This window comes from Citrobacter sp. Marseille-Q5395 (assembly GCF_947057495.1).
Classification (GTDB): Bacteria; Pseudomonadota; Gammaproteobacteria; order Enterobacterales; family Enterobacteriaceae; genus Citrobacter; species Citrobacter murliniae.
Map to the genome: position 1 here is coordinate 692,059 of NZ_CAMSEL010000001.1, position 57,671 is coordinate 749,729.

Below are 57,671 nucleotides of genomic sequence, written 5' to 3' on the forward strand. Positions count from 1 at the left end.
TTTAGACAGGATTATTGTGACAGCGTAAGTGGTTAACCAAAGGAGTGATGGATTTATGGAAAGCAAACTCATTGACTGGCATCCGGCAGACATCATCGCAGGGCTACGCAAAAAAGGAACGTCAATGGCAGCAGAGTCGCGAAAAAACGGATTAAGCTCATCGACACTGGCGAATGCGTTAACACGACCATGGCCAAAAGGAGAAGTGATTATTGCGAACGCGCTAGGAACGGATCCTTGGGTTATTTGGCCATCGCGTTATCACGATGCAAAGACACATGAATTCATCGACAGAACGCGCATGATGAGAACCCGCAAAGAGAAAAAGAGTCTCGAGTGAGTCGGGCAGTCCCCTCCATATCAAAGATATGGGGGGACAAGAAGCGTTAACGATTACTCGCCTTTCACACGCTCAATGTTTGCGCCCAGCGCACGCAGTTTATCTTCGATGCGCTCATAGCCGCGATCGATGTGATAAATACGATCGACAACCGTCGTACCTTCTGCAATACATCCAGCCAGTACCAGACTTGCTGACGCACGTAAATCTGTTGCCATAACTTGCGCACCAGAGAGTGTTTCAACGCCGTGGCAAATAACGGTATTGCTTTCGATTTCCGCGTGAGCGCCCATACGGCTCAGCTCCGGCACGTGCATAAAGCGGTTTTCAAACACCGTTTCCGTGATGAAGCCAGTCCCTTCCGCAACCAGGTTCAACAGCGTGAACTGAGCCTGCATATCGGTAGGGAACGCCGGATGCGGCGCAGTACGCACGTTAACCGCTTTCGGACGCTTACCGTGCATGTCGAGACTAATCCAGTCTGCACCAACTTCAATATCGGCGCCCGCATCACGCAGCTTAGCCAGAACAGCATCCAGCGTGTCCGGCTGCGCGTTACGGCAGATAATTTTGCCACGAGAGATCGCCGCTGCAACCAGGAAGGTCCCGGTTTCAATACGGTCAGGTAGAACGCGATACACGCCGCCACCAAGGCGTTCAACACCCTCAATGGTAATACGATCGGTACCCTGACCACTTACCTTCGCGCCCAGTGCAATCAGGAAATTAGCGGTATCCACAATTTCCGGTTCGCGCGCGGCGTTTTCGATGATGGTGGTACCTTCTGCAAGCGTTGCCGCACACATGATGGTTACCGTCGCACCGACGCTAACTTTGTCCATCACGATGTGCGCGCCTTTCAGACGACCATCAACGGACGCTTTCACATAACCTTCTTCCAGCTTGATGGTTGCACCCAATTGCTCAAGGCCAGTAATGTGCAGATCAACCGGACGCGCACCAATAGTACATCCACCCGGCAGTGAAACCTGGCCCTGACCAAAGCGGGCTACCAGCGGCCCCAACGCCCAGATGGACGCACGCATAGTTTTAACCAGGTCATATGGCGCGCAGAAGACGTTTACGTCACGAGCATCAATGTGCACGGAACCATTGCGTTCAACTTTCGCACCCAACTGGCTCAGCAACTTCATTGAGGTGTCAACGTCTTTCAGTTTTGGGACGTTTTGGATCTCTACAGGTTCTTCTGCCAGCAACGCCGCAAACAGGATCGGCAGTGCAGCGTTTTTAGCGCCTGAAATGGTGACTTCGCCCTGGAGCTTAGTTGGCCCCTGAACACGGAATTTATCCATTATTCTGTTCTCTGTTAAGAATTCATATTCGCTACCGGTGCAGCACCCGTAGCTCAAAAACCGTTAAGTTTGCGATCGCGCGCCCATTCCGCTGGGGTAAATGCTTTGATCGACACAGCATGAATGCGGTTATCCGCAATGTATTCCATCAACGGGCCATAGACTGATTGCTGCTTCTTGACCCGGCTCATGCCTTCAAACATCTCACCCACGGCAATAACCTGAAAGTGACTGCCATCGCCAGAAACGTGGACTTCCTGGAGGGAGAGTGCATTCATTAGCACGCTCTGAATTTCATTATTTTCCATGGGATCTTCATTCGTCAGATAGTGAAAACAGCCCAACATCTTAGAGCAAAGTTGCGCTGTCATAAATAAGCAAAAGGCCTGGCTGGTGGATCATGACCGCAAAATTACCGCATGGCGACGCTAACGGGTCTTATCAGGCCTACAGGATCAACGTGAATATGTAGGCCGGATAGGCGCTTACGCCACCATCCGGCATTGATTACAGGCGGGGAAGGACATCGTCGGGCAGATTGTAAAGCTGCGCCAGTGTGTAAACCTTTTCGTTAACACCGCTGAGCGAAACGCTATTTCCCTGCTGCTTGCCCTGGTCAATCAGGTGTAGCAATAATGCCAGTCCACCGGTATCAACCCGGGAAACCTGGCTCAGGTCAATGCAGGTTACCCCTTTCATCGCTTCAACGCGCGCATCCCAGAGCGGATTTAGCACGTCCTGATCCAGTTCTCCCACGAGTACCAGCTTGTCACCTTCACGCGCCCAGGTGAGTGACTGCGTCATTATTTTTTCTCTTCCAGAGTGATTTTCTGCTGAGAAATAGATTTCAGCTGCGCCGTCAGGCCATCGATACCTTTGGTACGCAACAGGTCACTCCACTCATTCTGTTTCGTGGTGATCATGCTGACGCCTTCGGCGATCATGTCATATGCCTGCCAGTTACCGGTCTGGGAATTTTTACGCCACTGGAAATCCAGGCGCACAGGAGGGCGGCCATTTGGATCGTTGATGGTCACGCGGATCGGCACGATGGTCGCATCGCCCAGTGGTTGTTCCGGGGCGATCTGATAGGTCTGGCCGTGATACATTGCCAGCGCCTGGCCATAGGCTTGCTTCAGGTACTCACGAAATGCAGTGAAATACGCGTCACGCTGCGCTGGCGTAGCATCTTTGTAATAACGGCCCAGTACCAGTGCTCCGGCATATTTTACCTGAACGTACGGCAGCAGTTCCTGATCGACGATAACGCGCAAGTATTCCGGATTAGAACGAATTTTTGGTTGCTCGTTTTTCAGACGGTCAAAAGTTTTCTGCGCCGCCTCATTCATCTGTTTGTAAGGATTAGTCTGATCCGCTGCATTTGCGGCGCTAAGTGGGGCAATAACCAGCATAGCCACCATCATCAATCGTTTAAACATACGTCGATTCTCCTGAGATTACTTCGTTGCGCCCGCAGGCGTAGTGGCTTCATTATTGCCTTCTGCCGCAGATGACGCATCGCCAGAATTCTTATTGTCATCACCTTTACTGTTGCTGTTGTAAAGGAACTGACCAATCATATCTTCCAGCACCATCGCGGATTTGGTGTCCTGAATCGTACCGCCATCTTTCAGGATAGACGTTCCCAGCTCAGGATCTTCAAAACCAACGTTCAGGGCCAGATACTGCTCACCTAACAGGCCGGAGGTACGGATACTCAGTGAACTGGTATCGGGAATATGGTTAAAGCGCTCTTCAATTTCCAGCGTTACACGTGGCAGGTACGTTTTCGGATCTAACGAAATGTCTGCAACGCGTCCAACCACTACCCCGCCAATCCGTACCGGAGAACGCTCTCTCAAGCCGCCGATATTATCAAAAGTCGCATAAATCGTGTAAGTCGGCTCGGTACGCATGGAGGTGACATTGGCTGCTTTCAGACAAACAAACAACGCCGCCAGCAGCGCAACCAGCAGGAATAACCCGACCCAAATCTCATTTTTTTTCGTTTGCATGAACTCAATTCCCAAACATCAATGCGGTCAGCACAAAATCCAGCCCCAAAACGGCAAGAGATGCGTGCACAACGGTGCGTGTCGTTGCCCGGCTAATGCCGGCAGAGGTCGGAATAGCATCATAACCATTGAACAATGCAATCCATGTGACCGTAATGGCGAACACCACGCTCTTAATCAAACAGTTGACCAGATCCAGACGCCAGTCGACGGCATTCTGCATCGCAGACCAGAAAAAGCCTGCGTCAATCCCCTTCCAGCTTACGCCAACCAGTGAGCCGCCCCAGATACCCACTGCGACAAAGATAATCGTCAGCAGCGGCAGCGAAATGACTCCGGCCCAAAAACGCGGAGAGATCACGCGGCGCAGTGGATCGACCGCCATCATTTCCATACTGGAAAGCTGCTCGGTCGCCCGCATCAAGCCGATTTCTGCGGTTAAGGCAGAGCCAGCTCGTCCGGCGAAAAGCAACGCCGCAACGACCGGCCCCAGCTCGCGCAGCAATGAAAGCGCCACGAGCATACCAAGGCTGGTTTCCGCGCTGTAAGTCGTCAGTACCAGATATCCCTGCAACCCCAGCACCATACCGATGAACACGCCAGAAACGATAATGATAAGCATCGATAAGACGCCGACATTATAGAGCTGACGGATCAGCAGCGGCGCATGTTTGCGAAACTCCGGCTTGCCGACTACCGCATTGAACAACATTAATCCGGCGCGCCCGAACGTCCTGAGGGTTTTTATCCCTCGATGCCCGAGTGATGCCAGCGCATTTAACAGCATGGGTGGCTTAACTCCCTGTTTTGAGTAAATCAGTGTGGTAATCGCCCGCCGGGTAGCGGAATGGAACCGGCCCATCGGCAATACCGTCAAGGAACTGGCGCACCCGCGGATCGGCATTTTCTTGTAGTGCCTGAGCACTACCGTAGGCCACTATTTTTTTGTCCGCCATAATATAGGCGTAATCCGCAATACTCAGTACCTCTGGCACATCATGAGACACCACTACACAGGTAACGCCCAGTACGCTGTTCAGCTCTGAAATCAGCTTCACCAACACGCCCATGGTAATGGGATCCTGACCGACAAACGGTTCATCAAACATGATGAGGTCTGGCTCCAGCGCGATAGCGCGTGCTAATGCCGCACGCCGCGCCATCCCACCAGATAATTCAGAAGGCATTAATTTTGCCGCACCGCGCAGGCCGACAGCCTCCAGTTTCATCATCACCGTGCTTCTCAGCAACGGCGCGGGTAACGTTGTATGCTCACGCAGGGGATAGGCGACGTTATCAAACACATTCATGTCGGTAAACAACGCACCTGACTGAAACAGCATGCTCATACGCTTACGCACGGTGTACAAACGCGAACGAGACATAGCAGGGACGTTCTCGCCATCAAAAAGTATCTCGCCGTTATCCGGGGGGATCTGTCCGCCAATCAAACGCAACAGCGTTGTTTTACCGATGCCTGATGGCCCCATGATCGCCGTTACCTTTCCGCGCGGCACCGTCAGGGAAATATTATCAAAAATGCAGCGATCGCCTCGGGAAAAGCTGACATCGCGCATATCGACTAGATTCGCCACAGACTGACCCATTGATTCATCCTTTACTATTGCCTCGTTGTTCGAAGAGTTTGGCGCTCAATTTAGCCCTGAACCCAACATATTTACAGATTATTACCCACCCTGGTTAGCGAAAGCTGGCATTTGTTTTACTTTTTAGCCGCATAAAGTCAAAATTAAGAATTCGTCACGGCTTCCAGAAGATCCTTCAGTGGACCGGCGAGTATACCTGAAGAAAGGACTTTAGATGCTTTTAGCGACGGCGCTGTTAATAATTGGTTTACTTCTGGTGGTCTACGGTGCCGACCGTATGGTGTTTGCCGCATCCATTTTATGCCGAACGTTTGGCATTCCCCCGATCATCATTGGGATGACAGTCGTCAGCATTGGTACATCATTACCTGAGATTATTGTCTCCGTTGCCGCATCGATGAATGGGCAGCTCGACTTAGCCGTCGGTACAGCTATCGGCTCCAACATCACCAACATTCTTCTCATTTTAGGCCTGTCAGCACTGATTCACCCTTTTACCGTGCATTCTGATGTTCTGCGTCGGGAATTACCGCTAATGTTGCTGGTGAGCATACTCGCTGCATCCGTACTGTATGACGGGCAACTAAGTCGCAGCGATGGTTTTTTTCTGCTGCTTCTTGCCGTGCTATGGCTGCTATTCATTGTTAAAATCGCGCGTCTGGCAGAGCGGCAAGGAAATGACAGCCTTACCCGGGAGCAAGTGGCGGAGCTGCCTCGCGAAGGCGGACTGCCCGTCGCATTTTTATGGTTGGGTATTGCGCTGATTATTATGCCGATGGCAACACGTATGGTGGTGGATAACGCCACTGTGCTGGCGAATTACTTTGCCATGAGCGAACTCACTATCGGTTTGACGGTGGTGGCCATTGGCACCAGCCTGCCTGAACTGGCAACGGCAATCGCAGGTCTGCGCAAGGGTGAAAACGATATCGCCGTCGGCAATATCATCGGCGCGAACATTTTTAATATTGTAATCGTCCTCGGACTGCCCGCACTGATCACACCGGGCGAGGTCAATCCGATGGCCTTCAGCCGTGATTATAGCGTCATGTTGCTGGTGAGCGTTATTTTTGCATTACTCTGCTGGCGACGTCCGCGCCAGATAAGTCGAGGCGCTGGTGCGCTATTGACTGGCGGTTTTATCATATGGCTGGCGATGCTGTATTGGTTATCGCCACTTCTCGTTGGATAACTGGAAACGCATTATGTCGCACTTAGAGTTGCAACCGGGTTTTGACTTTCAGCAAGCAGGTAAGGAAGTCCTGGCAATTGAACGTGAAGGCCTGGCGGAGCTTGATCAGTATATCAACCAGAATTTTACCCTCGCATGTGAAAAAATATTCGGTTGCCCGGGCAAAGTTGTGGTCATGGGGATGGGAAAATCCGGGCATATCGGGCGGAAAATGGCCGCCACTTTTGCCAGCACTGGCACCCCGTCATTTTTCGTACATCCTGGCGAAGCCGCGCATGGCGATCTGGGTATGGTATCGCCGCAAGACGTCGTGATCGCCATTTCTAACTCAGGCGAATCAAATGAGATTGCAGCGTTAATCCCGGTTCTAAAACGCCTTCACGTGCCGCTTATCTGCATGACCGGTCGTCCGGAAAGCAGCATGGCACGTGCGGCAGATGTGCATCTATGTGTTAAAGTGCCTAAGGAGGCCTGCCCGTTAGGTCTGGCACCGACCAGTAGTACAACCGCGACGCTGGTGATGGGTGATGCACTTGCTGTTGCATTATTAAAAGCTCGCGGCTTTACCGCAGAAGATTTTGCGTTATCTCACCCGGGTGGCGCATTGGGTCGTAAGCTTTTATTACGCGTTAACGATATTATGCATACGGGCGACGAGATCCCGCATGTAAACAAGCGCGCCAGCCTGCGTGATGCCTTACTTGAGATCACTCGTAAGAATCTCGGTATGACCGTCATCTGCGATGACAAAATGAAGATTGACGGCATCTTCACGGATGGCGACTTACGCCGTGTTTTTGATATGGGTGTCGATGTACGCCAGTTAGGCATTGCTGATGTCATGACACCTGGAGGCATTCGTGTGCGTCCAGGCATTCTTGCCGTTGATGCCCTGAACTTAATGCAGTCCCGCCATATCACTTCGGTAATGGTTGCTGATGGCGACCAGTTACTCGGTGTGTTACATATGCATGATCTGCTGCGTGCAGGCGTAGTGTAGAAATTCAAGGATAAAAGAAATGAGTAAAGCAGGTGCGTCGCTTGCGACCTGTTATGGACCCGTCAGCACTGAAGTCATCACCAGGGCAGAAAATATTCGTCTGCTCATCCTTGACGTGGATGGCGTTCTGTCTGACGGTCTGATTTATATGGGCAACAATGGCGAAGAGCTGAAAGCATTTAACGTTCGTGATGGCTACGGAATTCGTTGTGCGCTCACTTCAGGTATTGAGGTTGCCATTATTACCGGACGAAAGGCTAAACTTGTAGAAGATCGTTGTGCCACTCTGGGGATCGCTCATCTCTACCAGGGGCAATCTGACAAACTGGTCGCCTTTGACGACCTACTCAAGAAACTGGCGATTGCACCTGAAAATGTAGCGTACGTTGGCGACGATCTGATCGACTGGCCGGTGATGGAAAAAGTGGGATTAAGCGTAGCGGTAGCGGATGCACATCCTTTGCTGATCCCGCGTGCCGACTATGTCACCCACATCGACGGGGGGCGCGGCGCTGTACGTGAAGTCTGCGATTTATTACTCCTGGCGCAGGGCAAACTGGATGAGGCCAAAGGGCAATCGATATGAGCAAAACCAGACGTTGGGTTATCATTCTACTGTCGCTGGCTATCCTTGTGCTGATTGGTATTAACCTGGCAGACAAAGACGACACCACTGAAGTAGTGGTGAATAGCAATGAGCCAACCTATAAGAGCGAACATACCGATACCGTTGTATATAGCCCGGAAGGCGCACTAAGCTATCGCTTGATCGCTCAACACGTTGAATATTATTCAGATCAGGCTGTTTCGTGGTTTACTCAACCAGTATTAACCACATTTGATAAGGATAAAGTACCGACCTGGTCAATCAAGGCCGATAAAGCCAAATTAACCAATGATCGTATGCTCTATCTGTATGGCCACGTTGAAGTCAACGCGCTGGTTCCTGACTCTCAACTACGCAGAATTACTACCGATAACGCGCAGATTAACCTGGTGACGCAAGATGTTACTTCGGATGATCTGGTTACGTTGTACGGAACAACATTTAACTCCAGCGGACTGAAGATGCGCGGCAACTTACGCAGCAAGAACGCCGAGCTGATTGAAAAGGTTAGAACCTCATATGAAATTCAAAACAAACAAACTCAGCCTTAACCTTGTGCTTGCCAGCTCACTTCTGGCCGCCAGCATTCCGGCATTTGCCGTAACCGGCGATACCGAGCAACCGATCCACATTGAATCGGATCAACAATCCCTGGATATGCAGGGCAACGTGGTAACGTTTACCGGTAATGTGGTCGTGACCCAGGGCACCATCAAAATTAATGCCGATAAAGTCGTCGTGACCCGCCCCGGCGGTGAAGACGGTAAAGAAGTGATCGATGGTTATGGTAACCCGGCAACGTTTTACCAGATGCAGGATAACGGTAAACCCGTTAACGGCCACGCGTCACAAATGCACTATGAACTGGCAAAAGATTTCGTCGTGCTGACAGGCAAAGCTTATCTGGAGCAGGTAGACAGCAATATCTCCGGTGACAAAATAACCTATCTGGTTAAAGAGCAGAAAATGCAGGCCTTCAGTGATAAAGGCAAACGCGTCACCACTGTACTGGTGCCGTCACAACTGCAGGATAAAGGCAAAACCAAGGCTCCGGCAGAGAAAAAAGGTAACTGATTCGTTATGGCAACATTAACTGCAAAGAATCTTGCAAAAGCCTACAAAGGCCGCCGCGTAGTGGAAGATGTCAGTTTGACCGTCAACTCCGGGGAGATCGTTGGTCTGCTCGGCCCTAACGGTGCGGGTAAAACAACGACCTTTTACATGGTTGTCGGCATTGTGCCGCGCGATGCTGGCAACATCATCATTGATGATGAAGACATCAGCCTGCTGCCGCTGCATGCGCGCGCACGTCGCGGCATCGGCTACTTACCGCAGGAAGCCTCTATTTTTCGTCGCCTGAGCGTATTTGATAACCTGATGGCAGTGCTGCAAATTCGTGACGATCTTTCCAGTGAACAACGTGAAGATCGCGCCAACGAACTGATGGAAGAATTCCATATCGAACATCTGCGCGACAGCCTGGGGCAATCGCTGTCCGGCGGTGAACGGCGCCGTGTGGAAATCGCCCGTGCGCTGGCTGCAAATCCGAAATTTATCCTGCTGGATGAACCCTTTGCCGGCGTTGACCCGATTTCCGTTATTGATATCAAACGCATCATTGAACACCTGCGAGATAGCGGGCTGGGCGTGCTGATTACCGACCATAACGTTCGCGAAACGCTGGCGGTCTGTGAGCGAGCCTACATTGTGAGCCAGGGGCATCTGATCGCACACGGTACGCCTACCGAAATACTGCAAGACGAACACGTTAAGCGCGTATACCTTGGGGAAGACTTCAGACTCTGATAGGGTAGAAGACTTCACGTTACCGCGGGAGAAAACAACTCTGAACATGAAGCAAGGTTTGCAACTCAGGCTTAGCCAACAACTGGCGATGACGCCTCAGCTTCAACAGGCTATCCGTCTGTTGCAGCTGTCCACGCTGGAACTTCAGCAAGAACTTCAGCAAGCGCTGGAAAGTAACCCACTGCTCGAGCAAACCGATCTTCACGACGAAATTGATACCCAGGAAAAACAGGACAGCGAATCTCTCGATACTGCAGATGCACTCGAACAAAAAGAGATGCCGGAAGAGCTACCGCTAGACACCAGTTGGGATGAAATTTACACCGCGGGTACGCCGTCTGGAGCCAGCGGGGATTACATTGACGACGAACTACCGGTGTATCAGGGTGAAACCACGCAATCGCTACAAGATTATCTAATGTGGCAAGTGGAGCTGACTCCATTTTCGGATACCGATCGCGCCATTGCGACGTCAATTGTAGACGCGGTGGATGATACAGGGTATCTCACGGTTTCTCTGGACGAAATTCTCGAAAGCATGGGCGATGACGACATCGGTATGGATGAAATCGAGGCCGTGCTTAAACGCGTTCAACGTTTTGATCCTGTTGGTGTTGCGGCAAAAGATCTCCGTGACTGCTTACTGATCCAACTTTCGCAGTTTGACAAAGCCACACCATGGCTGGAAGAAACTCGCCTGATCATCAGCGATCATCTTGATCTGCTCGCCAATCACGACTTCCGCACGCTGATGCGCGTGACCCGACTGAAAGAAGATGTACTGAAAGAGGCTGTAAATCTTATCCAGTCGCTCGACCCAAGACCCGGACAGTCGATCCAGACGGGTGAACCGGAATACGTGATCCCGGATGTGCTGGTACGTAAGCATAACGATCGCTGGGTCGTCGAACTGAACAGCGACAGCATTCCGCGCTTACAAATCAACCAGCACTACGCCGCCATGTGCAACGGTGCGCGTAACGATGCAGACAGCCAGTTTATCCGTAGTAATCTGCAGGATGCGAAGTGGCTGATAAAAAGCCTGGAAAGCCGTAATGACACACTGTTGCGCGTCAGTCGCTGTATTGTTGAGCAACAGCAAGCCTTCTTTGAACAAGGCGAAGAGTTTATGAAACCGATGGTGCTGGCAGATATCGCCCAAGCCGTCGAGATGCACGAATCGACCATTTCCCGAGTGACCACGCAAAAATACCTGCACAGTCCGCGCGGCATTTTTGAATTGAAGTATTTCTTCTCCAGTCACGTAAATACTGAAGGTGGAGGCGAAGCCTCTTCTACAGCGATACGCGCGCTGGTGAAGAAATTAATTGCTGCGGAGAACCCTGCGAAACCGCTGAGTGACAGCAAGTTAACCTCTATGCTGTCAGAACAGGGTATCATGGTGGCGCGCCGCACCGTTGCGAAGTACCGAGAGTCTTTATCCATTCCGCCGTCTAACCAGCGCAAACAACTGGTCTGACCCAACCGATAAGGAAGACACTATGCAGCTCAACATCACTGGAAATAACGTCGAAATTACTGAAGCCCTGCGCGACTTTGTTACCACAAAGTTCGCCAAACTTGAGCAATATTTCGACAGGATTAATCAGGTTTATATTGTGTTGAAAGTGGAGAAGGTTACACACATCTCGGATGCAACACTGCATGTGAACGGTGGCGAAATTCATGCCAGCGCGGAAGGTCAGGATATGTACGCCGCCATTGACGGTTTAATTGATAAACTGGCTCGGCAGCTAACAAAACATAAAGATAAACTGAAACAGCACTAACTTGTCCGGGCAGTTAGCGGGTGCAGGACGGCCTGTTGTGAAGCACAACAGGCCATTTGTACAGTTAGCGCTTAGGTGAAATTATGACAAATAACGATACGACTCTACAACTGAGCAATGTTCTTAACCAAGAATGTACACGCGCGGCCGTTCACTGCCAAAGTAAGAAACGCGCACTGGAAATCATTAGCGAACTGGCGGCAAAGCAGCTCAGCTTGCCTCCTCAGGTGGTGTTTGAAGCCATTCTGACGCGTGAGAAAATGGGCAGTACCGGCATCGGCAATGGTATCGCAATTCCGCACGGTAAGCTGGAAGAAGATACGTTACGTGCGGTCGGCGTGTTTGTTCAACTCGAAACCCCCATCGCTTTCGACGCCATTGATAATCAGCCTGTTGATCTGCTTTTCGCTCTGCTGGTCCCTGCCGATCAAACCAAAACGCATTTACATACGCTGTCACTGGTTGCAAAACGCCTGGCAGATAAAACCATCTGTCGTCGCCTGCGTGCCGCACAAAGCGACCAGGAGTTGTATCAAATCATCACGGACACCGAAGGTGAACAGGATGAGGCATAATAACCCAATGGCATCTTTTTCTGTCGTTGTGAGGAGAAACAGTACATGGTACTGATGATCGTCAGCGGTCGCTCAGGGTCGGGAAAATCTGTCGCCCTGCGAGCGCTGGAAGATATGGGTTTTTACTGCGTGGATAACCTCCCCGTCGTGTTGTTGCCCGATCTGGCTAGAACGCTTGCCGATCGCCAAATTTCTGCGGCTGTCAGCATTGATGTGCGCAACATGCCTGAGTCACCAGAGATTTTCGAACAGGCGATGAATAACCTGCCAGAGGGCTTCTCACCGCAGCTGTTGTTCCTTGATGCTGACCGTAACACGCTGATTCGCCGCTACAGCGATACGCGACGTCTGCACCCGCTCTCCAGCAAAAACTTATCTCTGGAAAGCGCGATTGATAAAGAAAGTGATTTACTGGAACCACTGCGTTCCCGCGCAGACTTGATCGTTGATACCTCGGAAATGTCCGTGCACGAACTGGCGGAAATGTTACGTACCCGACTGTTGGGTAAACGTGAACGTGAACTGACGATGGTATTCGAGTCCTTTGGTTTCAAACACGGTATCCCAATAGATGCGGATTACGTCTTTGATGTGCGATTCCTGCCTAACCCACACTGGGATCCAAAACTACGTCCGATGACCGGTCTTGACAGGCCTGTCGCCGCCTTCCTCGATCGACACACAGAAGTACACAATTTTATCTACCAGACTCGCAGCTATCTTGAGCTATGGTTACCCATGCTGGAGACGAACAACCGCAGCTACCTCACCGTAGCCATCGGCTGTACCGGCGGGAAGCACCGTTCGGTGTATATTGCAGAGCAACTGGCAGACTACTTCCGCTCACGCGGTAAAAACGTACAGTCACGCCATCGTACGCTGGAAAAACGTAAATCATGACCGTGAAGCAAACTGTTGAAATCACGAATAAGCTGGGCATGCATGCCCGGCCCGCAATGAAACTGTTTGAATTAATGCAGGGTTTTGAAGCAGAAGTACTGCTACGTAATGATGAAGGAACGGAAGCCGAAGCAAACAGCGTTATCGCATTGCTAATGCTGGATTCCGCCAAAGGCCGTCAGATAGAGATTGAAGCCTCTGGCCCACAGGAAGTTGAAGCCCTTGCAGCGGTTATTGCGTTGTTTAATTCAGGGTTTGACGAAGAGTAGTCCGGAAGGTCGGATAAGGCGTTTACACCACCATCCGACACCACCGATTAATACAGCTTATTTTCCCGCATAAACGACTCACCGCCAAGCTGGCGCATTTGACGCATGATCCACGCCTGACGGCTACGAACATAGCCTGAAGGTGCATTCGCCTTAAAACGCAGAGGATTTGGCAATACCGCCGCCAGTAATGCCGCTTCTGACAGACTCAACCGGCTGGCGGGCTTATGGAAATACCGCTGCGCCGCCGCTTCCACGCCAAATACACCATCGCCAAACTCAGCAATATTCAGATAGACGGTCAGAATACGTTTCTTGCTCCAGACTGTTTCCATACCCAGCGTCAGACCAGCCTCCAGACCTTTACGCACCCAGCTACGCCCATCCCACAGAAAAAGATTTTTTGCCGTCTGCTGCGACAACGTCGACGCGCCGCGAATACGCTTTTCGTTACGTTCGTTGTGCTCCAGCGCTTTCTCTATGGCGGAGACATCAAATCCCCAGTGTTCGGGAAATTTTTGGTCCTCGGCTGCAATCACCGCCAGCCCCATCAGTGGCGATATCTCGTCCATGCTGACCCAGTCTGAATGCGCCACATAGCTGAAATGTCCCTGTAACCATGCTCCAAGCTGCCGCTCGACCATCACTGCCGAGAAAGGCACCGGCACCACGCTAAATAGCGCGATGCCGCCGCCCCAAAAAACGGCGAGGACAACAACCACCCGCAGAAAAATACGCCGCAAAAAGACGGCGACCCCTTTTCTCATTCAGCCAGTACCAGCACGCGCGCCACCAGCTTATCGATACCGCTTGCGGCCTGGGCTATATCCTGCGCCAGCATATAAGCCGGTGTAGTGACGATTTTGTTGTCTTCATCGACCACGATATCATCAACCGGACAAGGCACATGTTCGCCCCCCATATCTTCCAGCACTTCCGCGGTGTCAATATCGGTGCCAATTGTCAGACGCAGTGGGAAATCAAAGATTTTTGGCAGCATCGCCGGAGCAATACACATAAACCCCAGCGGTTTTCCTGACTGATGCATAGCGACCGCCAGCGCGGCCAAATCGCTATCAACCCGACATTCGCTGCCCTGGCTGGCAAAATTACTCAGATTCTTCGCCGCGCCAAACCCACCAGGAACAATCAGCGCATCAAGTTCAGCAGAAACAGCCTGGGCCAGAGGACGGATATCACCCCGCGCAATACGTGCTGCTTCAATCAGGACGTTGCGTGCTTCCTGCATCGGCTCACCCGTCAGATGATTAATGACATCCACCTGCTGTTTATCCGGTGCAAAACAGATAGCCTGAGCACCGCTGCGAGCAATCGCCAGAAGGGTTAGCACGGCTTCATGGATCTCTGAACCGTCATACACACCACATCCACTGAGCACAACGCCAACTTTTTTCATCAAGATACTCCTTTCGCAACTGACTGAAGCATATTAATAATTCTTATTAAAATGCTACGCTTCACACATTTAACTGATTCATGTAACAAATTATTTAAGATTTGCTATCTTAACTGCGTGCGGCCTGAAATTTAGGGCTGCGCCCTTGTAAACAATGATAATAATTTACGGCGCAGCCACGATTTCCCTGGTGTTGGCGCAGTATTCGCGCACCCCGGTTAAGCCGGGGTCATTTTTTTTCCACGCTCGCTACCCAGGCTCTTAATACCGCCACGTCGTGTTGCCACTCTTGCTTCATCTCTTCAATCCATTCAGCCACGTTATCTTCCCAGGCAGGAAGGTCTGGTGATTGAATTTGCTGTCCCAGTTGCTGCAGATGTCGCAGGCCAACCGATCCCGCAGCACCTTTGATTTTGTGGCCTTCTTCAACAACGCCTTTTTTATCACGCGCAGTCAGATTGGACTCCAGGACGCTCAAATATCCCGGCATCATCTTCTCAAACACCGCCAGCCCATCGGTAATCAACTTCGGTCCCACCAGCTCGAGGTATTGTTCCAACATGGGAATATCTAACAGCGCTTGCGATTTACTGCTTTCTTCAGATGTCACAGTGCTCTCCTCTTTGTTTCGGGTATCCCAGTATTTTTTGATCATGGCGGTTAACGCCGGAACCGATAATGGCTTACTCAGCACGTCATCCATTCCCGCATCAAGATATTCTTTCTTATCCTTCAGTACGTTGGCAGTAAGCGCCACCAGCGGCGGCAGGTCTTCACGCGCGTATTTTTGGGTAAGCTCTCTGGAGATATCCAGCCCCGTCATATCCGGCAACTGAATATCCAGCAGTACCAGGTCGTATTCCCCCGGCTTGAACATTTCCAGCGCAGCTTTCCCGGTCATCGCGACATCCACGCTGTTGCCTAGTTTTTCCAGCACTGAACGCGCAACAATCACATTCAGTTCAATATCCTCTACCAGCAACACATTCAGAGCTGGCAACGGCATATCATCCTCTTCAAAGGCGTCTTCAATCTCTTCCGCTACGGCAGGCGCATGAACGGTTAGCGTAAAGACTGAACCTTTTCCTGGCTGGCTGGAGACCGTGATATCCCCCCCCATATTCTTCGCCAGACGGCGGGATACCGCGAGACCAATCCCGGTACCTGTTGCCGGTTTACCACCGTTACTGTCTTTCACCTGATAATACATGGCGAAGATCTTATCCTGCTCATCCTGCGGAATACCGATCCCGGAATCCTCAACTTCAAAATGCAGAATACTTCCTTCGTCATAACGCGCCCGAACGGTGACCTGTCCTTGCTGGGTGAATTTCACGGCATTACTGATCAGGTTCCACAGGATCTGGCGTAAACGCGTCCCGTCTGTGATGACCTTATGCGGCAGAGGCAACGTCGGTTCCAGGACAAAGCGTAGCCCTTTTTGTTGCGCCTGAAGGCCTGACAGGTTTTCCAGATCCGCCATAAAGCTGGTGAAATCAATCGGCTGGTTATCCAGTTGGACTTTACGCCGTTCCATCTTATCCATGTCGATAATATCGTTGAAAATATTACCCAACGTGACGGCAGAAACATGGATGGTTTTGAGGTATTTTTCCTGCTCGGCGGTCAGATCCGTATCCAGTAGGATCCGGCTTAAACCGACAATGCCGTTCAGTGGTGTTCGCAGTTCGTGGCTGATAGTCGAAATGAAGGTGGTCTTATCGCGACTGGCACGCTCAAGTGCGTCCTGATAACGCTTACGCTCGGTAATATCGCGCCCAAAGCCCATCAGACCATGTCGCTTACCAACTCGGTCGTAATAAGGCACTTTACGAATTTCAAAGCAGGCTTTACGTCCGTCCGGATAATCCAGCCATTGTTCATAAGTGAGCGAAACATTATGGCGGAACACTTTCTCATCAGTTTCGATAACCTTCTCTGCCGCCTCAGGGGAATAAACGTCAGCCGGTTTTAAATTTACCAGTTGCTTTTCACTCTTGCCGGTCAGCAATTCCATCGCACGGTTACAGCCGGAAAATTCTTTATCCTCATTGCGATAAAAAACCAGATCCGGCGACGCATCGAGGAAAGAACGCAGAAAAGAGGACTGTTGTTCAAGCTGGATCTGCGCTTCTTCGCGCTCTTTAATTTCCACCTTAAGCTGCTCAAACGTTTCCTGGCGCTCCGCTTCTGCCTTTTCACGTTCTACGATCTGCTGATTGAGCTGAGCAATATTGTCCTTCAGTTGTACATTAAGCTTGAGATCGCGCTCACGCATCTCTTCCAGCTTCTGTACCAGTCGTGACAGGCGCTGTCGGGACTCCTCCAGTTGTTCCACTACCACTGACAGGAAATAGACGGCCCACGGGGTAATTAACAGACCAAAAAAGATTGAACGGATAACATCAATACTTTCTACCTGACCATGCAGCACCATGGTGACAGCCATCTGCACCACAATTGCCAACACGACCAAAGCCAGCGCCAATAGCAGCGAAAAGCGCACCAGACCTAACTTCATCATCAGGTCGACATAATATTGCGCCAGCATACGAATTTGCTTCATAGAGGGTTCCTTCACGACAACTTGGCACAATAATACTCAATTCTCAGCGCGACGTTTAAGATTGTGCCAAAAATGCGTAGTTTCCCTCATCGCGCTACACTGCCGGCGGGTTCCAGGGCCGTCCCAGAGCTGACCCCTGTACGCCATATTCGTTAAGGTACTTATCCAGTTCGACCATCCCGGTCCAGCGATTTTCACACCATAATGGGGCTAATAACGTCGGGCGACGGGCGCTGGCAGAAATTCGGTGATAGATAACCTCTGGCGGAGTGTGGCGAATCATCTCTCCCGCCGTCACTGTGTAATCACCCAGCTCAATACCGCTCAGGCGCCCGGCCTCCCAGGCTTTCGCCATAATGCTGCCCTTCACGATATGCAGGGGATGCAGCTTAATTCCATCGACTCCGGTATCCACCACACGTTCCAGCGTTTGCAGACATTCCATTTGCCCTTCTCCCGGCAGACCGACAATAAGGTGCGAACACACTTTCAACCCGCGTTCACGCGCTAACTGAGTGGTTCGCTGATAGCAGGCAAAATCATGTCCACGATTGATGCGGTGCAGGGTTTTATCATGCGCAGTTTGCAGCCCCAGCTCCAGCCACACCTCATATCCCTGATCTTTATATTCGCAAAGCAGATCAAGCACCGCTTCCGGAACACAATCGGGGCGCGTCCCAACGCACAGACCAACAATATTGGCCTGACTGACCGCCTGCTGATACATAGAACGCAGCACCTGCACTTCCGCAAAGGTGCTGGTATAGGCCTGGAAATAGGCCAGATAGCGCTTAGCGCGATTCACCAGGTGCGCCTGATGTTCAAGCTGTTCGGCAATGGAATGATGCTGTTGGGCCTCATCGGCAAAAGAGGCCACATTACAGAAAGTACATCCACCGCGTCCGATGGTACCATCGCGATTTGGGCAGCTAAACCCACCGTGCAGCGTGAGTTTATGAACTTTTTGCCCATAACGACGAGAAAGATCCCCACCAAACATATTGACTAATTTCTGTAACTGCATAATCTGATAGACCGCGCCTTGAAAAGAGGCCAAAGCCTGCCATTTTTAGCCCCCGTTGGCGATGACCTGGATCAATCGCCCTGGCGTGCCTTTATTTATTGCATAACAAATCAAAATAACCGAAATTTCATTCAATCCAAATGTGATTATTTTTCCTTATATCCCGCTATTTTTTTTATGTTCTTTTAGCTCTTGTATAAAAACAGTATCTTTAAGACGCCAAAACTCTAAAATCCAGCATAAAATGCCAGTCATCACGATAAACAAAGGGAGGACGAGGGATAACAGGCCTTTCTGACAGTGAGACAGATCACACTTCACCATCCATTCCACACACGTTAAATCAATGTAAAAATGCCTTTAATTTCAATATATTCATAAAGTTAATCTTCCTATAGCACATTTTTGTATAAATAAGATTGCCATTTGACCTGTGTGTGGATTCCCGATAACTTGGAAATCCGCTGGAAGCTTTCTGGATGAGCAGTCTGCTCATCATATTTATGCAGTAATTGAGATTCCCTCTGAAGCAAGTCCTCAAACTTGTTTGACCTGTGCGAAAAGGATAAAGAGGGCGAATGCGAGGTAAGCGTATGACACGCAAACCCCGTCGCCATGCTCTTGGTGTGCCCGTGCGCAACGGTTCAGATGGGGATCTCGCAGAGCCTGGGGAGGTTCACTGATATGTTGTACGATAAATCCCTTGAGAAGGATAACTGTGGTTTCGGCCTGATCGCCCACATAGAAGGCGAACCTAGCCACAAGGTAGTGCGTACCGCCATACACGCGCTGGCCCGTATGCAGCACCGTGGCGCAATTCTTGCCGATGGTAAAACCGGCGATGGTTGCGGCCTGCTGTTACAAAAACCTGACCGCTTTTTTCGTATCGTTGCTCAGGAGCGCGGCTGGCGTTTAGCCAAAAACTACGCCGTCGGCATGATCTTTTTAAATAAAGACGCTGAACTGGCGGCTGCATCTCGTCGCATTGTTGAAGAAGAATTACAGCAGGAAACCTTGTCGATTGTTGGTTGGCGCGAAGTACCCACCAACGAAGGTGTCCTCGGTGAAATCGCCCTCTCCTCCCTGCCTCGAATTGAGCAAATTTTTGTTAACGCCCCTGCGGGCTGGCGTCCGCGCGACATGGAACGCCGCCTGTTCATCGCGCGTCGCCGTATCGAAAAACGCCTCCAGGAAGATAAAGACTTCTACGTCTGCAGCTTGTCTAACCTGGTCAACATCTACAAAGGTCTGTGTATGCCGGCGGACCTGCCGCGCTTTTACCTGGACCTGGCGGACCTGCGTCTGGAATCAGCTATCTGTCTGTTCCATCAGCGCTTCTCCACCAACACCGTACCACGCTGGCCGCTGGCGCAACCGTTCCGCTACCTGGCGCACAACGGTGAGATCAACACCATCACCGGTAACCGTCAGTGGGCCCGCGCACGTACCTATAAATTTCAGACGCCGCTGATCCCTGATCTCCATGATGCCGCTCCTTTCGTCAACGAAACCGGCTCCGACTCCAGCTCAATGGATAACATGCTGGAGCTGCTTCTGGCAGGCGGCATGGACATTATCCGGGCCATGCGCCTGCTGGTGCCACCAGCCTGGCAGAACAACCCTGACATGGACCCGGAACTGCGCGCATTCTTTGACTTTAACTCCATGCACATGGAGCCATGGGATGGTCCGGCAGGTATTGTTATGTCTGACGGCCGCTTTGCCGCATGTAACCTGGACCGTAACGGCCTGCGCCCGGCACGCTACGTGATCACCAAAGATAAGCTCATCACCTGCGCCTCTGAAGTGGGGATTTGGGACTATCAGCCGGATGAAGTTGTCGAGAAAGGCCGCGTCGGTCCGGGCGAACTAATGGTTATCGATACCCGCAGTGGGCGCATTCTGCACTCAGCCGAAACCGATGACGATCTAAAAAGCCGCCACCCGTACAAAGAGTGGATGGAGAAAAATGTCCGCCGTCTGGTACCGTTTGAAGATCTGGCTGACGATCAGGTCGGTAGCCGCGAGCTGGACGATGACACCCTTGCCAGCTACCAGAAGCAGTTTAATTACAGCGCTGAAGAGCTGGATTCCGTCATCCGCGTGCTGGGTGAAAATGGTCAGGAAGCGGTTGGCTCAATGGGTGACGATACCCCGTTTGCTGTACTCTCCAGTCAGCCACGCATTATTTATGACTACTTCCGCCAGCAGTTTGCGCAGGTGACTAACCCGCCTATCGATCCGCTGCGTGAAGCGCATGTGATGTCACTGGCCACCAGCATCGGTCGTGAGATGAACGTCTTCTGCGAAGCGGAAGGCCAGGCACACCGTCTGAGTTTCAAATCGCCGATCCTGCTGTACTCCGATTTCAAACAGCTCACCACTATGAAAGAGGAACACTATCGCGCGGATACGCTGGACATAACCTTTGACGTGACCGAAACCACGCTTGAAGAGACCGTCAAAGCACTGTGCGACAAGGCCGAGCAGATGGTGCGTAACGGCACGGTGCTGCTGGTACTTTCCGACCGTAACATTGCCAAAAACCGCTTGCCAGTCCCGGCACCGATGGCGGTCGGCGCAGTGCAAACGCGTCTGGTAGAACAAAGCCTGCGCTGTGATGCCAACATCATCGTTGAAACTGCCAGCGTACGTGATCCGCACCACTTTGCAGTCCTGTTGGGCTTTGGCGCGACGGCGGTCTATCCATACCTCGCGTATGAGACGTTGGGACGTCTGATCGATACGCAGGCGATAGCCAAAGATTACCGGACCGTGATGCAGAACTACCGTAACGGCATCAACAAAGGCCTGTACAAAATCATGTCCAAAATGGGCATTTCGACGATCGCCTCTTACCGCTGCTCTAAGCTGTTTGAAGCCGTTGGTCTGCATGATGACGTCGTTGCGCTCTGCTTCCAGGGCGTAGTCAGTCGCATCAGCGGTGCTGGATTTGCCGATTTCCAGCAGGATCTGCTGAATCTCTCCAAGCATGCCTGGCTGGCACGTAAACCGATTAGTCAGGGCGGCCTGCTGAAGTACGTTCACGGCGGTGAATACCACGCTTACAACCCAGACGTGGTACGTACTCTGCAACAGGCGGTACAAAGCGGGGAATATAGCGACTATCAGGAATATGCAAAACTGGTAAATGAGCGCCCGGCGGCGACGCTGCGCGACCTGCTGGCAATCACGCCTGGTGATGAAGCCATAAGCATTAACGACGTAGAACCAGCAACAGAACTGTTTAAACGCTTTGATACCGCAGCGATGTCTATCGGCGCATTAAGTCCGGAAGCGCACGAAGCGTTGGCCGAAGCAATGAACAGCATCGGCGGCAACTCTAACTCCGGTGAAGGCGGTGAAGATCCGGCGCGTTACGGCACCAACAAGGTGTCACGCATTAAGCAGGTCGCTTCCGGCCGCTTCGGAGTTACCCCGGCGTATCTGGTTAACGCCGATGTGATTCAGATTAAAGTCGCACAGGGCGCGAAGCCGGGTGAAGGTGGTCAGTTGCCGGGTGATAAAGTGACTCCGTACATCGCCAAACTGCGTTATTCGGTACCGGGCGTGACGTTGATCTCCCCGCCGCCGCACCACGATATCTACTCAATCGAGGACTTAGCGCAGCTGATTTTCGACCTGAAACAGGTCAACCCGAAAGCGATGATCTCCGTCAAACTGGTTTCCGAACCTGGCGTCGGCACCATCGCTACCGGTGTGGCAAAAGCGTATGCGGATCTCATCACCATCGCAGGCTATGACGGCGGCACCGGAGCCAGCCCACTCTCGTCAGTAAAATATGCGGGTTGTCCGTGGGAACTGGGTCTGGTTGAAACCCAACAGGCACTGGTGGCTAACGGTCTGCGCCATAAGATTCGTTTGCAGGTTGATGGCGGACTGAAAACTGGCGTCGATATCATCAAAGCGGCAATTCTGGGAGCGGAAAGCTTCGGCTTCGGTACCGGTCCGATGGTGGCGCTGGGCTGTAAATATCTGCGTATTTGCCACCTGAACAACTGCGCAACTGGCGTGGCGACTCAGGACGAAAAACTGCGTAAGAATCACTATCATGGTCTGCCGTTCAAAGTCACCAACTACTTTGAATTTGTTGCCCGTGAAACCCGAGAGCTGATGGCGCAACTGGGCGTGAAACGCCTGGTAGACCTGATTGGCCGTACCGATCTGCTCACCGAGCTGGAAGGATACACCGCCAAACAGCAGAAACTGGAGCTGTCCCGGCTGCTGGAAACCGCCGAGCCGCATCCGGGTAAAGCGCTGTTCTGCACCGAGAACAACCCGCCGTTTGATAACGGCGTGCTGAACGCACAATTACTGCAGCAGGCGAAACCGTTTGTCGATGATCGCCAGAGTAAAACTTTCTGGTTCGATATCCGCAACACCGATCGTTCTGTCGGCGCATCATTGTCTGGCTATATCGCACAAACGCACGGCGATCAGGGGCTGGCCTCCGATCCTATCAAAGCGCATTTCAGCGGTACTGCAGGACAAAGCTTCGGTGTATGGAACGCAGGTGGCGTTGAGTTGTATCTGACCGGAGATGCCAATGACTATGTCGGTAAAGGTATGGCGGGTGGCTTGCTGGCTGTACGCCCACCGGTGGGGTCTGCCTTCCGTAGCCATGAAGCAAGCATCATCGGCAACACCTGTCTGTACGGTGCTACTGGTGGTCGTTTATTCGCCGCGGGTCGAGCGGGTGAACGATTCGCCGTACGTAACTCAGGCGCGATTACCGTAGTAGAAGGCATTGGTGACAACGGTTGCGAATATATGACCGGCGGCATCGTCTGTATTCTTGGGAAAACAGGCGTCAACTTCGGTGCGGGTATGACGGGCGGGTTCGCCTACGTGCTGGACGAAGACGGCGAATTCCGCAAACGCGTAAACCCTGAACTGGTCGAAGTGTTGAGTGTGGACTCTCTGGCTATCCATGAAGAGCATCTGCGCGGGCTTATTACCGAACACGTACAGCATACCGGTTCTTCACACGGCGAAGAGATCCTGGCCAACTGGCCGGCATTCTCGGCGAAATTCGCGCTGGTTAAACCAAAATCCAGTGATGTGAAAGCACTGTTGGGTCACCGTAGTCGTAGCGCAGCTGAGCTGCGTGTGCAGGCGCAGTAAGGGGTAGCAGCAATGAGTCAGAACGTATACCAATTTATCGACCTGCAGCGCGTTGATCCGCCGAAGAAACCGCTGAAGATCCGCAAGATCGAGTTTATCGAAATTTACGAGCCATTTTCCGAAGGTCAGGCCAAGGCGCAGGCGGATCGCTGCCTGTCCTGCGGTAACCCATACTGCGAATGGAAATGCCCGGTACATAACTACATTCCGAACTGGCTGAAGCTCGCCAACGAGGGACGTATTTTTGAAGCAGCGGAGCTGTCTCACCAGACTAACACGCTGCCGGAAGTCTGCGGCCGTGTCTGCCCACAGGACCGTTTGTGTGAGGGTTCCTGTACGCTGAACGACGAGTTTGGCGCGGTAACTATCGGCAACATTGAACGTTATATCAACGATAAAGCGTTTGAGATGGGCTGGCGTCCGGATATGACTGGCGTTCGCCAGACCGACAAACGCGTGGCGATTATCGGCGCCGGTCCGGCTGGTCTGGCCTGTGCTGACGTGCTGACCCGTAACGGTGTGAAGGCCGTGGTGTTTGACCGCCATCCGGAGATCGGCGGCCTGCTAACCTTCGGTATTCCGGCCTTCAAGCTGGAGAAAGAGGTCATGACCCGCCGCCGTGAAATTTTCACCGGCATGGGCATAGAGTTCAAACTCAACGTTGAAGTCGGTCGCGACGTACAACTCGACGATTTGCTGAAGGATTACGACGCCGTGTTCCTTGGCGTAGGCACCTATCAGTCGATGCGCGGCGGACTGGAAAACGAAGACGCCGATGGCGTGTTTGACGCCCTGCCGTTCCTGATTGCCAATACCAAGCAACTGATGGGCTTTGGCGAAAGCAGCGACGAACCATACATCAGCATGGAAGGCAAACGCGTGGTTGTGCTGGGCGGTGGTGATACGGCGATGGACTGTGTGCGTACTTCTGTTCGTCAAAACGCATCACACGTTGTCTGCGCCTATCGTCGCGACGAAGAAAACATGCCGGGTTCTAAACGCGAAGTGAAAAATGCGCGTGAAGAGGGCGTGGAATTCCAGTTCAACGTCCAGCCATTAGGTGTTGAAGTCAACGCCAACGGTAAAGTCTGCGGCGTAAAAATGGCGCGTACTGAGATGGGCGCACCGGATGCCAAAGGTCGCCGTCGCGCGGAGATCGTCGCGGGTTCCGAGCACGTTATTCCTGCTGATGCGGTTGTTATGGCGTTTGGTTTCCGCCCGCACAGCATGGAGTGGCTGGCTAAACACAGCGTCGAACTCGATTCGCAGGGGCGTATTATTGCTCCGGAACGCAGTGACAACGCCTTCCAGACCAGCAACCCAAAAATCTTCGCCGGTGGTGACATCGTGCGCGGTTCGGATTTGGTGGTAACGGCGATAGCCGAAGGCCGTAAAGCTGCTGACGGGATTATGAATTACCTGGAAGTGTAATCCAGCTTCTTCTGGTATCTCATCTGTATCCGTGGATGAGATACCAAATTCCTGCCGCAATACCATCAAGCACTGTCATGTAAGCCAGCATGACAACACGATTTTCAACGGGAAAAACTCTCCGAATCAATCCCCCAACACATCAATACCGCGAATGAAAACAAAGTAATAATTAGACGGAAACGTTTGCTTTACTCTGGAAACTGTATATTATGCGGCGGATTTTTTGGTCCAAATTCAAGGAGGCGTTGTGTCGCAAGATAACAATTATAGCCAGGGCCCCGTCCCTCTGGCGGCGCGAAAAGGCGTGGTTCCACTGACGTTTGTGATGTTGGGGTTAACGTTCTTTTCAGCAAGTATGTGGACCGGAGGCACACTCGGTACCGGTCTTTCCTATAATGATTTCTTCCTGGCAGTTCTCTTCGGTAATCTCCTCCTCGGTATTTACACTGCATTTCTCGGTTACATTGGCGCAAAAACAGGGTTATCCACCCACCTCCTCGCACGTTACTCATTTGGTATAAAAGGTTCCTGGCTTACCTCGATGCTACTGGGCGGTACGCAGGTGGGCTGGTTTGGCGTTGGCGTGGCAATGTTCGCCATCCCGGTTGGCAAAGCGACGGGAATTGACGTCAATATCCTGATTGCCGTTTCCGGCCTGTTGATGACAATGACCATCTTTTTTGGCATCTCGGCATTGACGGTGTTATCTGTCATCGCCGTACCCGCTATCGTTATTCTTGGCAGCTACTCGGTCTGGCTGGCGGTGAGCGACGTAGGTGGTTTGGATCATTTAAAAACGATTGTGCCGCAAACGCCGCTGAATTTTTCAACCGCACTGGCGCTGGTGGTAGGCTCGTTTGTCAGCGCAGGTACACTGACCGCCGACTTCGTCCGCTTTGGCCGTAATGCCAAAGGCGCGGTGCTCATTGCCATGGTGGCATTCTTCCTTGGCAACTCATTAATGTTTATCTTCGGTGCAGCAGGCGCCGCCGCCGTAGGGCAGGCGGATATCTCTGACGTGATGATCGCCCAGGGGCTGCTGCTGCCAGCAATTGTGGTTCTCGGCCTGAATATCTGGACGACCAATGACAACGCGTTATACGCATCCGGTTTAGGTTTTGCCAATATTACCGGTCTTTCCAGCCGTACGCTTTCGGTAGTAAACGGCATTATTGGTACACTGTGCGCGCTGTGGCTTTACAATAACTTTGTCGGCTGGCTGACCTTTCTGTCGGCGGCGATCCCCCCTATTGGTGGGGTGATTATCGCCGATTATCTGTTGAACCATCGCCGGTATGCCGATTTCAACAACGCGCGGTTTATTCCCGTAAACTGGGTGGCTATTCTGTCCGTTGCACTGGGCATTGCCGCCGGACACTATATCCCCGGCGTTGTGCCGGTCAACGCCGTACTCGGCGGCGTATTCAGCTACATCCTGCTGAATCCACTTTTCAATCGCAGCCTTGCTAAATCCCCGGAGGTCAGCCATGCAGAATAATACCCTCACCATTCGTCAGGCGCGTTTACAAGGACGCGAAGGATTGTGGCAACTCACCATTGAAAACGGGCGTTTTAGCCGTATTGAACCTCAGGACGCTGCATCTTTACCGCAGAGTGAAGTTCTTGATGCTGAAGGCGGTTTGGCCATTCCGCCGTTCGTTGAGCCGCATATCCATCTGGACACCACGCAAACCGCAGGTGAACCAAACTGGAACCTGTCGGGTACGTTGTTTGAGGGTATTGAGCGCTGGGCTGAACGTAAGGCGATGCTCACTCACGAAGATGTGAAGACCCGCGCAATGCAGACCCTGAAGTGGCAGATGGCCAATGGCATCCAGTATGTTCGTACTCACGTTGATGTTTCAGACCCCACGCTCACGGCACTGAAAGCCATGCTGGAGGTGAAACAAGAGGTCGCGCCATGGGTGGAACTGCAAATCGTTGCGTTCCCGCAGGAAGGCATCCTTTCTTACCCCAACGGTGAAGCTCTGTTAGAAGAAGCCGTGCGTCTGGGGGCCGACGTCATTGGCGCAATCCCCCACTTTGAGTTTACGCGTGAATATGGCGTTGAGTCGTTGCATAAAATTTTCGCCCTGGCGCAAAAGTACGACCGACTCATCGATGTGCACTGTGACGAAATTGATGACGAGCAATCACGCTTTGTTGAAACCGTAGCGGCACTGGCACATCGCGACGGAATGGGAGAACGCGTGACCGCCAGCCATACCACGGCAATGCACTCCTATAACGGCGCGTATGCTTCCCGCCTTTTCCGCCTGCTGAAAATGTCGGGCATTAACTTCGTTGCTAATCCGCTGGTGAATATTCACCTGCAAGGGCGTTTTGATACTTATCCGAAGCGCCGTGGTGTAACTCGCGTCAAAGAGATGCTGGAGGCGGATATCAATGTCTGCTTTGGTCATGATGACGTCTTCGATCCGTGGTATCCGTTGGGAACCGCGAATATGCTGCAAGTGCTGCATATGGGATTACACGTGTGCCAGTTGATGGGATACGGACAAATTAATGATGGGCTGAACCTCGTCACTACCCATAGCGCGAAAACCCTGCATTTGCAGGACTACGGCCTGAGCGTGGGAAATTCCGCTAACCTGGTGATTTTACCTGCTGAAAACGGGTTTGATGCGGTTCGTCGCCAAACGCCGGCACGTTATTCAATTCGCCACGGGCGAGTCATTGCCGAGACGAAACCAAGCCAGACAACGTTACATCTGACACAGCCGGAAGCGGTAACGTTTAAACGGTAGGTTGTTGTTTCAAATATTGCCGCAGGCGCTCAGACTGCGGCCCCCCATATACAACTGTTTCCTGTCAAACATGTAATAAGCTGGCACGTACCTTAATCACGACCTTTTTGATTTCCGCAGGAGTCTCGACCGCGCAGCCCGGTTTATGAGGCTCGCCCGGCATAAAAATCGCAAACATCCCGGGTTTCAACGTGATCATTTGCTCATCGATAATCTGATTGCAAAGTTGATAATCCTCTTCAACATGAATCGCCTCACACTGACGAGCAGAATCTGTCGTACCAAACAGAATGCGCTCTTTACCCTCCAGCAACACCTGGATATCAATGTATTGCTGATGCAGCTCCGCTTTCTTTTGTTCTGGATGCTGCGTGACGAACTGCATGACATTCATAAAAATATCATCACCCTGCAGCTCATAGCTTCCGGGCGCTTTTTCCTGCGGTATTGCCGCAACGGCCAGCATTAATGCCTCATGTAATACCGGGTGTAATCCGGCAGAAGGTAGCGTACGCAAATCACCTGACATCATAATCATTCTCCCTGGGCCAACAATGCAGCCCCCAGTAATCCAGCGTCATGGCGGTAATGTGCCGCCTGTAATTTCACGTGATAGGCCAGGGGAGCTTGTGCCAGATAAGACTCCACCAGCACCAGATACCCTTCAGCCAGCCCGACACTGCCGCCAATGACCACGCACTGGCAGTCGGTTGTCGCTTTCACATCGGCTATCAATCGCGCGACAACCGCTGCAGAATGCGCAACCAACCGCATAGCCTGCTCATGCCTCTGGGCTGCACGCACAAAAATAGTTTTCGCATCACATCCGGCGAGATCATCCCGAGCGGCGGCGGCAATCCCGCGACCTGAGGCAATAGCCTCCACGCAGCCCACGCGTCCACAACCGCAGAGCGGCCCGTGCGGATCGGCCAGCGTATGCCCCAGGTGCCCGGCCAGGCCACCGGACCCGGTAAGTAATTTACCGTTGCTGACTACACCGCCACCAACGCCGGTCGAAACGGTGATAAACGCCATATCACTTATTTCATCAGCAAGAGCGCGATATTCCGCCCACGCAGCTGCCTGTGCATCATTAACCGCCATCGTCGGCAAACCAGTCAGATCATTTAACGTCTGCACCAGTGGAAAGTGCACCAGCCCACCAAGATTTAACGGATTAATCGCCAGCAGTACCCCATCACGGATAATGCCAGTCGAGGCAATGGCTACGTGCGTTGCCTGCGTCTGCAGCGGCTCAACCAGCGCTTTTAGTGCAGCCCGCAGCGCATCCGGTGTTTTACTGGCTGGCGTAGGTAATTCACGGCGATCGCGGATTTGCAGGTCGCTATCCACCAGCGCGGCAGCCAGTTTAGTGCCGCCGATATCAATCGCCAGCGTAGTCATAACATCGCCTTCTTCATTGCTGTGATGTACCACTGGCAAATGTGTTCCAGTCGGGTAATGGCAGAGCCGACCGTGACGACCCATGCACCATGTTGCACCCCTTCAGCAGCCTGTGCAGGAGAGTTGTAACGCCCTTCAGCAATCACCCGGCAACCAGAATCACTCAACGCTTTCACCAGTGCCAGGTCTGGTTCTTCCGGTGTTTCTGCCGTTGTATAACCAGAAAGCGTGGTACCGATAATTTCAGCCCCGAGTTTTTGGCATGCCAGACCATCTTCCAGCGAGGAGCAGTCTGTCATCGCCAGCCTTTGATGCTGATGGATGCGTGCCAGCAGCGTTGCAACAGGTACAGGCCGCACACGATCGGTACCATCAATGGCAATAATGTCCGCGCCAGCCAGCACCAGCGCATCAACATCCTCTAAAAAAGCGGTAATACGTACCGGGGAATCATCCAGATCGCGTTTAAGAATGCCAATAATCGGCAGCGAAACCACTGCGCGAGTAGCACGCAGGTTCTCCACACCTTCGATACGCAGTGCCACAGCGCCGGCCTGCTCTGCCGCCAGCGCCATGGCAGCAACGATCTCAGGTTTATCCAGCGGGCTGTCAGGAACAGGTTGGCAAGAAACAATCAGTCCGCCGTTAGCGGCAATTTTTTTATCCAGTTGTTCAAGTAACGACATACTTCTTCCCTTACGAAAATTGCCCGGCTCAGGACCGGGCAAACGGATTAACCTTTTGATTTCACGAAAGCACTTTTATCACCGCCAAACGGCACAGCTCCACTGAACGGTTTACCATCAATGGCATCATGCGTGCGCAGCGCTTCCGGTCGCAGCCAGCGCTGCACGCGGGACGGCATATCGAGGCCTATCAGCAGGATCACCACAAAGGTCAGGCTAAACGAAAGCGATCCCAGCGCAGTCCCCAGATCCAGACGTTGTGCAATCAGCGCCCCGATGATCGGTGCCAGCGCTCCACCCAATGCACCGACGTTATAGGTAAAGCCCAAACCCGCCGCACGCTGATCGGTATCGAAATAACCGCCAATCAGTTTCGGTAAGATCCCGGAGATCCCTTGCCCAAGCATTTGCTGGAAAAACAGTAGCAACCCCAGTACCCAGACGTTTGTACCACCAATCGCAAACACCGGAATAATCAGCAATTGCGATGCCAGCAGACTACAGACATAGGCTTTTCGGGTCCCCAGCCAGTCACCAAGAAAGCCGCCGACGCAACAGCCAACCGCCGCGCCAAAGCCGCTAAAGAACAGCACCCTGGCAACCGTTGAAGGGTCGTACATCAGTTCAGTTTTAAGATAGGTTGGCAACAGCGCCTGAATCGGCCACGAATAGAGGAAGGCAAACAGCACAACCACCATCAACATCACGCCCGTTGGCCAGCGCTTACCGCTGCTTTGCACCATAAAGCTAATGAAGATGACGGCGCATATCAGCCCGAGGATCGCCACGATTGCCGCGTTTTGCAGGTTACCCGCGAAGCAGAACCACAGCGCGGTCGCAGCAGCGAGGGTCATCAGTATATTGATAACCCGATGTTCACCCCGATAGAGAATGTCCACCATTGTGCGCACTGGCGCTTTGCCTTCGTGTTTTTCTTTCCAGTCTTCAGCTTCCGGAATATTTTTGCGCAACCAGAGGGCGAAGATAATCGGTACGATGCCAATGAAGAACAGCGCGCGCCATCCCCAGACCGGAACCACCAGGCTGTATACCTGAGCGGCAATCACCGCCCCCACAGAAAAACCAGAAATCAGGAAACCGCTGGCTTTGTTGCGTAGGTGTTTAGGCCAGCTTTCAATAACATAGGTCGCGCTGGAGCCATATTCACCCGCCATCCCCATACCGATAACCAGACGAGCGATAAACATAGTGGTGTAACCCGGCGCAAAACCACAGGCCAGTGTTCCCACAGAGAAGAGAATAATACTGGTGACCATTGCCAGACGACGCCCGTAACGGTCGCCCATCGCCCCCAGCATCAGTCCACCAAACCAGCGAGAAATAAAGGCTGCTGAAATCAGGCTGGCAGCCTGCACCGTCGTCAGCCCGAATTCACCTTGTACTTCCGTCAGCACAAGGGCGATTAACACAAAATCAAAACCATCCAGCAAATATCCCAGCCATGCAGCTGAGAATGCCCGCCATTGCGCACGGTTGAGATGGCGATACCACGGGATGCTCTGGGTAGAAGTACTCATTTTACTCTCCCGACGATTTTTGTTGTTGTGCCGGATGACGGCGTTGCCTTATACGGCCTACGATCGACATATGTAGGCCGGGCAAACGAAGCGCCCCCGGCTATACGCTGTTACGCCTTTTCCGCCAGCAGTTGGTTAGCCAATGCTTTCAGTTCTGGCAGGTATTTTTCATCTACAGGAGCAAACGGTTTACGGCACAGCGGTACGGAGACCACGTCCATAAAGTGCAGGACCGTTTTCAGACCACGGAATACGCCGACTTTAATGAGCAGATCGATAACCTTATTGCACTCGGTTTGCAGCTTTTGTGCAGTCCGGACGTCGCCTTCTTTGAGCGCTTTCACAATTCCCTGGTAACGCCATCCCATGATGTTGTAGGTACTGCCGATTCCGCCATCAGCGCCAGCCAGCAGGCCAGAAGCGAAAATTTCGTCATAACCGTTGTAAAGCACCAGATCAGGATGCGCACGACGGATCTGCTCCATCTGATAGAGATCGCCAGAGGTTTGCTTCAGTGCGCCAACACCCGGCAGCGTCACCAGTGTGTTGATCTGATCCAGCGTCAGTTTGACGCCACTCAGTGCTGGAATGTTATACACCACCATTGGTAAGCCATCAGCGGAATCAATGATTGCGCGATAGTGATCGCAATGTTCTTCGAAGCTGAACGGATAGTAAAACGGAGTGACTGCGGAGACTGCATCAAAGCCGTAGCGATGCGCGGCGCTCGCCAGTTGTTGACTCTCTTCGGTACTGATTGTGCCAACGTGCGCGATTAAAGTGACTTTACCTTTCGCTTCTTCAGCAACAATTTCCAGCACCTGCTCTCTTTCAGCACGGCTCTGTACAAAGGCTTCACCGGTAGAACCACCGACATAAAGCCCATCAATACCCTGCTCAATGTTGAAGCGCACCAGACGACGCAAACTCTCAGTGTCCAGTCGCTGTTGGTTGTCGAACGGAGTCAACAACGCCGGCATTACGCCTTTTAAATCTCTTGCCATAACTACCTCTGTCGATGATTAGTGTTATCTGACTGCATACCTTTATACCTGTTATACCAGATCAAATAAGCAGCAATACAATACAGAACGCTTATAGTGCGATCTGCCTCACTAAACGATCGTCAGGATCGCGATCACTTTCGCAATTTTTTATTTTTACCGAAAGCGTGCCAGGTGGCGGATACGCTGTTGAGATGTTCTTGTAAGGAGCGGTCAGCTTCATCAGGATTGTGCTGGCGAATGGCCTCGACAATGGCAATATGCTGCTGATAACTCACGCTATTGTGTTCATACAATTCCTGATCGGCAACGGTCGGACGAGCCGCAATCAGCCAGTCCAGCAGCGCGACATGGATCGCCATAAAGATAGGATTACCAGGGATCTCCGCCAGTACTCGGTGAAAATCAACGTCCGAACGAATGAACAACGTATTGTCATCCAGCGACTGGCTGTTGATCTCCAGCGCTTTCGCCAGCCGATCGATTTGCTCGTCAGTGGCATGTTCCGCAGCGTAACGCACCAGGCTGGATTCAAAGAACAACCGTAGCTGTTCAAAGTGAGCGATGCCTCCCGGATGCGAGAGGAAATCTTTCGCCATCCCGGACAGTTCACTGATGATAGTATCTGCAGAGGGGCGCGAAACGCGGGCACGTTCGCCATTGTTGATTTGCACCAGACCTTTACGCTTTAACGCAGCAAGCGCTTCCCGCACGGAAGGACGACCCACGTTGAAGAAAGCCATCAGCTCTCGTTCCGACGGCAACTGCTCACCTTCGCCAAATTCCCGGCGACGAATCATCTGTTCCAGCTCTTCTTCAACCATTTCAGACAGTTTTTTACGCGCCAGTGGACGGTTACGTAAGCTACGGCCAATGGTCGATGGAGAGTCTTCAGCTTGCGAATCAAATGCGTTCATAGGGTCCATTCCGCTAAGTCGAGGTGACAAACAACAGCGAGTTCATCCTAACACAGGATCGAAAGCAGGGTGTAATGATGGTCGCCCGGCAAAGCTGGCACATTGTGAATATACAAAATAGAAATATTATTTATCATAAAAACATTCAGGTTAAATTTAATTACAGAACACTATATTTTATTTATGAAATTAGCGAACATGATCGTGAAAAATTATCATAACCATCTATTTTAAAACGAAAAATATTTTAAACTCTGAATAAAAAATAAGATATCCACTCCATAAAAAGGCGCAGAAAAAATATAACATCCGCATTTATAACAATGTAATTACCGGATTTATGTTCTTCTCTGCCATGGAGTGAAAAAATGTTCGGCATCATTATCTCTGTCATCGTTTTATTAACGATGGGTTATCTGATCCTCAAAAACTACAAACCACAAGTGGTACTGGCAGCTGCCGGGATCTTTCTAATGATCTGCGGGGTCTGGCTGGGCTACGGTGCGTTGGTCACGCCTGATAAAAGCAGCGGCTATTTGCTGGTCGATATTTATAACGAAATTCTGCGTATGCTCTCAAGCCGGGCCGCAGGACTTGGACTGTCAATCATGGCGGTGGGCGGTTATGCCCGCTATATGGACAGGATGGGAGCCAGTAGAGCCATGGTTAGCCTGTTAAGTCGACCTCTTAAGGTTATCCGATCACCTTACATCGTTCTGGCCGCCACCTATGTGATCGGCCAGATCATGGCACAGTTCATAACCAGCGCCTCCGGGTTAGGCATGCTACTGATGGTCACGCTCTTCCCGACATTAGTCAGCCTTGGTGTGAGCCGTTTGTCTGCGGTGGCAGTTATTGCCACTTCAATGTCGATTGAATGGGGCATTCTGGAAACCAACTCAATTTTTGCCGCACAAGTGGCAGGAATGAAAATCGCCACCTACTTCTTCCATTACCAGTTACCAGTGGCTTCCTGCGTAATTATTGCCGTTGCCATTGCGCATTTTTTCGTGCAGCGCCAGTTTGATAGAAAAGCGTTACCGGATAGCGCAGGTTTCGCCGAACAAAAGAGGCTCGAAGATGTACCACCGCTCTATTACGCCATTTTACCGGTAATGCCGCTGATCCTGATGCTGGGTTCGCTGTTCCTTGCGCATCAGGGATTGATGAAAGCAGAACTTAATCTGGTGGTGGTGATGCTGTTGAGCATGACAGTGACCATGTTTGTAGAGTTCCTTCGCAAACACAATCTGCGCGAAACAATGGACGATGTGCAGGCTTTTTTCGACGGCATGGGCACGCAGTTTGCGAATGTCGTTACACTGGTGGTGGCAGGCGAGATCTTTGCTAAAGGGTTGACCACTATCGGCACCGTCGATGCGGTTATTAAAGGAGCGGAACACTCCGGGCTCGGCGGTATCGGGGTGATGATCATTATGGCTGTGGTTATTGCTGCCTGCGCAATCGTAATGGGGTCCGGCAACGCGCCGTTTATGTCTTTTGCCAGCCTGATCCCGGATATCGCTGCCGGGCTGCATATTCCGGCTGTCGTAATGATTATGCCTATGCATTTTGCCACCACGCTGGCACGCGCAGTTTCACCGATCACCGCAGTCATTGTCGTGACATCAGGCATCGCTGGGGTATCGCCTTTTGAAGTGGTTAAACGTACGGCGATCCCAATGGCCGTAGGATTTGTGGTGAATATGATCGCCACAATCGCGCTGTTTTACTAACCCCGAACGCAGAAAACAAAACAGGCCCAAAGGGCCTGTTTTTTTATTTAACTACGCGTAGCGCTGGACGTCCACCACGAGGAGGCGGTGGAGTATCATCCGGGTCATTGTCGTCGCCGTTGTCAGGTTTATCACCATCAATGACGGACATGACCGTTTCGCTCTCAAAGCCAGGAGCTTCGTTGTCGTCATCGTTTAGGCTGGCGACATCTTCGTCATAGGCGGATTCTGGCTCAAACATCGTACCGGCACCGTTTTCACGAGCATAAATTGCCAGAACAGCAGCCAGCGGCACAGAAACCTGACGTGGTACTCCGCCGAAACGCGCGTTAAAGCGCACTTCATCGTTAGCCAGTTCCAGGTTCCCAACTGCACGCGGTGCAATATTCAGAACAATTTGCCCATCACGCGCATATTCCATAGGAACCTGCACGTCCGGGAGCGTCACATCCACCACCAGATGCGGCGTAAGCTGGTTGTCTAGCAACCACTCATAAAATGCACGCAGCAGATACGGACGGCGCGGTGATAGTTGTGGCAAATCCATACAGATTAACCCCGGCCCAGGCGCATTTCACGTTCAGGCTCAGTCAGAGAAGCCAGGAATGAGTCACGTTCGAAGACGCGAGTCATATATCCTTTCAGCTCTTTCGAACCTGCACCGCTGAATTCAATACCCAGCTGCGGTAAACGCCACAGCAGTGGTGCCAGATAGCAATCTACCAGGCTGAACTCATCGCTCAGGAAATACGGTTTCTGACCAAATACTGGCGCAATCGCCAGCAACTCTTCGCGCAGTCGCTTACGAGCGACATCAGCTTCAGAAGCAGAACCGTTCACGATGATGTTCATCAGCGTGTACCAGTCTTTTTCGATACGCTGCATGTACAGGCGGCTCTCACCACGCGCAACCGGGTAAACCGGCATCAGCGGCGGATGCGGGAAACGCTCATCCAGGTATTCCATAATGATGCGAGATTCCCACAGGGTCAGCTCACGATCCACCAGTGTCGGTACGCTCTGATTCGGGTTGAGGTCGATCAGATCCTGAGGTGGATTGTCCTTCTCCACATGCTCAATCTCGAAACTAACACCTTTCTCAGCCAGCACAATGCGGACCTGATGGCTATAGATGTCAGTAGGACCAGAAAACAGCGTCATTACCGAACGTTTGTTGGCAGCGACAGCCATGAAAACCTCCAGGTATATTCAGAATTTTACTGCTACCAGCCACTATATATGGCCAGTCAGAAGTGGTGTCACCCATATTCGGGAAAGCCATTATTGCTCAAAATACAAACAAAAAATGAACGATACCGGACATTTGGGCAGAAAATTGGATGATAGTTTACCAGATTTTGTGACCTTTGTGGTGAGTCGATTCTGGAAATGGGGAAAAAGAGGTGGCAATCAGCACATTACCGTGGATCTTCGCGGCGAGTATACATAAAAAAACCCGCCGAAGCGGGTTTTTTCGCAAATTGAGCTCTGCCGAAGCAGAAACCAATTAACGTTTGGAGAACTGAGGACGACGACGTGCTTTACGCAGACCGACTTTCTTACGTTCAACCTGACGAGCATCACGGGTAACGAAGCCAGCTTTACGCAGTTCGCCACGCAGGGACTCATCATACTCCATCAGAGCGCGGGTGATACCGTGACGGATCGCACCAGCCTGACCAGAGATACCACCACCTTTAACAGTGATGTACAGATCCAGTTTCTCAACCATGTCGACCAGTTCCAGCGGCTGACGAACTACCATGCGGGCAGTTTCACGACCGAAGTACTGTTCCAGAGAACGTTGGTTGATTACGATTTTACCACTGCCCGGTTTGATGAAAACGCGAGCTGCGGAACTTTTGCGGCGACCAGTGCCGTAGTATTGATTTTCAGCCATTGCCTATAATCCCGATTAGATGTCAAGAACTTGCGGTTGCTGTGCCGCGTGGTTGTGCTCGTTGCCAGCGTAAACTTTCAGTTTACGGAACATAGCACGACCCAGCGGGCCTTTTGGCAGCATGCCTTTAACCGCGATTTCAAGCACACGCTCAGGACGGCGAGCAATCATCTCTTCAAAGGTCGCTTGTTTGATACCACCGATGTGACCGGTGTGGTGATAGTACACTTTGTCAGTACGCTTGTTGCCGGTTACAGCAACTTTGTCAGCGTTCAGAACGATGATGTAATCACCGGTATCTACGTGCGGAGTGTATTCCGCTTTGTGCTTGCCGCGCAGGCGCAGAGCCAGTTCGGAAGCCAGACGGCCCAGAGTTTTACCGGTCGCGTCAACAACATACCAGTCGCGTTTTACCGTTTCTGGTTTAGCTGTAAAAGTTTTCATTAAAAGCTTACCCAAATAAATAAGTTACACGTTGGTGAACACCCAAACGTTTTGTCAGTTGAGGTTCACACGACATTGTCCAGCAAACCTACCCCTTCGAATAGCCTATGCCGGCACATAGAAAGTTTTGGGAAAAAAACTCTCTCGTAACGTGGGGTCGCAAGATTATAGAGAAGTCAGGGTCAAAGATCGACCCCTTTATGTGATTTGCGGCGGGTTTAACCCGCTAAATGTTCCCGTTTCAGATACTCTTCGCTTTGCATCTCTTGCAAACGCGACAAGCAGCGCTGGAATTCAAACTTCAGGCGTTCACCCTGGTAGATCTGATATAAGGGGGATGCCGCACTCACGACCAGTTTGACATGGCGCTCGTAGAACTCATCAACCAGCGCGATAAAACGCCGTGCTTCGCTCTCCATCAACGGTGTCATCACTGGTACATCAGATAACAGCACCGTATGGAACAGGCGCGACAACGCAATGTAATCGTGCTGACTACGCGCATCGACGCAGAGCGTGGTAAACGAAATCGCCAGCGTTTGGTTTTCTACGGCTAACGTCGGCATCGGGCGATGGTTTATCTCCAGCGTCGGAGCATGCTCACCTTTCGCGCCCGCTAACGCCAGCCACAGTTTATCCATCTGCTGCTGAGTTTCATCATTAAGTGGCGATAACCATAAATGCGCTTGCGTTAACGTACGCAGACGATAATCAACGCCAGCATCTACGTTCATGATGTCGCAATACTGTTTGATTGCCTCGATAGCGGGCAGAAAACGTGCGCGTTGCAAGCCATTACGATACAGCTCATCAGGCGGAATATTAGAGGTCGCAACCAGCGTGATACCACGGGCAAACAGCGCTTTCATTAATCCACCGAGCAGCATCGCATCGGTAATATCTGAAACAAAAAACTCGTCAAAGCACAGCACATCCGTCTGGGCTTTAAAACGGTCGGCAATCACCTCCAGCGGGTCACTTTGACCTTGCAGAGCGGTAAGTTCTTCATGCACGCGCAGCATAAAGCGGTGAAAGTGCAGACGCTGTTTACGTTCACCCGGCAGGCTATGGTAGAACAGATCCATCAGCCAGGTTTTCCCACGCCCCACTCCCCCCCACATATACAGCCCGCGTACCGGCATATTTTCCGTCGGCTCACGTTTACCCAACAATTTACCAAAACGGGCCATCAGCCCACTCTCCTGCGGCACAGGACGTGTTCGGGTTGTGAGTTCCTGGAAAATAGTTTCCAGCCGATTCACAGCTTCTTGTTGTACGTTGTCAGGTTGATGGCTGCCGTCGTTGAGGGCCTGCAGGTAACGCGATGTCGGGGAAAGGCTTTGCATGATGTTATTGTTATTCCTTGAGAATCGATGTGCCGTCGCTCACGGTTGACGAAAAAAAGGCCGTTCTACACTACGCGATATAAAGACGGGATTCCACTTCTACGGGATTAGCGGTTATAGTGGCATAATCAGGCGCAGGCATGGAGCCTAAAGCCAACACCCTACGGAAACAAAAGACAACGGGAGATGTTCATGACCTGGGAATATGCGCTAATTGGGTTAGTCGTCGGTATCATTATTGGTGCTGTAGCCATGCGTTTTGGTAATCGTAAATTACGCCAACAGCAGGCATTGCAGTACGAACTTGAAAAAAACAAAGCTGAGCTGGAAGAGTACCGTGAGGAACTGGTGAGCCACTTTGCCCGCAGCGCTGAGCTGCTGGACAACATGGCGGACGACTATCGTCAGATCTATCAGCATATGGCGAAAAGCTCCAGCAACCTTCTTCCAGGTATGTCACCGGAATCCAACCCATTCCGTAATCGTCTGGCAGAGTCTGAAGCAGGCAACGATCAGGCTCCGGTTCAAATGCCGCGTGACTATTCCGAAGGGGCGTCCGGCCTGCTGCGTAGTGGCGCAAAGCGCGACTAACTGCACATCGTTAAGAAATTTATTGGGCGCAGCAATTGCGCCCTCCGCTTCTCTTCCCTTCCCAGCTATTATTTAGTCGTTAGCCGCATTGTGACCAAACCCAAAATTCAATAACATCAAACTGTTTTGAATCATCTTCCGTTTACTCAAGGTACGAGAGCAGGATCAATGAAAAAACAAACCCAGCTGTTGAGTGCATTAGCGTTAAGTGTCGGGTTAACTCTCTCGGCGCCGTTTCAGGCCATTGCGTCGATACCCGGCCAGGTTCCCGGTCAGGCAGCGCTCCCCAGCCTCGCCCCAATGCTGGAGAAAGTGTTACCTGCTGTCGTTAGCGTGAGGGTCGAGGGTACCGCCGTTCAGGGACAGGGACAGAAAGTCCCGGAAGAATTCAAAAAGTTTTTTGGCGATGAACTGCCAGACCAACCTTCGCAACCGTTCGAAGGTCTGGGGTCGGGAGTTATTATTGACGCCGCAAAAGGCTATGTTTTAACCAACAATCACGTCATTAATCAGGCACAAAAAATCAGTGTCCAGCTTAATGATGGCCGCGAGTTCGACGCCAAGCTTATCGGTAGCGACGATCAGAGCGATATCGCGCTACTGCAAATTCAACACCCCAGCAATCTGACGCAAATTGCCATCGCCGACTCCGACAAACTGCGTGTAGGTGATTTCGCCGTAGCAGTCGGTAACCCGTTCGGACTGGGACAAACGGCAACTTCAGGTATCGTATCGGCGTTAGGCCGTAGCGGTCTGAACCTGGAGGGTCTGGAAAACTTTATTCAGACCGACGCATCTATTAACCGCGGTAACTCCGGCGGCGCATTGCTGAACCTGAATGGTGAGCTGATCGGTATTAATACCGCCATTCTGGCTCCGGGCGGCGGCAGTATCGGTATTGGCTTTGCTATCCCAAGCAACATGGCGCGCACGCTGGCTCAGCAGTTGATGCAGTTTGGTGAAATCAAACGCGGCCTGCTGGGTATTAAAGGCACGGAAATGACTGCCGATATTGCCAAAGCGTTCAAACTGGATGTGCAGCGCGGCGCGTTTGTCAGCGAAGTTCTGCCTGGCTCCGGCTCTGCGAAGGCTGGAGTGAAATCCGGTGATGTCATTACCAGTCTCAACGGCAAACCGCTCAACAGTTTCGCTGAACTGCGTTCGCGCATCGCGACAACCGAGCCGGGTACCAAAGTTAAACTGGGACTGCTACGTAACGGCAAACCACTGGAAGTTGAAGTCACCCTGGACACCAGCACATCGTCATCTGCCAGCGCAGAAATGATTGCACCTGCGCTACAGGGGGCAACGCTCAGCGATGGTCAGTTAAAAGACGGCACTAAAGGCATCAAAATTGATAACGTCGAAAAAAGCAGCCCTGCCGCGCAGGCCGGTCTGCACAAAGATGACGTTATCATCAGTGTTAACCGCGATCGCGTGAACTCGATTGCTGAAATGCGCAAAGTTCTGGAAGCGAAACCATCGATTATTGCTCTGCAGGTGGTACGCGGTAACGATAATATCTATCTGCTCCTGCGTTAACCTATGCGAACCGGACATCAGCCTGCCGTGTGATGTCCGGTAAACTCGTGATATGCTGCTGCCGTTCCCTTTTTTAATGACGCCGCCATCATGTTTGTGAAGCTTTTACGTTCGGTCGCGATTGGTTTAATCGTCGGCGCCATTCTGCTGGCCGCGATGCCCTCTCTGCGCAAAATTAATACGCTTTCCGCACCACAGTTCGACAGTGCAGATGAAACACCCGCCAGCTATAATCCGGCGGTTCGTCGCGCTGCGCCTGCCGTGGTTAACGTTTACAACCGCAGTATGAATAGCACGACGCATAACCAGCTCGAGATCCGTACACTCGGCTCGGGCGTTATCATGGATCAACGCGGCTATATCATTACCAACAAACACGTTATCAATGATGCCGACCAAATCATCGTCGCTTTACAAGATGGGCGTGTGTTTGAAGCCCTGCTTGTCGGCTCCGACACGCTGACCGACCTTGCGGTACTAAAGATCAACGCTTCTGGCGGACTGCCAACCATCCCAATCAATAACAAGCGCGTTCCGCATATTGGCGATGTCGTTCTCGCCATCGGGAACCCGTACAACCTTGGGCAAACAATCACCCAGGGGATCATCAGCGCCACCGGTCGTATTGGTTTGAACCCAACAGGGCGGCAAAATTTCCTGCAAACAGACGCCTCCATCAACCACGGTAACTCGGGCGGCGCGCTGGTCAACTCGTTGGGTGAGTTGATGGGTATTAACACGCTGTCATTTGATAAAAGTAATGATGGCGAGACACCTGAAGGGATTGGTTTTGCCATTCCGTTCCAGCTGGCAACCAAAATCATGGATAAGCTGATTCGTGACGGACGCGTTATTCGTGGGTACATCGGTATTAGTGGTCGTGAGATTGCTCCGCTGCATGCACAGGGCAGTGGGATGGATCAAATTCAGGGGATAGTGGTTAACGAAGTCGCCCCGGATGGTCCGGCAGCGCAGGCAGGTATTCAGATTAACGACCTGATTATATCGGTCAACAATAAACCTGCGGTATCAGCCCTGGAGACCATGGATCAAGTGGCTGAAATTCGCCCCGGGTCGGTTATCTCAGTCATTGTGATGCGCGATGATAAACAGTTGACGCTCCAGGTGACGGTTCAGGAATACCCGGCAACAAATTAGTATAATTGGGATGTAAAAAAACCGGAGATTACTCCGGTTTTTTTATACGTCAAACCTGATGGCAACGCAGAAGCGTCTTATCTGGTCGACACGAAAGCATTACTTAACGAACTCTTCGCCCAAAGTAATATCTTTCTTCAGCGTGTCCAGCATACCTTCCAGCGCATTCTGTTCAAATGCACTCAGTTTACCGATGGACTTGCGCTCTTCCACACCATTTTTGCCCAGCAGCAGCGGCTGAGAGAAGAAGCGCGCATACTGGCCATCGCCTTCAACGTACGCACATTCCACTACGCCTTTTTCGCCATTCAGGGCACGAACCAGTGACAGACCAAAACGTGCCGCAGCCTGACCCATAGACAGGGTTGCAGAACCGCCACCAGCTTTAGCTTCCACAACTTCGGTACCCGCGTTCTGGATACGTTTGGTCAGGTCAGCAACTTCCTGCTCGGTGAAGCTCACACCAGGAATTTGTGACAGCAGTGGCAGAATGGTCACGCCAGAGTGTCCACCAATTACCGGAACTTCAACATCGGCAGGCTGTTTGCCTTTCAGTTCCGCAACAAAAGTGTTGGAGCGGATGATGTCCAGCGTAGTTACGCCAAACAGTTTGTTCTTATCGTAGACGCCTGCTTTTTTCAGCACTTCTGCAGCGATAGCAACGGTCGTATTCACCGGGTTAGTGATGATACCAATACATGCTTTTGGACAGGTTTTAGCAACTTGCTGCACCAGGTTTTTCACGATGCCTGCGTTAACGTTAAACAGGTCGGAACGATCCATACCCGGCTTACGCGCGACACCCGCAGAGATCAGAACCACATCAGCACCTTCCAGTGCAGGGGTGGCATCTTCACCGCTGAAGCCTTTGATTTTCACAGCAGTAGGGATATGGCTCAAGTCAACGGCCACACCAGGAGTTACTGGAGCGATGTCGTACAGGGAGAGTTCTGAACCTGAAGGCAGTTGGGTTTTTAACAGTAATGCTAGCGCCTGACCGATACCACCAGCAGCGCCGAGGACTGCAACTTTCATCCTAAACTCCTTATTATATTGATAAGCAAAATGTCTATTGCTCCGCGGCGGCGACCTTAATTCACAAATCCAACGAATTCAATAACCACGCGTCAAGAATGCGTAGTCACGCAAATTTGGCTTTTATGCATTTAACTTACGTAAAATAAATCCTAAGTTACGTAATTCAAAACAACCGCCCAGTAGAGCAACTTTCCAACAGGTGTTGACAATATACCCTACCGCCCTCTCAAAACAACATCAATTTGATAACATTTAATTTACTTTTAATCTTATTTGCGAGCCGTGACACAGGCATGTTTCTTGATAACGAAATTTGATAAAATTCCGCTCTTTCATAACATTATTTCAGCCTTGAACGAGGCAGACCGTTTGCATAAAAATTCATCTGTATGCACAATAATGTTGTTTCTACCGCCATATTACGGGTGACTTATGCGAAGCTCGGCTAAACAAGAAGAATTAGTAAAGGCGTTTAAAGCGCTGCTCAAAGAAGAAAAATTCAGCTCTCAGGGCGAAATCGTCCTCGCGTTGCAGGATCAGGGCTTTGATAATATCAATCAGTCCAAGGTTTCACGCATGCTGACCAAGTTTGGCGCAGTGCGTACCCGCAATGCAAAAATGGAGATGGTGTACTGCCTCCCGGCAGAACTGGGGGTTCCAACAACCTCAAGCCCGCTGAAAAATCTGGTACTGGATATCGACTATAACGATGCTGTCGTGGTCATTCATACCAGCCCAGGCGCAGCACAATTAATTGCCCGCCTGCTGGACTCATTGGGTAAAGCGGAAGGTATCCTCGGGACGATTGCCGGAGACGATACCATCTTCACCACCCCAGCGATGGGCTTTACGGTAAAAGATCTGTACGAAGCTATTCTGGAGCTCTTCGAACAAGAGCTGTAACCCCTTCCCCGTCGCATCATGCGGCGGGGGAAAAACCTTCCTTTCATACCCACGCCACTGTTTTTCACTACTAATCATTTAACAGATAGTGCGTTTAACCGCTATAAAGCATTCACATAGTGAATGATAATCATCAAAAACGCACAAATTGCAAAATCACATATCAATATGATTTTATTGAACTTATTTTAATCCCGGTGTACTGAAGCGTATTTTTAATTCCGTTTGGTTATAAAAAATATATTTTTTAACCCATAATACCCGACGAAACCATTAGCGTGGTATTAATTTACTGAGTGATTAGTGTATACTTGATTCTGTGATGAGGGTCACGAAACGAAGACCCCAATAAAAGTATTCGACGAGGTAAATATCATGAAAATCAAAACTACTGTTGCAACCTTAAGCCTTCTGTCTGTTATCTCTTTCGGCGCAAGCGCTGCGGTAAATCAGGTGAACTCACAAGAAGCACAGAATCTGCAATCCATGGGTACTATCTCTGTGTCTCAGATTGGTAGCTCACCAATGGATATGCGTCAGGAAATTGTCGCCAAAGCAGAAAAAGCGGGCGCCAGCAGCTATCGCGTTACTGAACTCCGTGAAGGGGCTCACTGGCACGCAACTGCTGAACTGTACAAATAAACCCTCGTCGTCTAGTCCGACGACTTGCCCCCGCTGCCGGGGGCTTTTTTTATCTCTTAAGATGAGTGACGAACGTTAAAGCGCAATTGCCCTTCCAGCTCTTCTTCCGCTTCATCAAACAGCAAAATCAGCGCGCCATAGCGTCTGCGTTGCTTATCCGGCAAATGCACAAACTCAATCTCCAGCGGCAACGGCAATACTTCCCCGACAACCACTTCCCACAGAGAATCTAAGTCACTGACCTTTTCCCGGGCCAGGCCGAAGGTACGCGTAAACTCCCGGTAGAAATCACTTTGATCTTCAATCTCGTCAAAATCAAACGTATAGATATTCATCTATAGCCACCATCCCGCCGTCGGTTACTCTACAGACCACCAATATGCAAGGTCTTCACTTGCAGAAACTCTTCTAATCCAAGCACCGATCCTTCACGCCCTAACCCCGACTCTTTTACCCCACCAAATGGCCCCAGCTCGGTTGAAACGGCACATTCGTTGATACCAATCATGCCGCTTTCAATGGCCTGCGAAACGCGGAATACACGCTGCAGGTTTTGCGTATAGAAATAAGCAGCCAGCCCAAAAGGAGTATCGTTAGCGCGCTGAATAACTTCGTCTTCACGACTAAAGCGGAAACAGGCCGCGACGGGTCCGAAAGTTTCTTCACGGGCAAGTTTCATCTCTTCGTTGCAATTGCTCAGTACCGTTGGCTGCCAGAAGTTACCGCCCAACGAATGCGCTTTTCCTCCCGCCAGAACCGTCGCACCTTTTGCAATAGCATCTTCAACATGTTCCCGCACTTTATCTACTGCCGAAGGCTCGATCAGCGGGCCAACCACCACACCGTCATCCAGACCATTACCCACCTTCAGCGCCTGGACAGCATCCGCCAGTTTGCGGGTAAATTCGTCATAGATGGATTCCTGAATATAGAAGCGGTTAACACTAACGCACACCTGACCCGCATTACGGAATTTGTTAGCGATGGCCCCCTGCACCGCGGCATCAATATCGGCATCATCAAACACAATGTATGGGGCGTTGCCGCCCAACTCCATCGAGACTTTTTTCATCGTGTCGGCCGCGTTACGCACCAGCGTTTTTCCGACAGCGGTGGAGCCGGTAAAGGAAATTTTACGCACTTTATGGCTAGCCATAATTGCATCACTGATTTCCGGGGTATTGCCCGCGACAGCGTTAAGCACCCCATCGGGCACACCAGCCTTTTTCGCCAGCGTTAGCAGCGCAAACGCGCTGAGCGGCATATTGTTGGCCGGCTTAATCACCCCGGTACATCCCGCAGCCAGCGCGGGCCCAAGTTTGCGTGTCAGCATCGCCATCGGGAAGTTCCACGGAGTGATCGCAGCGACTACACCAACAGGTTCACGGGTAGCGAGAATTCGCGAGCCTGGTTTAATCGGAGGGATAATCTCACCATTAGCGCGTTTGGCCTGCTCCGCAAACCACTGAATAAAGCTGGCGGCGTACTCAACTTCACCTTCGGCTTCTTTCAGCGGCTTCCCTTGTTCAATGGTCATCAGACGCCCCAGCCAGCTTTTGTTTTCGAGGATCAGTTCATACCAGCGATAGAGGATTGTCGAACGCTCTTTCGCCGTTTTTTCGCGCCACGCCGGAAAAGCGTTTGCGGCAGCAGCAATCGCCTCTTCAGTCTGCTGCTTACCCGCCTTCGCCACCTTTGCAATGACCTCCCCCGTCGCCGGATTTACCACATCAAAGGTGGTATCCAGGGTCTTCCACTGCCCATTAACCAGATATCCCGTCTGAAAAAGTTCACTCTCCTGCAGTCCAGGCATAGTTTTTTCCTCCTGATGTCATGGCTTACGCACATCGAATAAGTATAGCCATAAAAAAACCGACGCTTCTGGCGTCGGTTTTTAACTCTTAACTGCTGGTCAGGGCGTGCTGATATTTGTGCAGCATACCCGTAAGCCGTTTTACAGGCTCCGTCACCTGAGGCGGGGCTTCCCAGATGTTTAATTTTTCCTGATAGATATCAAGCTCCTCAAGCAGCTGACTAAAGTAGCGTCGGCGTTTGTCGTCATTTCCAGCTGAAATAACGTGATCGGCAGTACGACGGAGCTGACGATGAAACGCAGATAAATCCTCATTTACCGGTACAGGTGCATCACGCAGACGCTGGTGAGCGATGATCATCGTCAGCGCCAGACGAAACTTCGCCAGATCGCCGGGAAATTTATTCATCAGTAAAAACAGTTGCTGATAGAGCGCCGGAAGGTGATTCTCTTTTCGACGAACCATATTAGTGGTCATAGCGGAGACTGCGGCTGAAACAAACTGATTGAGCAGCACGCGACCTGTTCTGTCACGGGAGTTATCACGCACCAACAGAATCACAATAAACGCCAGCACACATCCCACAAGCTGTCCCAGCGCACTGTCGAGGAACTGGCTAAAATGGAACGTCATCGGGTTATCCAGCACGATAATGTTAATCGTGCTCGCCAGCGCCCCCATGGAGCCCAAACGCCGCTTCTGTACCTCGATACCGAGGAAAAATCCCAGCACAGCAAGGCTCAGGCACAGTAACAACATACTTTGCTGGGTATTGGGGATAATCACCAGAAAATAGAGCGCCCCCAAAGGTAATGCTGCCAGCGTGCCGTAGATAAAGTCTATCGCTACCATACGTGGATTGGGTAAACGCATTGCCAGTGAGGTAACGACCGCAATCATCACCATCGCGCCACTACCTGACGTCCAGCCGGTCCACAGCCAGAACAAGGTTCCCAGCACACAGGAAAGCGTGGTACGCCAGAAGTTGACCATCGCATGGTGACGTTCGGCGGATTCCACTTTCACTACCGGCTCACCCTGCAGGATCTCTTCTTCAATCGCACTAATTTTGGTATTGCTGACAACACCGCGTTTGAGCAGCAGGTAGCGTGTCGCAGCACCTGCCCAGCTATATATCGTCACCGGCGTGTCACGCTCGCCGGTCCAGACAATCACGCGCCGCATCCTCTTGAGTTGCTTATGTACGTCCTGCACCGTTTGAACTGGCGTATCAAACAGCTCACGGAAGGTGTCCGTAATCAGGTCCGGTCGCGTGTTCTGGATAAGATAGGTTTCACAGGATTGGGTAATGAGCGTCAGCGACAACGTGTTCAATGCTTTAAGTCTGCGGTTGGCGCGTACCCAGCGTGAGGACTCCATGTTCAGGTTGCTGCGCATACCTTCCAGCGCCGCAGTACGACGGACTAAATCCCCCCAGGCTTTATCCACTTCTTCACTGTCGCCGTGCTTAATGCACAGTTGCATAAGTTGATACTGCGCCACCAGAAGGCTGTCCAGCTCGACATCGATCTCCTGCTTCACTGAACGGGGTGAAAAGAGCAGATCGGCTACAATAGCGCAGACGATCCCCATCACGATCTCGCTGCAGCGTTCGAGCGCAAATTGCGGCGTCAGCAATGGTTCCGCCTGAATGGTAATGACGATTATCAGCGCCGTGTAGCCCGAAAGCCCCCAGGCATAGGAATTCTCGATCTTCACCAGCGAGGAGAGCCAGGTACAAAAACCGGCCCAGATGCAGCACACCAGGATCATCAGCAGCGGCGCACGGATCATGCTGATAATAATGATCAGTGCGGCAATACAGCCAATAAATGTTCCGACAATACGAAGCATACCGCGATAACGGATAGCGCCGGAATAGGGTTCTCCACCCGCAGCAAAGGCCGGGCCAGCCGCCACAATTGCCGCAGTCAACACCGCCCAGCGCGGTGTCTCAAGTTGAAAGTGAAAGCCAACAAACAGCGCCAGCACAATGGCGCATGCCAGTTTTACCGCAAAGCGGATATGCTGATTGGCAATGGAGAAAATACCCATCACGATTAACCAAACTCGCGCAGGCGATGCGCTATTTTACGGAAAAACGACTCCTGGCTGGCATCGCGATCCTGCTTACCAGTAATGACGACGGTGGCCGTAGTACCGGCCGGCCACAGGGTGCCTTGCTGCTCATCCAGACGAATACGCACCGGCACACGCTGTGCCAGACGTACCCATTCAAGATTGGAATCAATGGTCGCCATACCTTTTGCATCCTGCGTACTGCTGGCATTCGTTACACCAGCCGCTACGCTATCAACGGTGCCTTTCAATACCTTATTACTGCCAAGTGGTGTTATTTCAGCACGATACCCCGGACGAACACCTTCCAGCTTGGTCTCTTCCATATAAGCCAGCACATAAAAAGAGTGCTGTTTTACCAACGCTACCGCCGTGGAGCCGCGGGTAATAAACTCGCCAGAATAGACGTTAAGGTTAGTCACCCAACCGTCGGCTGGGGCGCGAATGACCGTTCGTTCAAGATCCAATTTCGCCAGGTCGCGTGTCGCCTGCGCCTTTGCAAGCTGGTGCAATACGGTTTGCAATACGTTATTGGACTGGTCAATCTCTTCACGAGACATTGCCTGAACGCCAAGCCGGTTACGACGACCCGCTTCCTGGCGCTTTTCCTGTGCCAGTACCTGATAATAGGCGACATCCGCTTCAGCCTGTTCGAGGGCTTTCTTATAGCGCGGTTGGTCGATAGTGAACAGGACCTGATCCTTTTTCACCAGTTGGTTATCATGAACGTTAACATCAGTGATTAAGCCCGCGACATCCGGCGCAATTGCCACAACATCAGCACTGAAACGTGCATCACGCGTCCACGGCGATTCGGTGTAGTAGACCCATGCGCGGAAAATGGCGATAAAGGCCAGAATGACCAGTATGAGAGTCATGGCCGTGCGGGAGAGTTTTCTTGTTAGTGTTTTCACTTCAACCTCAAACGAACAGGCGCGTTATTAAATAGAAAAGACAGCAATACAGCGCGGTATTAAACAGAGCCGGATGCCAGACAAAATCATAGATGCCAGTCGGAACTAGCATCCGGCGCACCAGCCAGAAAATCGCCAGTGACAAAAGCAATTCGAAAAATATCGGTGGGAAGGAAAGACCAAACACCACGATAACGGGAAACAGACTCATGTTGACCTTGGTAGCTTAAGAGAGTGCAGATGATTGATTTTTTTAGCGTATGTCACCGCAGAGAAGGGCAAGGATTAGCCAGGCGAGAGCGACACAGCAGTTATTTGAATAATAATATATTAACGTAACTGTTATGCTGTTATCTATATTATGTGATCTAAATCACTTTTAAGCCAGAGTGAACAATGGAACGATTAAAACGAATGTCGGTGTTTGCCAAAGTTGTCGAGTTAGGCTCCTTCACCGCCGCCGCGAGACAGCTTCAAATGAGTGTTTCATCGATAAGCCAGACGGTATCAAAACTGGAAGATGAGCTACAGGTTAAGCTGCTAAACCGCAGCACACGTAGCATTGGGCTTACCGAGGCGGGTAAGATTTATTATCAGGGCTGCCGCAGAATGCTGCACGAAGCGCAGGATGTTCACGAGCAGCTTTATGCCTTTAACAACACGCCAATTGGTACCCTGCGAATTGGCTGTTCTTCAACCATGGCACAAAATGTCCTTGCCGGACTGACGGCAAAAATGCTGAAAGAGTACCCTGGCCTGACGGTAAATCTGGTCACCGGCATCCCGGCACCAGACTTAATCGCCGATGGCCTGGACGTCGTTATCCGTGTGGGTGCGTTGCAGGACTCGAGTCTTTTTTCGCGTCGCCTGGGGACCATGCCGATGGTGGTCTGTGCCGCGAAAAATTACCTCGCCCAATTCGGTACCCCGGAAAAACCGGCCGACCTCAGTAATCATTCCTGGCTGGAATACAGCGTACGACCCGATAATGAATTTGAGCTTATTGCCCCGGAGGGGATTTCTACTCGCCTCATCCCACAGGGACGCTTCGTAACCAATGACCCTATGACGCTGGTGCGCTGGCTGGCCGCAGGCGCGGGAATTGCCTATGTCCCGCTGATGTGGGTGATCAATGAGATCAATCGTGGCGAAGTGGAGATCCTGTTGCCCCGTTATCAGTCAGACCCGCGTCCGGTCTACGCCCTGTATACTGAAAAAGACAAGCTACCACTCAAGGTGCAGGTGGTGATTAACTATCTCACGGATTATTTTGTCGATGTGGCACAGTTGTTTCAGAGGATGTATGGCAGGGGCAAAGAAAAATAGAGGACTGTCCAGCCGGAGCAGCATTTATGTCCCCCATCCAGCAAAATGCCCGATAGCACAATGCTTATCGGGCATACAGCAGGTATGAATCCGGAGATTTAAGCAGTGCCGCCCACGGTCAGGTTATCCACCTTCAGCGTCGGCTGACCAACGCCCACCGGCAGACTCTGCCCTTCTTTACCGCAAACACCAACGCCGTTATCCAGTTTCAGATCGTTACCCACCATGGAAATCTGCTGCATCGCTTCAATGCCAGAACCGATAAGCGTCGCGCCTTTCACCGGTTTGGTGACTTTACCGTTTTCAATCAGGTACGCTTCAGAGGTTGAGAAAACAAACTTCCCGGAAGTGATATCCACCTGACCGCCGCCGAAGTTAGGTGCATAAATCCCATATTCGACAGACTCGATAATTTCCTGCGGCGTGGATTTCCCTGGCAGCATATAGGTGTTGGTCATACGCGGCATTGGCAAGTGCGCATAAGATTCACGACGTCCGTTACCTGTCGGCGCCACACCCATCAGACGCGCATTCAGTTTGTCCTGCATGTAACCTTTCAGAATACCGTTTTCAATCAGTACGTTGTACTGGCCCGGAGTCCCTTCGTCATCAATGGCTACCGAACCACGGCGATCCACCATCGTACCGTCATCAACGACTGTGCACAGTTCAGACGCGACCAGCTCCCCCATATGACCGCTGAATACCGAAGTACCTCGGCGGTTAAAGTCACCTTCCAGACCATGACCGACCGCTTCGTGCAGTAGCACACCAGGCCAACCTGCGCCCAGCACTACAGGCAGCGTTCCTGCCGGAGCGGCTACCGCAGAGAGATTCACCAGCGCCATGCGCACGGCCTCTTTCGCCCACGCATCGGCCCGGACTTCGCCATCAAGGGAGGCGAGGAAATAGTCATAACCAAAACGACCGCCGCCACCGCTGGCACCACGTTCACGTTTGCCGTCATCTTCTACCTGCACGCTGACAGACAAGCGCACCAGAGGACGAACATCCGCCGCCAGTGTTCCGTCTGTCGCAGCCACCAGGATCAACTCGTAGACGCCGGTCAGACTTGCAGTCACTTCCTGCACGCGCTTATCAGCCGCACGTGCAACACGATCGACACGCCTGAGAATGTCCAGCTTCTCTTCACGACTCATGCTTTGTAACGGATCAACCGAGGTATAGAGAGCTTGATGTTCGACTGCGCCCAGCGTCTTTACTTTACCATCGCCGCTGTCGCGCACAATCGTACGGGCAGCATGAGCGCTTTGCTCTAACGCCAGCAGGCTTATCTGGTCTGCATAGGCAAACCCTGTTTTTTCGCCGCTAATGGCGCGCACACCAACGCCCTGGTCGATATTGTAAGAACCATCTTTAATGATGCGGTCTTCTAAAACCCAGGATTCGTGATAGCTCGACTGAAAATAGAGATCGCCGTAATCAAGACGGCGTTCGGCCAGTTGGCCCAGAATGGCAAACAGATCCTGATGTTTCAGGCCATTCGCCGCTAGCAATTGTTCACTTACCAGGTTCAGACTCATCGTTTTGCTACTCATTAGTTGCTGCGGTAGGGAGATCTATTTACTGAGATTGGGGCAATTACTCGCCCCCGTCAAATCATTGCTTTCTTTCTTTTCGCGGCTGGCGCAGGACTTCGTTAATCTGCGGCTTATCAACCGGACCGGTGATGCGATAGCGCAGAATCGAGACTTTGCTCCATAACGGTCCCAGTACTTTACTGGCAGCAAATACAGCGGCACCGACAATCGGGTTGACGGCAAACGCGGCGGCAACACCCACGGTGGCAGAAATTTCCGGTGCGACAACAGCTTCCATATCCAGCTCACGCCGCACAAGGTTAACTGAACCTTTCATCGCGATATCCGCTTCCAGTCCGTCCACCAACGTATCATCGGTATGCATTACGCCATCTTTAATCCATGCCGTGCTGCGAATGGAGTCAAAATAAAAGCCTTCACTGAAGGTATCGCTAAAATCAAAACGCAGTTTACGCAGCAACGCATCAAAGCTCAGCAGGCGCAGCAGTTGTCCCGCATGTCCGGTGCTTAACTCAGTAAGCTCGCCTTTACCCAAACGGGTACGCAAAATTCCATTAAGCGAGGCTTCATCAGGATCCCAGGGGGGATTGCGCCAGTGCAGATCGTACTCAACGTTGAATGAAGAGTTTCGTATCGGCGTTGATACGCCAAAGAAACCCGCGGCAGAGTCAATTTTATTACCGTTTAGTTTTCCCTTCAGCGACGTACGCTCTTTACCCGGCACGTTAACCCATTCACCGTCCAGAGTCAGTCTGGCAAAACCTGTATCTAACAAACCACTGCTCAACGTCAACGTATCGCCTTTAATCGCCACATCGGCGTCAATACGCCCGTATTTCTGCCCCCACATCCAACACTCTGCGCAGCGGAACTGAACATCCGGCCAGCCACGGAAGCTAACTCTGCCTATGTCAGAAAACGGCGAGGCGGATGCTGTTTTCTGTGACGACTTTGCAGTGCCTGGGTTGTAGTAAAGATACTTAATAAACGCCTGCCACGGCGCGTTATTGCGCATGGCCAACGTCGCGTTAATCTCACGTCCTTGCGCCTGTATGTTCGCCCCGTTAAGCGCAGGTTCAGACACAATACTCAGATTGTTCCACTGCTGGCCTCCCAGTGATAAAGATGGCGTACGTACCGTGATGCGTTGGGGGAAGTTCGCGTTAGTACCGACGTTATCCGCCGCACCTTTCTGGAACAACGCCAGCCACTGCGCACCATCCATTGGCGGAAGGTTAAGTTCAACGCCCTGCTGGTCAGGCAGCGCAGGCACGGTACGGCTTTCAGAAGTCCAGATGGCACGGTCAAGCGTCAATTTCTGGTTCAGCAACCAGTGGCTGTTAAAGTGGTTTTTATTTCCGGCGTTGCCAGTCAGATCAAAACTGCGCAGATTGCCGTCCGCCTTAACGTTAACCGGCAGCGACTCACCGCGCGCTTTGTTCAGCGGTGCTGGTAAGTGACTGCTTACATTTTTCAGGTCACTCTTTAACTCAATGTTGTATGTTGCCCCGGCATGATACGGAAGTTCGATACCAACTTTACCATTCCACGCCATGCTGCCGCTTAAAGCATCGTTCACCTGCGTCGGCAAAATCCCCATCCGGGTTGGTTGCCAGTCCCCCTTCAGATTCACAGCGACCTGATAAGCTTTAGTGCCTTCAGTAGTGGAAAAATCGACATCCAGAGGCTGATTAAACCAGTTTGCCGTCATCGGCTCGCTTTTGAGATCCCCGTTTACAAAGCTGAATTTGCCGTTCAGGTTCTTCAGCGTACTGTCGAGTGGCTTAATAAACAGGCTGTTATTACGCAGCATGACATCACCTTTGGCGGTGACCAGCGAACCATCAAGTGGGATATCAAGATGTAAGCGAGCATTCACATCGCCGTCAATCTGGAGCTGTTCCAGTGTGGCACCGAGAGAGTCCTTCAACGGGGTATCATCAAAATACGGTCCGACCGCCTTTCCCGGCCCGTTGATATCCGCATCAATCAGCAGCTTTTCTTTCTTATAGTCGGGAATATTGGCGGTCAGGTTACTGGCTTTCACTCCGCCTAACTGGACGCCGTCGGTTTTCATCCACAGACCGTCGTTAAGGAAGTTCAGCTCAATATCAAGGTCTGTTAACGCAGGCCAGTCTGGCTGGAAGGCAAACGTTGCATTGCGCAGCGGCACCAGCACCTGAAACTGACCTTCGTTGTGTTTATACGGGAATAAGTGCGGATTACCGCCATAGACCAGCGTGGCGTTATCCGCCTCACCACCCTGAATTGCGCTGCTGAGGTAGTCAACCAGCTCCTTACCCATCAGGTTTTCCGGAAAATAACGCCAGGCCTGAGAGCCGTCGTTGGTACTGATACCCGCCAGAATGCCCAGCCATGGCTCATCACCTGTCGGTTGCAGATAGCGAAAACCACCGCGAGCATGTACTGCTGTCGCTTTAACATCAATATCACGCCCATCTAACTGAAAACCTTTGTCATTTTTCAGCCAGCTAAGCGTAGCCACACCCTCTTCAATTTCCAGCGGAGCGCGGAAGACCGTTTCATAGGGCATTTTTGCCTGTTTCATGGAGGCGGTGAGCAAACCATTTTCAACACTGCCCGCAAGCGTTCCGGAGAAATGTTCTGCACCCGGTAACAGCTTCCACTGTTTCCAGGCCAGATTGGTCCACGAGGACTGGAAGCGGGTTTTTTCTGTCGCCTGCAACGGAATATCGAGCGCCAGCACATCTATCTTGCCGCTCGGTTGCGTTGCCTGCCAGATATCACCCAGCGCCGGAGATAACTTTGCCGCCATCGAACGCAGCCCCTCTAATCCAGCTAACTCCAGATTACTGGCACGAATGCGCAGCTCATCACTGCGTTTGTTATTTTCACCGCCCACTTCCTGCTCAGGGATCCAGGCAAGGGTTAACGCTCCGCTCGGCCAGGGTTTATCGTCCAGAGTTATCCGTGTATCGGGAATAGAAAATTGCCAGCCTGGCTGTTCACGGCTAATGTGTGCGGTCAGATTATCAACAGCGAGCGTGTGTGTATGGTTATCGCCCTGCCAGCTTGCACCACCTTTCTTCAGCCAGATATCTCCACCGGAGATTTCCCCTTTGCTGAGCGTCATCCATCCTTCGAGGCTAAAACGCGCGGTTTGCAGCGCGACGTTATCCTGCATCCATTTCCCCAACCACGGCTTCACATCGATGTCATCAGCCTGTAGCCAGACGCGACCATTATTCAGCAGTCCGTCATCGTCACGCAGATCCATTCGCACCTGCATGACGCCGTGCTGTCCGGTGAGGCTGGAGAGACTGACCTGACCTTCGGCGCGGTGTCTGTTTTTACCGTTCAGCCAGGTAAGCTGTGGTATCGCCAGCTCTGCACGCTGGCCAGAGAGGGTTAAAAAGCTGATCTGACTATCGCGAAGATCGAAATGATCAAACTGACGAAGGAAAAGATCGCTAAGGTGACCGGCTTCAATGCCATCGTCGCTGTCGCTGCGCTGGATAGGAGTATTAGTACGCAGTTGCAGTTGCCAGAAGGTAAGATCGCGAAACTGCCAGCGCATGTGCAGCAGACTTTGCCAGACATCCAGCGCCAGCGTGACTCGCTTAACTGAGAATTCTCCGCCATCGTTTAGCTGCGCATGGATATCGCGCGCCTCGAGCGTCGGGCCAAAGTTTTGCCAGTTGGCGGTGAACTGAGTGGCAGAAACGGGCATACCTGTTGCGGATTCAATCTTGCCAAGAATGGCGGGACGCCAGGTATCGAGATGAGGCAGAGCAAGGCGCAGCCCACTAACCAGCAGCGCTGCGATGACAACGAATGCGGCTCCAGTGAGCAGTAATATCCCCGGCAATCGCCTCACGCGCCTCTCCTTGTCTGCCAAAAAATGTGACTCACAAACCTGAAGTGAATCTTGCCGGATGGCAGCGCTTGCGCCAAATCCGGCCTACAAGCACTGACGCCGCAGGCCTGCTCACATCATTACCACGTCAAACTGCTCCTGGTTATAGAGCGGCTCGACTTGTACTTTGACCTGTTTGCCGACAAAGATTTCCACTTCCGCCAGCGCATGTGACTCTTCACCTTTCAGAGTCTCTGCCACTGCCGGAGAAGCATAGACCAGGAAACGATCGGAGTCGTAAGCATGATGCACGCGCACAATTTCACGCATGATTTCATAGCATACGGTTTCTACCGTTTTCACCGTGCCGCGCCCGTGGCAAGTTGGACACTCGTTACAAAGCACATGCTCCACGCTTTCGCGCGTACGCTTACGCGTCATCTCCACCAGCCCCAACTGTGAAAAACCGTTAATGCTGGTTTTTACGCGGTCCTTACTCAGGGCCTGCTCCAAAGAGTGCAGCACCCGACGACGGTGATCCTCATTATTCATGTCGATAAAATCGATAATGATAATGCCGCCCAGGTTGCGCAGACGCAGTTGACGCGCAATGGCCTGTGTCGCTTCAATGTTGGTATTAAAGATAGTGTCATCGAGATTACGATGTCCAACAAACGCGCCGGTGTTTATATCAACAGTGGTCATCGCTTCGGTCTGATCGATAATCAGATAACCACCGGATTTCAGCTCAACTTTACGTTCCAGCGCGCGTTGAATTTCATTTTCAACATCAAAGAGATCGAAAATAGGCTGCCGTCCACTGTAGTGTTCCAGCTTGCTGGTCATCTCCGGGATGTATTCCGCGGTAAACTCCAACAACGCTTCATAGGTCAAACGGGAGTCCACTCGGATTCGGTCAAGCTGAGCATCAGCAAAATCGCGCAGTACACGCTGCGCAAGCGCCAGTTCGCCGTACATCTGATAGCGCGTTTGCGGACGCTTTTTGCGCTCCATAACTTTGGTCCAGACGCGCTTCAGGTAAGCGGCATCGGAGGCCAGATCCTCTTCGCACACACCTTCTGCCGCCGTGCGAATAATAAATCCGCCCTGCTCATCGCAGTAATCCGCCACCACTTTTTTCAGACGTTCACGTTCGGTTTCACTTTCGATACGCTGGGAAACCCCAACGTGTGATGCACCAGGCATGAAAACAAGGTAACGGGAAGGAAGCGTGATATCCGTCGTCAGACGGGCGCCCTTAGTGCCAAGCGGATCTTTTACCACCTGCACCATCAGGTCTTGTCCCTGGCGCACCAGCTCGGAGATGTCGCGCACAGTGAACTGCTTTTGCTCTTCACCTGCCACACATTCTGTATGTGGCATGATGTCTGAAGCGTGAAGAAATGCGGCTTTATCCAGTCCAATATCTACAAAAGCCGCCTGCATACCCGGAAGTACACGACTTACACGACCTTTGTAGATATTGCCTACGATTCCGCGTCGCGCCTCACGTTCAATATG

The 57,671-nt window shown here is 51.7% G+C and carries 54 protein-coding genes (1 of these 54 running past the window's edge); 23 read left to right on the plus strand and 31 right to left on the minus strand.

What is annotated here, in order from left to right:
- The first annotated feature begins 55 nt into the window (after positions 1 to 55).
- Positions 56 to 340, plus strand: coding sequence for a DNA-binding transcriptional regulator SfsB (gene sfsB / locus OH663_RS03175; RefSeq protein WP_045448058.1), 285 nt, complete (start codon positions 56 to 58; stop codon positions 338 to 340).
- Positions 341 to 393: 53 nt separating this feature from the next.
- On the opposite strand, the gene murA is transcribed toward sfsB, so the two are convergent.
- The 7 genes from murA to mlaF all read right to left on the minus strand — a co-directional run bounded on the left by murA (position 394) and on the right by mlaF (position 5,275).
- Positions 394 to 1,653 carry a UDP-N-acetylglucosamine 1-carboxyvinyltransferase gene (gene murA, locus OH663_RS03180; protein WP_045448061.1) on the minus strand — a complete coding sequence of 420 codons (1,260 nt, stop codon included), beginning with the start codon at positions 1,651 to 1,653 and terminating at the stop codon, positions 394 to 396.
- 53 nt (positions 1,654 to 1,706) lie between these two features.
- Entirely contained in the window at positions 1,707 to 1,961 is a 255-nt protein-coding gene (gene ibaG, locus OH663_RS03185; protein WP_003025040.1) for a BolA family iron metabolism protein IbaG, read from the minus strand.
- Between the two features lie 199 nt (positions 1,962 to 2,160).
- Complete coding sequence (gene mlaB, locus OH663_RS03190; protein ID WP_045448064.1) at positions 2,161 to 2,457, minus strand: lipid asymmetry maintenance protein MlaB; 297 nt, start codon at positions 2,455 to 2,457, stop codon at positions 2,161 to 2,163.
- Complete coding sequence (gene mlaC / locus OH663_RS03195) at positions 2,457 to 3,092, minus strand: phospholipid-binding protein MlaC (RefSeq protein WP_045448067.1); 636 nt, start codon at positions 3,090 to 3,092, stop codon at positions 2,457 to 2,459. The genes mlaB and mlaC overlap by 1 nt, the downstream gene beginning before the upstream one ends.
- Positions 3,093 to 3,110: 18 nt before the next feature.
- Positions 3,111 to 3,668 (minus strand): outer membrane lipid asymmetry maintenance protein MlaD, encoded by a 558-nt coding sequence (gene mlaD / locus OH663_RS03200; RefSeq protein WP_045449803.1) that lies wholly within the window; start codon positions 3,666 to 3,668, stop codon positions 3,111 to 3,113.
- A 4-nt stretch (positions 3,669 to 3,672) separates the two neighbouring features.
- The gene (gene mlaE / locus OH663_RS03205; protein ID WP_045448070.1) at positions 3,673 to 4,455 is read right to left on the minus strand and encodes a lipid asymmetry maintenance ABC transporter permease subunit MlaE; all 783 of its coding nucleotides are present in this window, start codon (positions 4,453 to 4,455) and stop codon (positions 3,673 to 3,675) included.
- 7 nt (positions 4,456 to 4,462) lie between these two features.
- A complete protein-coding gene (gene mlaF, locus OH663_RS03210; protein ID WP_045448073.1) occupies positions 4,463 to 5,275 on the minus strand; it encodes a phospholipid ABC transporter ATP-binding protein MlaF in 813 nt (270 codons plus the stop codon).
- Positions 5,276 to 5,489: 214 nt separating this feature from the next.
- On the opposite strand from mlaF, the gene OH663_RS03215 reads away from it, so the two are divergent.
- The 11 genes from OH663_RS03215 (at position 5,490) to npr (ending at position 13,414) form a co-directional block, all read left to right on the plus strand.
- Entirely contained in the window at positions 5,490 to 6,467 is a 978-nt protein-coding gene (locus OH663_RS03215; protein WP_045448076.1) for a calcium/sodium antiporter, read from the plus strand.
- Between the two features lie 13 nt (positions 6,468 to 6,480).
- Positions 6,481 to 7,467, plus strand: a complete 987-nt coding sequence (gene kdsD / locus OH663_RS03220; protein ID WP_048220481.1) for an arabinose-5-phosphate isomerase KdsD — start codon at positions 6,481 to 6,483, stop codon at positions 7,465 to 7,467.
- Positions 7,468 to 7,486: 19 nt separating this feature from the next.
- Positions 7,487 to 8,053 carry a 3-deoxy-manno-octulosonate-8-phosphatase KdsC gene (gene kdsC, locus OH663_RS03225; RefSeq protein WP_045448081.1) on the plus strand — a complete coding sequence of 189 codons (567 nt, stop codon included), beginning with the start codon at positions 7,487 to 7,489 and terminating at the stop codon, positions 8,051 to 8,053.
- The gene (gene lptC / locus OH663_RS03230; RefSeq protein ID WP_045448083.1) at positions 8,050 to 8,625 is read left to right on the plus strand and encodes an LPS export ABC transporter periplasmic protein LptC; all 576 of its coding nucleotides are present in this window, start codon (positions 8,050 to 8,052) and stop codon (positions 8,623 to 8,625) included. Before kdsC ends, lptC begins: the two co-directional genes overlap by 4 nt.
- Positions 8,594 to 9,148: a lipopolysaccharide ABC transporter substrate-binding protein LptA gene (lptA, locus tag OH663_RS03235; protein WP_045448086.1), complete on the plus strand. Its 555-nt coding sequence runs from the start codon at positions 8,594 to 8,596 to the stop codon at positions 9,146 to 9,148. Before lptC ends, lptA begins: the two co-directional genes overlap by 32 nt.
- Positions 9,149 to 9,154: 6 nt before the next feature.
- Positions 9,155 to 9,880: an LPS export ABC transporter ATP-binding protein gene (lptB, locus tag OH663_RS03240; RefSeq protein ID WP_040234138.1), complete on the plus strand. Its 726-nt coding sequence runs from the start codon at positions 9,155 to 9,157 to the stop codon at positions 9,878 to 9,880.
- Positions 9,881 to 9,926: 46 nt separating this feature from the next.
- A complete protein-coding gene (gene rpoN / locus OH663_RS03245; protein WP_045448089.1) occupies positions 9,927 to 11,360 on the plus strand; it encodes an RNA polymerase factor sigma-54 in 1,434 nt (477 codons plus the stop codon).
- A gap of 22 nt (positions 11,361 to 11,382) precedes the next feature.
- A complete protein-coding gene (hpf, locus tag OH663_RS03250) occupies positions 11,383 to 11,670 on the plus strand; it encodes a ribosome hibernation promoting factor (protein WP_005121327.1) in 288 nt (95 codons plus the stop codon).
- A gap of 83 nt (positions 11,671 to 11,753) precedes the next feature.
- Positions 11,754 to 12,245, plus strand: coding sequence for a PTS IIA-like nitrogen regulatory protein PtsN (ptsN, locus tag OH663_RS03255; RefSeq protein ID WP_045448092.1), 492 nt, complete (start codon positions 11,754 to 11,756; stop codon positions 12,243 to 12,245).
- Between the two features lie 45 nt (positions 12,246 to 12,290).
- Positions 12,291 to 13,145: an RNase adapter RapZ gene (rapZ, locus tag OH663_RS03260; protein ID WP_003025085.1), complete on the plus strand. Its 855-nt coding sequence runs from the start codon at positions 12,291 to 12,293 to the stop codon at positions 13,143 to 13,145.
- The gene (gene npr / locus OH663_RS03265) at positions 13,142 to 13,414 is read left to right on the plus strand and encodes a PTS phosphocarrier protein NPr (RefSeq protein ID WP_045448095.1); all 273 of its coding nucleotides are present in this window, start codon (positions 13,142 to 13,144) and stop codon (positions 13,412 to 13,414) included. The genes rapZ and npr overlap by 4 nt, the downstream gene beginning before the upstream one ends.
- A gap of 47 nt (positions 13,415 to 13,461) precedes the next feature.
- Here npr and mtgA read toward each other — a convergent pair whose 3' ends face one another.
- The 4 genes from mtgA to mnmL form a co-directional block, all read right to left on the minus strand.
- On the minus strand, positions 13,462 to 14,181 hold the full coding sequence (gene mtgA, locus OH663_RS03270) for a monofunctional biosynthetic peptidoglycan transglycosylase (protein ID WP_200010084.1): 720 nt from the start codon (positions 14,179 to 14,181) through the stop codon (positions 13,462 to 13,464).
- On the minus strand, positions 14,178 to 14,831 hold the full coding sequence (elbB, locus tag OH663_RS03275; RefSeq protein ID WP_045448101.1) for an isoprenoid biosynthesis glyoxalase ElbB: 654 nt from the start codon (positions 14,829 to 14,831) through the stop codon (positions 14,178 to 14,180). Before elbB ends, mtgA begins: the two co-directional genes overlap by 4 nt.
- Positions 14,832 to 15,060: 229 nt before the next feature.
- Complete coding sequence (arcB, locus tag OH663_RS03280) at positions 15,061 to 17,397, minus strand: aerobic respiration two-component sensor histidine kinase ArcB (RefSeq protein WP_045448104.1); 2,337 nt, start codon at positions 17,395 to 17,397, stop codon at positions 15,061 to 15,063.
- Positions 17,398 to 17,491: 94 nt separating this feature from the next.
- Entirely contained in the window at positions 17,492 to 18,421 is a 930-nt protein-coding gene (mnmL, locus tag OH663_RS03285) for a tRNA modification radical SAM protein MnmL/YtqA (protein ID WP_200010086.1), read from the minus strand.
- A 684-nt stretch (positions 18,422 to 19,105) separates the two neighbouring features.
- Between mnmL and gltB the strand changes: the two genes are divergently transcribed.
- From gltB to OH663_RS03305, 4 genes are all read left to right on the plus strand, one after another.
- On the plus strand, positions 19,106 to 23,566 hold the full coding sequence (gene gltB / locus OH663_RS03290; protein WP_144243087.1) for a glutamate synthase large subunit: 4,461 nt from the start codon (positions 19,106 to 19,108) through the stop codon (positions 23,564 to 23,566).
- A gap of 12 nt (positions 23,567 to 23,578) precedes the next feature.
- Positions 23,579 to 24,997 carry a glutamate synthase small subunit gene (locus OH663_RS03295; RefSeq protein WP_200010087.1) on the plus strand — a complete coding sequence of 473 codons (1,419 nt, stop codon included), beginning with the start codon at positions 23,579 to 23,581 and terminating at the stop codon, positions 24,995 to 24,997.
- A 250-nt stretch (positions 24,998 to 25,247) separates the two neighbouring features.
- On the plus strand, positions 25,248 to 26,498 hold the full coding sequence (gene codB, locus OH663_RS03300) for a cytosine permease (protein WP_263525684.1): 1,251 nt from the start codon (positions 25,248 to 25,250) through the stop codon (positions 26,496 to 26,498).
- Positions 26,488 to 27,768: a cytosine deaminase gene (locus tag OH663_RS03305; RefSeq protein ID WP_045448111.1), complete on the plus strand. Its 1,281-nt coding sequence runs from the start codon at positions 26,488 to 26,490 to the stop codon at positions 27,766 to 27,768. The genes codB and OH663_RS03305 overlap by 11 nt, the downstream gene beginning before the upstream one ends.
- 64 nt (positions 27,769 to 27,832) lie before the next feature.
- Here the strand turns inward: OH663_RS03305 and nanQ are convergent, their stop codons facing one another.
- The 6 genes from nanQ to nanR form a co-directional block, all read right to left on the minus strand.
- Positions 27,833 to 28,300 (minus strand): N-acetylneuraminate anomerase, encoded by a 468-nt coding sequence (gene nanQ, locus OH663_RS03310; RefSeq protein WP_045448113.1) that lies wholly within the window; start codon positions 28,298 to 28,300, stop codon positions 27,833 to 27,835.
- Between the two features lie 2 nt (positions 28,301 to 28,302).
- Positions 28,303 to 29,172: an N-acetylmannosamine kinase gene (nanK, locus tag OH663_RS03315; protein WP_048220476.1), complete on the minus strand. Its 870-nt coding sequence runs from the start codon at positions 29,170 to 29,172 to the stop codon at positions 28,303 to 28,305.
- The gene (locus OH663_RS03320) at positions 29,169 to 29,858 is read right to left on the minus strand and encodes an N-acetylmannosamine-6-phosphate 2-epimerase (protein ID WP_200010088.1); all 690 of its coding nucleotides are present in this window, start codon (positions 29,856 to 29,858) and stop codon (positions 29,169 to 29,171) included. The genes nanK and OH663_RS03320 overlap by 4 nt, the downstream gene beginning before the upstream one ends.
- A gap of 47 nt (positions 29,859 to 29,905) precedes the next feature.
- Entirely contained in the window at positions 29,906 to 31,396 is a 1,491-nt protein-coding gene (gene nanT, locus OH663_RS03325) for a sialic acid transporter NanT (protein ID WP_045448119.1), read from the minus strand.
- Between the two features lie 110 nt (positions 31,397 to 31,506).
- The gene (gene nanA, locus OH663_RS03330; RefSeq protein ID WP_048220474.1) at positions 31,507 to 32,400 is read right to left on the minus strand and encodes an N-acetylneuraminate lyase; all 894 of its coding nucleotides are present in this window, start codon (positions 32,398 to 32,400) and stop codon (positions 31,507 to 31,509) included.
- 134 nt (positions 32,401 to 32,534) lie between these two features.
- A complete protein-coding gene (gene nanR / locus OH663_RS03335; protein WP_200010089.1) occupies positions 32,535 to 33,326 on the minus strand; it encodes a transcriptional regulator NanR in 792 nt (263 codons plus the stop codon).
- A gap of 359 nt (positions 33,327 to 33,685) precedes the next feature.
- On the opposite strand from nanR, the gene dcuC reads away from it, so the two are divergent.
- The gene (gene dcuC / locus OH663_RS03340; RefSeq protein WP_200010090.1) at positions 33,686 to 35,053 is read left to right on the plus strand and encodes an anaerobic C4-dicarboxylate transporter DcuC; all 1,368 of its coding nucleotides are present in this window, start codon (positions 33,686 to 33,688) and stop codon (positions 35,051 to 35,053) included.
- A gap of 43 nt (positions 35,054 to 35,096) precedes the next feature.
- On the opposite strand, the gene sspB is transcribed toward dcuC, so the two are convergent.
- From sspB to zapE, 5 genes are all read right to left on the minus strand, one after another.
- Positions 35,097 to 35,600: a ClpXP protease specificity-enhancing factor gene (gene sspB / locus OH663_RS03345; protein WP_048220472.1), complete on the minus strand. Its 504-nt coding sequence runs from the start codon at positions 35,598 to 35,600 to the stop codon at positions 35,097 to 35,099.
- Between the two features lie 5 nt (positions 35,601 to 35,605).
- Positions 35,606 to 36,244 (minus strand): stringent starvation protein SspA, encoded by a 639-nt coding sequence (gene sspA, locus OH663_RS03350; protein WP_045448133.1) that lies wholly within the window; start codon positions 36,242 to 36,244, stop codon positions 35,606 to 35,608.
- Positions 36,245 to 36,560: 316 nt separating this feature from the next.
- Positions 36,561 to 36,953: a 30S ribosomal protein S9 gene (gene rpsI / locus OH663_RS03355; RefSeq protein WP_003025138.1), complete on the minus strand. Its 393-nt coding sequence runs from the start codon at positions 36,951 to 36,953 to the stop codon at positions 36,561 to 36,563.
- Between the two features lie 15 nt (positions 36,954 to 36,968).
- The gene (gene rplM / locus OH663_RS03360) at positions 36,969 to 37,397 is read right to left on the minus strand and encodes a 50S ribosomal protein L13 (protein WP_003025141.1); all 429 of its coding nucleotides are present in this window, start codon (positions 37,395 to 37,397) and stop codon (positions 36,969 to 36,971) included.
- A 218-nt stretch (positions 37,398 to 37,615) separates the two neighbouring features.
- A complete protein-coding gene (gene zapE, locus OH663_RS03365; protein WP_045448136.1) occupies positions 37,616 to 38,743 on the minus strand; it encodes a cell division protein ZapE in 1,128 nt (375 codons plus the stop codon).
- Between the two features lie 192 nt (positions 38,744 to 38,935).
- On the opposite strand from zapE, the gene zapG reads away from it, so the two are divergent.
- From zapG to degS, 3 genes are all read left to right on the plus strand, one after another.
- Entirely contained in the window at positions 38,936 to 39,334 is a 399-nt protein-coding gene (zapG, locus tag OH663_RS03370) for a Z-ring associated protein ZapG (protein ID WP_045448139.1), read from the plus strand.
- 168 nt (positions 39,335 to 39,502) lie between these two features.
- Complete coding sequence (gene degQ, locus OH663_RS03375; protein WP_045448142.1) at positions 39,503 to 40,876, plus strand: serine endoprotease DegQ; 1,374 nt, start codon at positions 39,503 to 39,505, stop codon at positions 40,874 to 40,876.
- Between the two features lie 90 nt (positions 40,877 to 40,966).
- Positions 40,967 to 42,034 (plus strand): outer membrane-stress sensor serine endopeptidase DegS, encoded by a 1,068-nt coding sequence (gene degS / locus OH663_RS03380; RefSeq protein WP_200010091.1) that lies wholly within the window; start codon positions 40,967 to 40,969, stop codon positions 42,032 to 42,034.
- Positions 42,035 to 42,133: 99 nt separating this feature from the next.
- Here the strand turns inward: degS and mdh are convergent, their stop codons facing one another.
- Complete coding sequence (gene mdh, locus OH663_RS03385) at positions 42,134 to 43,069, minus strand: malate dehydrogenase (protein WP_048220470.1); 936 nt, start codon at positions 43,067 to 43,069, stop codon at positions 42,134 to 42,136.
- Between the two features lie 435 nt (positions 43,070 to 43,504).
- Here mdh and argR point away from each other — a divergent pair, with 435 nt between their 5' ends.
- Positions 43,505 to 43,975, plus strand: coding sequence for a transcriptional regulator ArgR (argR, locus tag OH663_RS03390; protein WP_045448150.1), 471 nt, complete (start codon positions 43,505 to 43,507; stop codon positions 43,973 to 43,975).
- Positions 43,976 to 44,350: 375 nt separating this feature from the next.
- Positions 44,351 to 44,617 (plus strand): peroxide/acid stress response protein YhcN, encoded by a 267-nt coding sequence (gene yhcN, locus OH663_RS03395; protein ID WP_045448153.1) that lies wholly within the window; start codon positions 44,351 to 44,353, stop codon positions 44,615 to 44,617.
- 56 nt (positions 44,618 to 44,673) lie between these two features.
- Here the strand turns inward: yhcN and OH663_RS03400 are convergent, their stop codons facing one another.
- From OH663_RS03400 to aaeX, 5 genes are all read right to left on the minus strand, one after another.
- On the minus strand, positions 44,674 to 44,952 hold the full coding sequence (locus OH663_RS03400; protein ID WP_045448157.1) for a barstar family protein: 279 nt from the start codon (positions 44,950 to 44,952) through the stop codon (positions 44,674 to 44,676).
- A gap of 29 nt (positions 44,953 to 44,981) precedes the next feature.
- The gene (locus OH663_RS03405) at positions 44,982 to 46,430 is read right to left on the minus strand and encodes an NAD-dependent succinate-semialdehyde dehydrogenase (protein ID WP_200010092.1); all 1,449 of its coding nucleotides are present in this window, start codon (positions 46,428 to 46,430) and stop codon (positions 44,982 to 44,984) included.
- 88 nt (positions 46,431 to 46,518) lie between these two features.
- Entirely contained in the window at positions 46,519 to 48,486 is a 1,968-nt protein-coding gene (aaeB, locus tag OH663_RS03410; RefSeq protein ID WP_200010094.1) for a p-hydroxybenzoic acid efflux pump subunit AaeB, read from the minus strand.
- Between the two features lie 5 nt (positions 48,487 to 48,491).
- Positions 48,492 to 49,424, minus strand: a complete 933-nt coding sequence (gene aaeA / locus OH663_RS03415; RefSeq protein ID WP_045448166.1) for a p-hydroxybenzoic acid efflux pump subunit AaeA — start codon at positions 49,422 to 49,424, stop codon at positions 48,492 to 48,494.
- 7 nt (positions 49,425 to 49,431) lie between these two features.
- Positions 49,432 to 49,635, minus strand: a complete 204-nt coding sequence (aaeX, locus tag OH663_RS03420; protein WP_003828816.1) for a p-hydroxybenzoic acid efflux pump operon protein AaeX — start codon at positions 49,633 to 49,635, stop codon at positions 49,432 to 49,434.
- Positions 49,636 to 49,820: 185 nt separating this feature from the next.
- Here aaeX and aaeR point away from each other — a divergent pair, with 185 nt between their 5' ends.
- Positions 49,821 to 50,750 carry an HTH-type transcriptional activator AaeR gene (gene aaeR / locus OH663_RS03425; protein ID WP_045448175.1) on the plus strand — a complete coding sequence of 310 codons (930 nt, stop codon included), beginning with the start codon at positions 49,821 to 49,823 and terminating at the stop codon, positions 50,748 to 50,750.
- 98 nt (positions 50,751 to 50,848) lie between these two features.
- On the opposite strand, the gene tldD is transcribed toward aaeR, so the two are convergent.
- The 3 genes from tldD to rng all read right to left on the minus strand — a co-directional run.
- The gene (gene tldD / locus OH663_RS03430) at positions 50,849 to 52,294 is read right to left on the minus strand and encodes a metalloprotease TldD (protein WP_048222523.1); all 1,446 of its coding nucleotides are present in this window, start codon (positions 52,292 to 52,294) and stop codon (positions 50,849 to 50,851) included.
- A gap of 76 nt (positions 52,295 to 52,370) precedes the next feature.
- On the minus strand, positions 52,371 to 56,171 hold the full coding sequence (gene yhdP, locus OH663_RS03435; protein ID WP_200010095.1) for an AsmA2 domain-containing protein YhdP: 3,801 nt from the start codon (positions 56,169 to 56,171) through the stop codon (positions 52,371 to 52,373).
- Positions 56,172 to 56,282: 111 nt separating this feature from the next.
- Positions 56,283 to 57,671, minus strand: partial view of a ribonuclease G gene (rng, locus tag OH663_RS03440; RefSeq protein WP_003828822.1) — the 3' portion only. The gene runs 81 nt beyond the window's last position; 1,389 of the gene's 1,470 nt are visible here — the last part of the coding sequence; the start codon falls outside the window, past its right edge — the gene reads right to left on this strand; its stop codon occupies positions 56,283 to 56,285.

What these genes read in the sequence shown, in the direction of transcription:
- sfsB (WP_045448058.1), top strand. Translation starts at nt 56, where the DNA reads ATGGAAAGCAAACTCATTGACTGGCATCCGGCAGACATCATCGCAGGG.
- murA (WP_045448061.1), bottom strand. Translation starts at nt 1,653, where the DNA reads ATGGATAAATTCCGTGTTCAGGGGCCAACTAAGCTCCAGGGCGAAGTC.
- ibaG (WP_003025040.1), bottom strand. Translation starts at nt 1,961, where the DNA reads ATGGAAAATAATGAAATTCAGAGCGTGCTAATGAATGCACTCTCCCTC.
- mlaB (WP_045448064.1), bottom strand. Translation starts at nt 2,457, where the DNA reads ATGACGCAGTCACTCACCTGGGCGCGTGAAGGTGACAAGCTGGTACTC.
- mlaC (WP_045448067.1), bottom strand. Translation starts at nt 3,092, where the DNA reads ATGTTTAAACGATTGATGATGGTGGCTATGCTGGTTATTGCCCCACTT.
- mlaD (WP_045449803.1), bottom strand. Translation starts at nt 3,668, where the DNA reads ATGCAAACGAAAAAAAATGAGATTTGGGTCGGGTTATTCCTGCTGGTT.
- mlaE (WP_045448070.1), bottom strand. Translation starts at nt 4,455, where the DNA reads ATGCTGTTAAATGCGCTGGCATCACTCGGGCATCGAGGGATAAAAACC.
- mlaF (WP_045448073.1), bottom strand. Translation starts at nt 5,275, where the DNA reads ATGGGTCAGTCTGTGGCGAATCTAGTCGATATGCGCGATGTCAGCTTT.
- OH663_RS03215 (WP_045448076.1), top strand. Translation starts at nt 5,490, where the DNA reads ATGCTTTTAGCGACGGCGCTGTTAATAATTGGTTTACTTCTGGTGGTC.
- kdsD (WP_048220481.1), top strand. Translation starts at nt 6,481, where the DNA reads ATGTCGCACTTAGAGTTGCAACCGGGTTTTGACTTTCAGCAAGCAGGT.
- kdsC (WP_045448081.1), top strand. Translation starts at nt 7,487, where the DNA reads ATGAGTAAAGCAGGTGCGTCGCTTGCGACCTGTTATGGACCCGTCAGC.
- lptC (WP_045448083.1), top strand. Translation starts at nt 8,050, where the DNA reads ATGAGCAAAACCAGACGTTGGGTTATCATTCTACTGTCGCTGGCTATC.
- lptA (WP_045448086.1), top strand. Translation starts at nt 8,594, where the DNA reads ATGAAATTCAAAACAAACAAACTCAGCCTTAACCTTGTGCTTGCCAGC.
- lptB (WP_040234138.1), top strand. Translation starts at nt 9,155, where the DNA reads ATGGCAACATTAACTGCAAAGAATCTTGCAAAAGCCTACAAAGGCCGC.
- rpoN (WP_045448089.1), top strand. Translation starts at nt 9,927, where the DNA reads ATGAAGCAAGGTTTGCAACTCAGGCTTAGCCAACAACTGGCGATGACG.
- hpf (WP_005121327.1), top strand. Translation starts at nt 11,383, where the DNA reads ATGCAGCTCAACATCACTGGAAATAACGTCGAAATTACTGAAGCCCTG.
- ptsN (WP_045448092.1), top strand. Translation starts at nt 11,754, where the DNA reads ATGACAAATAACGATACGACTCTACAACTGAGCAATGTTCTTAACCAA.
- rapZ (WP_003025085.1), top strand. Translation starts at nt 12,291, where the DNA reads ATGGTACTGATGATCGTCAGCGGTCGCTCAGGGTCGGGAAAATCTGTC.
- npr (WP_045448095.1), top strand. Translation starts at nt 13,142, where the DNA reads ATGACCGTGAAGCAAACTGTTGAAATCACGAATAAGCTGGGCATGCAT.
- mtgA (WP_200010084.1), bottom strand. Translation starts at nt 14,181, where the DNA reads ATGAGAAAAGGGGTCGCCGTCTTTTTGCGGCGTATTTTTCTGCGGGTG.
- elbB (WP_045448101.1), bottom strand. Translation starts at nt 14,831, where the DNA reads ATGAAAAAAGTTGGCGTTGTGCTCAGTGGATGTGGTGTGTATGACGGT.
- arcB (WP_045448104.1), bottom strand. Translation starts at nt 17,397, where the DNA reads ATGAAGCAAATTCGTATGCTGGCGCAATATTATGTCGACCTGATGATG.
- mnmL (WP_200010086.1), bottom strand. Translation starts at nt 18,421, where the DNA reads ATGCAGTTACAGAAATTAGTCAATATGTTTGGTGGGGATCTTTCTCGT.
- gltB (WP_144243087.1), top strand. Translation starts at nt 19,106, where the DNA reads ATGTTGTACGATAAATCCCTTGAGAAGGATAACTGTGGTTTCGGCCTG.
- OH663_RS03295 (WP_200010087.1), top strand. Translation starts at nt 23,579, where the DNA reads ATGAGTCAGAACGTATACCAATTTATCGACCTGCAGCGCGTTGATCCG.
- OH663_RS03305 (WP_045448111.1), top strand. Translation starts at nt 26,488, where the DNA reads ATGCAGAATAATACCCTCACCATTCGTCAGGCGCGTTTACAAGGACGC.
- nanQ (WP_045448113.1), bottom strand. Translation starts at nt 28,300, where the DNA reads ATGATGTCAGGTGATTTGCGTACGCTACCTTCTGCCGGATTACACCCG.
- nanK (WP_048220476.1), bottom strand. Translation starts at nt 29,172, where the DNA reads ATGACTACGCTGGCGATTGATATCGGCGGCACTAAACTGGCTGCCGCG.
- OH663_RS03320 (WP_200010088.1), bottom strand. Translation starts at nt 29,858, where the DNA reads ATGTCGTTACTTGAACAACTGGATAAAAAAATTGCCGCTAACGGCGGA.
- nanT (WP_045448119.1), bottom strand. Translation starts at nt 31,396, where the DNA reads ATGAGTACTTCTACCCAGAGCATCCCGTGGTATCGCCATCTCAACCGT.
- nanA (WP_048220474.1), bottom strand. Translation starts at nt 32,400, where the DNA reads ATGGCAAGAGATTTAAAAGGCGTAATGCCGGCGTTGTTGACTCCGTTC.
- nanR (WP_200010089.1), bottom strand. Translation starts at nt 33,326, where the DNA reads ATGGACCCTATGAACGCATTTGATTCGCAAGCTGAAGACTCTCCATCG.
- dcuC (WP_200010090.1), top strand. Translation starts at nt 33,686, where the DNA reads ATGTTCGGCATCATTATCTCTGTCATCGTTTTATTAACGATGGGTTAT.
- sspB (WP_048220472.1), bottom strand. Translation starts at nt 35,600, where the DNA reads ATGGATTTGCCACAACTATCACCGCGCCGTCCGTATCTGCTGCGTGCA.
- sspA (WP_045448133.1), bottom strand. Translation starts at nt 36,244, where the DNA reads ATGGCTGTCGCTGCCAACAAACGTTCGGTAATGACGCTGTTTTCTGGT.
- rpsI (WP_003025138.1), bottom strand. Translation starts at nt 36,953, where the DNA reads ATGGCTGAAAATCAATACTACGGCACTGGTCGCCGCAAAAGTTCCGCA.
- rplM (WP_003025141.1), bottom strand. Translation starts at nt 37,397, where the DNA reads ATGAAAACTTTTACAGCTAAACCAGAAACGGTAAAACGCGACTGGTAT.
- zapE (WP_045448136.1), bottom strand. Translation starts at nt 38,743, where the DNA reads ATGCAAAGCCTTTCCCCGACATCGCGTTACCTGCAGGCCCTCAACGAC.
- zapG (WP_045448139.1), top strand. Translation starts at nt 38,936, where the DNA reads ATGACCTGGGAATATGCGCTAATTGGGTTAGTCGTCGGTATCATTATT.
- degQ (WP_045448142.1), top strand. Translation starts at nt 39,503, where the DNA reads ATGAAAAAACAAACCCAGCTGTTGAGTGCATTAGCGTTAAGTGTCGGG.
- degS (WP_200010091.1), top strand. Translation starts at nt 40,967, where the DNA reads ATGTTTGTGAAGCTTTTACGTTCGGTCGCGATTGGTTTAATCGTCGGC.
- mdh (WP_048220470.1), bottom strand. Translation starts at nt 43,069, where the DNA reads ATGAAAGTTGCAGTCCTCGGCGCTGCTGGTGGTATCGGTCAGGCGCTA.
- argR (WP_045448150.1), top strand. Translation starts at nt 43,505, where the DNA reads ATGCGAAGCTCGGCTAAACAAGAAGAATTAGTAAAGGCGTTTAAAGCG.
- yhcN (WP_045448153.1), top strand. Translation starts at nt 44,351, where the DNA reads ATGAAAATCAAAACTACTGTTGCAACCTTAAGCCTTCTGTCTGTTATC.
- OH663_RS03400 (WP_045448157.1), bottom strand. Translation starts at nt 44,952, where the DNA reads ATGAATATCTATACGTTTGATTTTGACGAGATTGAAGATCAAAGTGAT.
- OH663_RS03405 (WP_200010092.1), bottom strand. Translation starts at nt 46,430, where the DNA reads ATGCCTGGACTGCAGGAGAGTGAACTTTTTCAGACGGGATATCTGGTT.
- aaeB (WP_200010094.1), bottom strand. Translation starts at nt 48,486, where the DNA reads ATGGGTATTTTCTCCATTGCCAATCAGCATATCCGCTTTGCGGTAAAA.
- aaeX (WP_003828816.1), bottom strand. Translation starts at nt 49,635, where the DNA reads ATGAGTCTGTTTCCCGTTATCGTGGTGTTTGGTCTTTCCTTCCCACCG.
- aaeR (WP_045448175.1), top strand. Translation starts at nt 49,821, where the DNA reads ATGGAACGATTAAAACGAATGTCGGTGTTTGCCAAAGTTGTCGAGTTA.
- tldD (WP_048222523.1), bottom strand. Translation starts at nt 52,294, where the DNA reads ATGAGTCTGAACCTGGTAAGTGAACAATTGCTAGCGGCGAATGGCCTG.